Annotated in this window: 53 protein-coding genes (1 of these 53 only partly in view); 13 read left to right on the plus strand and 40 right to left on the minus strand. The window is 53.7% G+C overall.

Annotated features, from left to right (window positions below):
• Positions 1-277 precede the first annotated feature (277 nt).
• Positions 278-958: a hypothetical protein gene (locus JRG72_00285; GenBank protein ID MBW2133659.1), complete on the plus strand. Its 681-nt coding sequence runs from the start codon at positions 278-280 to the stop codon at positions 956-958.
• A 16-nt stretch (positions 959-974) separates the two neighbouring features.
• Here the strand turns inward: JRG72_00285 and JRG72_00290 are convergent, their stop codons facing one another.
• From JRG72_00290 to JRG72_00305, 4 genes are read right to left on the minus strand one after another with little or no spacing between them, the layout of a single operon-like run.
• The gene (locus JRG72_00290) at positions 975-2,747 is read right to left on the minus strand and encodes an adenosylcobalamin-dependent ribonucleoside-diphosphate reductase (GenBank protein MBW2133660.1); all 1,773 of its coding nucleotides are present in this window, start codon (positions 2,745-2,747) and stop codon (positions 975-977) included.
• Between the two features lie 40 nt (positions 2,748-2,787).
• Complete coding sequence (locus JRG72_00295; protein ID MBW2133661.1) at positions 2,788-3,576, minus strand: DUF169 domain-containing protein; 789 nt, start codon at positions 3,574-3,576, stop codon at positions 2,788-2,790.
• A gap of 15 nt (positions 3,577-3,591) precedes the next feature.
• Positions 3,592-4,530 carry a tetratricopeptide repeat protein gene (locus tag JRG72_00300; GenBank protein MBW2133662.1) on the minus strand — a complete coding sequence of 313 codons (939 nt, stop codon included), beginning with the start codon at positions 4,528-4,530 and terminating at the stop codon, positions 3,592-3,594.
• Complete coding sequence (locus JRG72_00305) at positions 4,520-5,473, minus strand: MCE family protein (GenBank protein ID MBW2133663.1); 954 nt, start codon at positions 5,471-5,473, stop codon at positions 4,520-4,522. The genes JRG72_00300 and JRG72_00305 overlap by 11 nt, the downstream gene beginning before the upstream one ends.
• A gap of 248 nt (positions 5,474-5,721) precedes the next feature.
• On the opposite strand from JRG72_00305, the gene JRG72_00310 reads away from it, so the two are divergent.
• Positions 5,722-8,475, plus strand: coding sequence for a cation-translocating P-type ATPase (locus JRG72_00310; protein MBW2133664.1), 2,754 nt, complete (start codon positions 5,722-5,724; stop codon positions 8,473-8,475).
• Between the two features lie 88 nt (positions 8,476-8,563).
• Here the strand turns inward: JRG72_00310 and JRG72_00315 are convergent, their stop codons facing one another.
• The 9 genes from JRG72_00315 to JRG72_00355 all read right to left on the minus strand — a co-directional run bounded on the left by JRG72_00315 (position 8,564) and on the right by JRG72_00355 (position 14,411).
• A complete protein-coding gene (locus JRG72_00315) occupies positions 8,564-9,001 on the minus strand; it encodes a hypothetical protein (protein ID MBW2133665.1) in 438 nt (145 codons plus the stop codon).
• A 126-nt stretch (positions 9,002-9,127) separates the two neighbouring features.
• Positions 9,128-9,931, minus strand: coding sequence for a hypothetical protein (locus tag JRG72_00320; protein ID MBW2133666.1), 804 nt, complete (start codon positions 9,929-9,931; stop codon positions 9,128-9,130).
• Between the two features lie 93 nt (positions 9,932-10,024).
• On the minus strand, positions 10,025-10,339 hold the full coding sequence (locus tag JRG72_00325; protein ID MBW2133667.1) for a hypothetical protein: 315 nt from the start codon (positions 10,337-10,339) through the stop codon (positions 10,025-10,027).
• An 84-nt stretch (positions 10,340-10,423) separates the two neighbouring features.
• Positions 10,424-10,651 carry a hypothetical protein gene (locus JRG72_00330; protein MBW2133668.1) on the minus strand — a complete coding sequence of 76 codons (228 nt, stop codon included), beginning with the start codon at positions 10,649-10,651 and terminating at the stop codon, positions 10,424-10,426.
• A 243-nt stretch (positions 10,652-10,894) separates the two neighbouring features.
• On the minus strand, positions 10,895-11,407 hold the full coding sequence (locus JRG72_00335; GenBank protein ID MBW2133669.1) for a GNAT family N-acetyltransferase: 513 nt from the start codon (positions 11,405-11,407) through the stop codon (positions 10,895-10,897).
• Positions 11,408-11,654: 247 nt separating this feature from the next.
• The gene (locus JRG72_00340; protein ID MBW2133670.1) at positions 11,655-12,503 is read right to left on the minus strand and encodes a histone deacetylase; all 849 of its coding nucleotides are present in this window, start codon (positions 12,501-12,503) and stop codon (positions 11,655-11,657) included.
• A gap of 148 nt (positions 12,504-12,651) precedes the next feature.
• Positions 12,652-13,572, minus strand: coding sequence for a methionyl-tRNA formyltransferase (locus JRG72_00345; protein MBW2133671.1), 921 nt, complete (start codon positions 13,570-13,572; stop codon positions 12,652-12,654).
• 55 nt (positions 13,573-13,627) lie between these two features.
• Entirely contained in the window at positions 13,628-13,816 is a 189-nt protein-coding gene (locus JRG72_00350) for a hypothetical protein (protein MBW2133672.1), read from the minus strand.
• A 409-nt stretch (positions 13,817-14,225) separates the two neighbouring features.
• A complete protein-coding gene (locus JRG72_00355) occupies positions 14,226-14,411 on the minus strand; it encodes a hypothetical protein (protein ID MBW2133673.1) in 186 nt (61 codons plus the stop codon).
• A gap of 317 nt (positions 14,412-14,728) precedes the next feature.
• Here JRG72_00355 and JRG72_00360 point away from each other — a divergent pair, with 317 nt between their 5' ends.
• Positions 14,729-15,499, plus strand: coding sequence for an NAD-dependent deacylase (locus tag JRG72_00360; GenBank protein MBW2133674.1), 771 nt, complete (start codon positions 14,729-14,731; stop codon positions 15,497-15,499).
• A 167-nt stretch (positions 15,500-15,666) separates the two neighbouring features.
• Here JRG72_00360 and JRG72_00365 read toward each other — a convergent pair whose 3' ends face one another.
• Both JRG72_00365 and JRG72_00370 read right to left on the minus strand, forming a co-directional pair.
• Entirely contained in the window at positions 15,667-16,188 is a 522-nt protein-coding gene (locus JRG72_00365) for a hypothetical protein (GenBank protein ID MBW2133675.1), read from the minus strand.
• A 175-nt stretch (positions 16,189-16,363) separates the two neighbouring features.
• Positions 16,364-17,422 carry an MBL fold metallo-hydrolase gene (locus tag JRG72_00370; protein MBW2133676.1) on the minus strand — a complete coding sequence of 353 codons (1,059 nt, stop codon included), beginning with the start codon at positions 17,420-17,422 and terminating at the stop codon, positions 16,364-16,366.
• Positions 17,423-17,743: 321 nt separating this feature from the next.
• Between JRG72_00370 and JRG72_00375 the strand changes: the two genes are divergently transcribed.
• The gene (locus JRG72_00375; protein ID MBW2133677.1) at positions 17,744-18,469 is read left to right on the plus strand and encodes a uracil-DNA glycosylase; all 726 of its coding nucleotides are present in this window, start codon (positions 17,744-17,746) and stop codon (positions 18,467-18,469) included.
• 80 nt (positions 18,470-18,549) lie between these two features.
• Here the strand turns inward: JRG72_00375 and clpB are convergent, their stop codons facing one another.
• Entirely contained in the window at positions 18,550-21,126 is a 2,577-nt protein-coding gene (gene clpB / locus JRG72_00380; protein MBW2133678.1) for an ATP-dependent chaperone ClpB, read from the minus strand.
• A 142-nt stretch (positions 21,127-21,268) separates the two neighbouring features.
• Between clpB and kdsB the strand changes: the two genes are divergently transcribed.
• Positions 21,269-22,021: a 3-deoxy-manno-octulosonate cytidylyltransferase gene (gene kdsB / locus JRG72_00385; GenBank protein ID MBW2133679.1), complete on the plus strand. Its 753-nt coding sequence runs from the start codon at positions 21,269-21,271 to the stop codon at positions 22,019-22,021.
• 213 nt (positions 22,022-22,234) lie between these two features.
• Positions 22,235-22,951: a hypothetical protein gene (locus JRG72_00390; GenBank protein ID MBW2133680.1), complete on the plus strand. Its 717-nt coding sequence runs from the start codon at positions 22,235-22,237 to the stop codon at positions 22,949-22,951.
• Between the two features lie 77 nt (positions 22,952-23,028).
• On the opposite strand, the gene bioA is transcribed toward JRG72_00390, so the two are convergent.
• From bioA to JRG72_00430, 8 genes are all read right to left on the minus strand, one after another.
• A complete protein-coding gene (gene bioA, locus JRG72_00395; GenBank protein MBW2133681.1) occupies positions 23,029-24,375 on the minus strand; it encodes an adenosylmethionine--8-amino-7-oxononanoate transaminase in 1,347 nt (448 codons plus the stop codon).
• A gap of 198 nt (positions 24,376-24,573) precedes the next feature.
• On the minus strand, positions 24,574-25,980 hold the full coding sequence (locus JRG72_00400) for a sigma-54-dependent Fis family transcriptional regulator (protein ID MBW2133682.1): 1,407 nt from the start codon (positions 25,978-25,980) through the stop codon (positions 24,574-24,576).
• A gap of 18 nt (positions 25,981-25,998) precedes the next feature.
• Positions 25,999-28,074: a response regulator gene (locus JRG72_00405; protein MBW2133683.1), complete on the minus strand. Its 2,076-nt coding sequence runs from the start codon at positions 28,072-28,074 to the stop codon at positions 25,999-26,001.
• A gap of 158 nt (positions 28,075-28,232) precedes the next feature.
• Positions 28,233-29,303: a dTDP-glucose 4,6-dehydratase gene (rfbB, locus tag JRG72_00410; protein ID MBW2133684.1), complete on the minus strand. Its 1,071-nt coding sequence runs from the start codon at positions 29,301-29,303 to the stop codon at positions 28,233-28,235.
• Positions 29,300-30,163, minus strand: a complete 864-nt coding sequence (gene rfbD, locus JRG72_00415) for a dTDP-4-dehydrorhamnose reductase (protein ID MBW2133685.1) — start codon at positions 30,161-30,163, stop codon at positions 29,300-29,302. The genes rfbB and rfbD overlap by 4 nt, the downstream gene beginning before the upstream one ends.
• A 142-nt stretch (positions 30,164-30,305) precedes the next feature.
• Positions 30,306-30,767, minus strand: a complete 462-nt coding sequence (locus tag JRG72_00420) for a dTDP-4-dehydrorhamnose 3,5-epimerase family protein (protein ID MBW2133686.1) — start codon at positions 30,765-30,767, stop codon at positions 30,306-30,308.
• A gap of 344 nt (positions 30,768-31,111) precedes the next feature.
• Positions 31,112-31,594: a cyclic nucleotide-binding domain-containing protein gene (locus tag JRG72_00425; GenBank protein MBW2133687.1), complete on the minus strand. Its 483-nt coding sequence runs from the start codon at positions 31,592-31,594 to the stop codon at positions 31,112-31,114.
• Positions 31,595-31,805: 211 nt separating this feature from the next.
• A complete protein-coding gene (locus JRG72_00430) occupies positions 31,806-33,539 on the minus strand; it encodes an aldehyde ferredoxin oxidoreductase (GenBank protein MBW2133688.1) in 1,734 nt (577 codons plus the stop codon).
• A gap of 490 nt (positions 33,540-34,029) precedes the next feature.
• Here JRG72_00430 and JRG72_00435 point away from each other — a divergent pair, with 490 nt between their 5' ends.
• Positions 34,030-34,530 carry a TlpA family protein disulfide reductase gene (locus tag JRG72_00435; protein MBW2133689.1) on the plus strand — a complete coding sequence of 167 codons (501 nt, stop codon included), beginning with the start codon at positions 34,030-34,032 and terminating at the stop codon, positions 34,528-34,530.
• Positions 34,531-34,690: 160 nt separating this feature from the next.
• Here JRG72_00435 and JRG72_00440 read toward each other — a convergent pair whose 3' ends face one another.
• From JRG72_00440 to gatC, 10 genes are all read right to left on the minus strand, one after another.
• The gene (locus JRG72_00440; protein ID MBW2133690.1) at positions 34,691-35,983 is read right to left on the minus strand and encodes a tetratricopeptide repeat protein; all 1,293 of its coding nucleotides are present in this window, start codon (positions 35,981-35,983) and stop codon (positions 34,691-34,693) included.
• Positions 35,984-36,009: 26 nt separating this feature from the next.
• Positions 36,010-36,387 (minus strand): DsrE family protein, encoded by a 378-nt coding sequence (locus JRG72_00445; GenBank protein ID MBW2133691.1) that lies wholly within the window; start codon positions 36,385-36,387, stop codon positions 36,010-36,012.
• 9 nt (positions 36,388-36,396) lie between these two features.
• The gene (locus JRG72_00450; protein ID MBW2133692.1) at positions 36,397-37,134 is read right to left on the minus strand and encodes a fumarate reductase iron-sulfur subunit; all 738 of its coding nucleotides are present in this window, start codon (positions 37,132-37,134) and stop codon (positions 36,397-36,399) included.
• 12 nt (positions 37,135-37,146) lie between these two features.
• On the minus strand, positions 37,147-38,976 hold the full coding sequence (locus JRG72_00455; protein ID MBW2133693.1) for a fumarate reductase flavoprotein subunit: 1,830 nt from the start codon (positions 38,974-38,976) through the stop codon (positions 37,147-37,149).
• A complete protein-coding gene (locus JRG72_00460) occupies positions 38,973-39,620 on the minus strand; it encodes a succinate dehydrogenase (GenBank protein MBW2133694.1) in 648 nt (215 codons plus the stop codon). Before JRG72_00460 ends, JRG72_00455 begins: the two co-directional genes overlap by 4 nt.
• A 183-nt stretch (positions 39,621-39,803) precedes the next feature.
• Positions 39,804-40,616 (minus strand): undecaprenyl-diphosphatase UppP, encoded by an 813-nt coding sequence (gene uppP / locus JRG72_00465; protein ID MBW2133695.1) that lies wholly within the window; start codon positions 40,614-40,616, stop codon positions 39,804-39,806.
• A 23-nt stretch (positions 40,617-40,639) separates the two neighbouring features.
• The gene (locus JRG72_00470) at positions 40,640-40,870 is read right to left on the minus strand and encodes a hypothetical protein (protein ID MBW2133696.1); all 231 of its coding nucleotides are present in this window, start codon (positions 40,868-40,870) and stop codon (positions 40,640-40,642) included.
• Positions 40,871-40,920: 50 nt separating this feature from the next.
• On the minus strand, positions 40,921-41,787 hold the full coding sequence (locus JRG72_00475) for an MBL fold metallo-hydrolase (protein ID MBW2133697.1): 867 nt from the start codon (positions 41,785-41,787) through the stop codon (positions 40,921-40,923).
• Positions 41,788-41,884: 97 nt separating this feature from the next.
• Positions 41,885-43,348, minus strand: coding sequence for an Asp-tRNA(Asn)/Glu-tRNA(Gln) amidotransferase subunit GatA (gene gatA, locus JRG72_00480; GenBank protein ID MBW2133698.1), 1,464 nt, complete (start codon positions 43,346-43,348; stop codon positions 41,885-41,887).
• Between the two features lie 39 nt (positions 43,349-43,387).
• A complete protein-coding gene (gene gatC / locus JRG72_00485) occupies positions 43,388-43,672 on the minus strand; it encodes an Asp-tRNA(Asn)/Glu-tRNA(Gln) amidotransferase subunit GatC (GenBank protein MBW2133699.1) in 285 nt (94 codons plus the stop codon).
• 408 nt (positions 43,673-44,080) lie between these two features.
• Here gatC and JRG72_00490 point away from each other — a divergent pair, with 408 nt between their 5' ends.
• The 5 genes from JRG72_00490 to JRG72_00510 all read left to right on the plus strand — a co-directional run bounded on the left by JRG72_00490 (position 44,081) and on the right by JRG72_00510 (position 50,455).
• Complete coding sequence (locus JRG72_00490) at positions 44,081-44,899, plus strand: transketolase (GenBank protein MBW2133700.1); 819 nt, start codon at positions 44,081-44,083, stop codon at positions 44,897-44,899.
• A gap of 33 nt (positions 44,900-44,932) precedes the next feature.
• The gene (locus JRG72_00495; protein ID MBW2133701.1) at positions 44,933-45,907 is read left to right on the plus strand and encodes a transketolase family protein; all 975 of its coding nucleotides are present in this window, start codon (positions 44,933-44,935) and stop codon (positions 45,905-45,907) included.
• The gene (locus JRG72_00500) at positions 45,904-47,208 is read left to right on the plus strand and encodes a S41 family peptidase (GenBank protein MBW2133702.1); all 1,305 of its coding nucleotides are present in this window, start codon (positions 45,904-45,906) and stop codon (positions 47,206-47,208) included. Before JRG72_00495 ends, JRG72_00500 begins: the two co-directional genes overlap by 4 nt.
• Before the next feature lie 71 nt (positions 47,209-47,279).
• Positions 47,280-48,641: a S41 family peptidase gene (locus JRG72_00505; protein ID MBW2133703.1), complete on the plus strand. Its 1,362-nt coding sequence runs from the start codon at positions 47,280-47,282 to the stop codon at positions 48,639-48,641.
• A 155-nt stretch (positions 48,642-48,796) separates the two neighbouring features.
• Positions 48,797-50,455 (plus strand): NAD+ synthase, encoded by a 1,659-nt coding sequence (locus JRG72_00510; protein ID MBW2133704.1) that lies wholly within the window; start codon positions 48,797-48,799, stop codon positions 50,453-50,455.
• A 459-nt stretch (positions 50,456-50,914) separates the two neighbouring features.
• On the opposite strand, the gene JRG72_00515 is transcribed toward JRG72_00510, so the two are convergent.
• The 6 genes from JRG72_00515 to JRG72_00540 all read right to left on the minus strand — a co-directional run bounded on the left by JRG72_00515 (position 50,915) and on the right by JRG72_00540 (position 56,409).
• Entirely contained in the window at positions 50,915-51,649 is a 735-nt protein-coding gene (locus tag JRG72_00515; protein ID MBW2133705.1) for an outer membrane protein assembly factor BamD, read from the minus strand.
• 6 nt (positions 51,650-51,655) lie between these two features.
• Complete coding sequence (trxB, locus tag JRG72_00520) at positions 51,656-52,588, minus strand: thioredoxin-disulfide reductase (protein ID MBW2133706.1); 933 nt, start codon at positions 52,586-52,588, stop codon at positions 51,656-51,658.
• Between the two features lie 31 nt (positions 52,589-52,619).
• Positions 52,620-52,943 (minus strand): thioredoxin, encoded by a 324-nt coding sequence (gene trxA / locus JRG72_00525; GenBank protein ID MBW2133707.1) that lies wholly within the window; start codon positions 52,941-52,943, stop codon positions 52,620-52,622.
• Positions 52,944-53,160: 217 nt separating this feature from the next.
• The gene (locus JRG72_00530; protein ID MBW2133708.1) at positions 53,161-53,934 is read right to left on the minus strand and encodes a (2Fe-2S)-binding protein; all 774 of its coding nucleotides are present in this window, start codon (positions 53,932-53,934) and stop codon (positions 53,161-53,163) included.
• Positions 53,935-53,963: 29 nt separating this feature from the next.
• Positions 53,964-55,844 (minus strand): anaerobic carbon-monoxide dehydrogenase catalytic subunit, encoded by a 1,881-nt coding sequence (cooS, locus tag JRG72_00535; protein ID MBW2133709.1) that lies wholly within the window; start codon positions 55,842-55,844, stop codon positions 53,964-53,966.
• A gap of 19 nt (positions 55,845-55,863) precedes the next feature.
• Positions 55,864-56,409, minus strand: coding sequence for a 4Fe-4S dicluster domain-containing protein (locus JRG72_00540; protein MBW2133710.1), 546 nt, complete (start codon positions 56,407-56,409; stop codon positions 55,864-55,866).
• Positions 56,410-57,001: 592 nt separating this feature from the next.
• Between JRG72_00540 and JRG72_00545 the strand changes: the two genes are divergently transcribed.
• Positions 57,002-57,671, plus strand: partial view of a formate--tetrahydrofolate ligase gene (locus JRG72_00545; GenBank protein ID MBW2133711.1) — the 5' end (the start) only. It continues 1,115 nt past the right edge of the window; the window shows 670 of its 1,785 coding nt (coding positions 1-670); the start codon lies at positions 57,002-57,004; its stop codon lies beyond the right edge, outside the window.

Genomic DNA, 57,671 nt, shown 5'->3' on the forward strand with positions numbered 1-57,671 from the left:
ATTTAACCACTGTTCATGGGAGAGGGGGCTAATGGTCGCAGACCCCTACCCCTCCCTCAAATTAACCTTTTATACCCATTAGCTTTCAAATGAGTAATTTTATCCTTTATCCCCTCTCCCCTGCTGGGGGGAGAGGGCGAGGGTGAGGGGGCATTTCCGCTCTTTGATCGCAACTTGGTATTAAATGCTCGGAGTAATAATTCTTGTAAAAGACGTAATGGTCGCCGATCTTGCCATCCATGGATAACAACTTTTAAGCCTAATGGGAGAAAATCATATGCAAACAGAAGGTATTGATTTAAAAAAGGCTCAAACAGAATCCCTCCAGCGTCCGCGCTACCAATACTCCCGGTTAGCACGCATCTTTTTTGGGATGATGGATCTGGTGACGGGAAAGGAAACAACCCTTGCCAAAGCCAAGCTTATTGAGACCTTGGCCAGCATTCCATACCGCGCCTGGGAAAACCGCCAATATGCCCGTATGACCCGCCACTATCGCAATCCAGAAATAGTCCGACAGGCGCGGGAAATGCTGGCCTGGTGCCGGGACGCCCAGGATAATGAATACTGGCACTTGCTCCTCATCCACGAAAAAATGAAAGAGGATGGCATCAAGGATCCCTGGTATCTCTACTGGCCCATTCCGTCTTTAATGGTCGGTTCCTATGGGCTGTTAACCAAGGTCATGGCCTTCGTCAGTCCACACCGGGCCTACCTGTTCAACGCCGAGTTCGAAGACCACGCCGAGCATGTTTATGCTCAATTCGTGGCCGACCACCCGGAATGGGAGGGACAACCGGTCAAGAGTGCGCTAGTCAAGGAGTATGGCAATTTTGACAATTGGGCGGATGTGTTCCGGCGCATCGGACTTGATGAGCGGGACCACATGAACCGAAGCTTTGGGTTATCCCGGCGGCCTGACTACGTGGTAAAATATAACGGTATGCCGGAGGCTTGACCGTCATTGCTTCCGGCTACACCGAACAGAGACGGCACTCCTCAGAGAACTCGCTGGACAGCGTTAAGGGTTCGGGGGGCAGGCTGAGTACCTGGCCCGGACGCGCGCCATAACGGTAAATGGTTACTCCTTTGAGCCCCAGACGGTAGGCCAGTTGGAAGGAGTGAGCTGCCTCTGCTGCCGTAGCGCTGGGCGGCAGGTTGATGGTCTTGGAGACGGCGTTGTCCACGTGCCGTTGAAAGGCCGCCTGCATCTGGAGCTGAATTTCGGGTGTGACCTCAAAGGTAGTGGGAAACAGCCGACGCAGGGAGGCTGGCAAGTCGGTAAACGGGCGGACCCGCCCCACCGGACTGATCTTAGGCAGCCATTTATCCGGGTCCAGGCCAGCCTCTCGTAATTTCTGAATAAATAAAGGATGTACCTGTAAGAACTCTTCTCCTTCCAAGGCCCGGCGCATATAGGCAATGGCAAATAATGGTTCGATGCCGCTGCTGGTTCCGGCGATCAGGCTGATGGTGCCGGTGGGAGCGATGGTGGTCAGGGTGGCGTGGCGTCGCCCGGGTTTGCCCTCATGATGCCAGCGGCTGCGGCTGAAGTTAGGGAATGGCCCCCGCTCCTGGGCCAGTTGCTCGGACTGGGCTACTGCCGTGGCCTGGATGCGGGCCATCAGTTGCCCGGCCAGTTTCAGGGCTCCAGGATCATCATAGGGAAGGCCCAGGCGGATGAACAGATCCGCCAGTCCCATCACTCCCAGGCCGATCTTGCGATTGGCCCGGGTCAGGGCATCAATCTGGGGCAAGGGGTAATGGCTCTGGTCGATGACATCGTCTAGAAAAGTGACTCCCAGACGGACCAGCCGGTCCAATTCGGGCCAATCTACATCACCGCCCTGCTCCAGCCGGGCCAGGTTGATGGAGCCCAGGTTGCAGGCTTCATAAGGCAACAAAGGTTGCTCGCCGCAAGGGTTGGTGGCCTCCAGTTGGCCTAAATCCGGAAGGGGATTGGCGCGATTGATGGCATCCAGAAAAATCAATCCCGGATCTCCGGTCTCCAGGGCCTGTTGACAAATGGTCTCAAACACTTCCCGCGCCGGTAGCGTTTTGACCGTTCGGCCCGTCCGGGGATTGATCAAAGGATAGGTGTCATCGGTCTCCACCTTTTCCATAAATTCATCGCTGACCGCCACGGATAGATTAAAGTGGGTGAAGGCTCCGGGGGTGGCCTTGGCCATGATAAAATCCAGGATATCGGGATGGTCATATCGGAGGATGCCCATGTTGGCCCCGCGGCGTCGTCCTCCTTGTTTGATCACCTCGGTAGTGGTATTAAAGATTTGCATAAATGACACCGGCCCCGAAGCCACCCCGCCGGTAGTCCGCACCGGGTCCAGGCGGGGCCGCAGATGGGAAAAATTAAACCCGGTGCCGCCGCCGCTTTGATGGATCAGGGCCATATCGCGCACCGTCCCCAAGATGCTCTCCATGTTATCCTCGATCGGCAAGACAAAGCAGGCCGCCAATTGCTGTCGGGAGGTCCCGGCATTCATCAGGGTCGGGCTGTTGGGAAGAAATTTCAGCTCTGCCATGGCCTCGTAGAAGGCTTCCTCCATCCGGGCCGCAGCCGGCGGGCTGCTATAGCGGTGTTCGGCCGCGGCCACGGTCCGGGCTACCCGGCGGAAAAGACCTTCGGGGGTTTCCAAGATTCTGCCGTCTTCGGCGCGGCGCAGATATCGCTGCTCCAGCACCCGCCGGGCAATTGGACTGAAATCGCTCCGCCGTTCTTTTTCCATAACCAGTTCCACAATAAAATTAAAAAGTCTGGGATTTATGTCATTCTCCGGCCATTCCCAATTTTTTGGCCAGTTCCTGATAGGGCTTGGGAAATTCCGGCTGGAAATTCTGATAGAAAGTGATCGGGTAGCGAGCCCCGATCTTTCGGCCAGCCTCCTTGAGGCCGACCAGCAGCCCTTCCAGCAACTGGATGGGGAAGGCCATGACCATTTCGTCGTCCTGGGTCATGGAGAAGATCCGGTCTCCCATCCCCGGGATGGCCACCCGCATCTGCTGGCTCTGGTAGGGACCGATCAGATATTCGGCGCATTCGACTTTGCCGCCGAAGCTGCCGTTGACCCGTTCCCGAAAACTAAAGGTGGCAGCGCCGATGAGGCGGATCAATTGCGCCGGGTTGCCATAAATCACCACGATCTCCGGGTCCATCTTAAGCCGGTCCAGAGGACTCATATAAAGGGCCCCCAGTTCCCCGGGAGCAAGACGGGGCAGGGCCTGGGCTTCCCGGATGCCGGGGCCAGCCTCCGGATGGAACCCCACTTCACAGAAGAGCTGGCCTAATTCGGTAGCCGGTTCAGCCGCCGGAGTCAATCCAAAGGCCAGCATGGCCGGGATACAGATGAGGTCGTCCTTAGTCAGGCCGACGCTCCAGCCATAGACCCGGGCCATGGTTAGACCCTGACAGATGGTAACCTTTTTCTTAAAAACCTTGGAAGGACGTCGGGTCTTGTCCGGAAGCTCAGCGGGACTTTTTAAAAAGTTGACTCCCAGGGGTTCGGTCCGCAAGCGCAGGTCTTCCTTAAGTTGGAGAGTGGCGGCATTGTAATCCATGGCTTCCCTCCTTAGCTAAAAGGTTTTTTGTGATGAAAGTTGACTTGCTTGCCCAGGTGTCGACTCAGGGCGGGGTTCGAATCTTTTCAGGGACCGGCCCAGACGGCCGGCCTCATTAACCTGACGGAGGCGTTTAAGGCATTCCTCTATCCTGGACTTTTTCCCCAGGATGGCATAGACATCGAAGGCCCGGCCATAATAGTAAAAGGCCTGGCCCAGCTCACCTCGGGCCTGGTAAGTTTCGGCCAAACCGAAAAGATCAGCGGCCATGGCCGAGCGGTCGAGAATCTCCCGGTCTGCGGCTAGTGCCTGGTTAAAATGCGTCAAAGCTGCGTCAGTGTCTCCTTGCGCCAGGCGCAAACAGCCCCAGTGATGATTCCAGGTGCCCTGCAAGGCCGGGGTGGTAGCCAGGGGGCGGGCTTGGGTTAGCATGGCGGTCGCGGCTTCGAGCTCCTGTTGATCTAAATACCAGCTGGCCAGTTGACAAAGGATCCGGCCCCGAGCCTCGGTAGAAGCGGAACGCGCCGCAGCCTTCTGGGCGGCCTGCAGATATTCCCCAGCCCGGTCTAGATGGCCAGATTTGTGGGCGACAGTGGCCAGGTTGGCTAGGTTGGTGCTGACGGCGGCCCAATCCGGGATTTCCTGGTTTAAGCTCAAGGCCTGATTAAACAGATCTCGGGCAGTTTCCAGGTTTCCTTGCTCCAGCGCTACGGCACCCAGATTATTTAGCTGCTGCGCCACCCCTGAGGGATAATCGATGGACCGGCTGATCTCCAAAGCCCGGCCAAAATCCCGCGCCGCCCGCTGCAGGTCTCCCTGGGAAAACCATTGTTGACCCTGAATAGTTAGAGTAGTGGCCCTGGTGACCTGTTGGCCGTAGGGATCTGGGCCGGCCCGGCAGCCCCAGATCACCAGGGATGCCAAAACAATCCGACCCAGGAACTTAAGGGACATTCCGAGGCTCCAGGTGAATAGTCTCGCTATCCGGCTGCTTGGGCAGGGTCAGACGGATAAGGGGGTTGGCTTTGAGAGCGTCCACCACCGCGGTGCCGCCCCGCGCCGCTTCCGAAGCCGACCCCATTAATTCAGGAAATTCCTGACTGCCCTGTTTGATGTCCGCCAGTATGCTTTTAACCGTCTGCACCTCTTCCCTCACTGATTTGGCCAGGGCGGGCATCTGGCTGGTAGTGTCCTTAAGATTGCTGGTAATGCTTTGGGCATCTTTGACCACATTTTCGATTTTGGTCAGCGATTCTCCCAGCCGGCCATAGAAGTCGGTTTGCATCATTAGTTTCCCCAGCGATCCCTTGGCCTCGAGAATGCTCGCCATCACTTCGTTAAATTTGTTTACAGAGGTGAGCAATTTCCGTTCATGGGTTTTAAGTTGTTCGGTCAGATAAGCCAGATTAATCAGAATCTGCTTAGCCCGGCGCAAACTTTCCTCGGGCTTAAACTCTTCTAAATAATCAGCAAAAGTCTTACGTTCCTGGGAAGGGATGGTGCCATATTCGGCAACCGGGGGATACCCGGAAGAGCCGGGACTGATTTCCAGATATTCGCTCCCAAACAGCCCTGGACTTTGCACTTCGGCCACTGAATCCTGGCGGATCAGATCGGCGTACTCAGCTAATACCTTAATGGTGATCACCACCTGGGTCTGGTCCATTATCCGGCTGATGTGCAGGTCGGTCACCTTGCCGATTTCGGTGTTAAACATCTTGACCGCCGAGCCCGGCGTGAGATTATAGCCCTGTTTGAATTTGACCAGGTAGGTCTGCTGTGACTTGAACCAGGCCTTGCCCTGGCCAATGGCGAGCAGCGCCGCTACCGTGACTAGCAGCATCAGGAAGAGAAACAGCCCGGCCAGCTTTTCAGACCTAGTAAAGCCTTCGTCCATATCAAGCTCTCCAGGGTGGTGGACCAGGTAAAAAGTTATGTTCGATCATACCATTTCCGCCGCTGATTTGACAACGCAATTCCCTTTGAGAGGCAAAGCTTATAATATTCATTAAAATGCCTTGGTGCCAGTTTTTATTGGTCCCTGTTAAAAGAAATGTTAAATAAAAAAAATTGATCGCTTGGCCCGATTTTTTGATAAGAACTTCAATTTCAAGCTAACTTTTCTTAAACAGGTTTTGTCATTCTATGAACTCAGAAAAAGACCTTTTGCCTTCTTTTCATACCATGCCTCTGGAAGAGGTATTTGCCGCCTTGGACACCGGGCCGAAGGGACTGCAGGCGGCCCAGGTCGAGGAACGGCAGAGGCTTTACGGCCCCAATGAGCTGGTTGCCGGACACCGGGTTTCAGTGGTCGACCTTTTCCTGGGCCAGTTTAAAAATATTTTGATCATCATTTTGCTGATTGCTACCGCGATTTCCCTAATGCTGGGCGAGACCCTGGATGCCCTGGTCATCTTTGCCATTGTCATGGCCAGCACCATTTTGGGGTTTATCCAGGAGTATCGGGCTGAACGGGCAGTACAGGCCCTGAAGCAAATGGCCGCGCCGACAGCTACGGTTATCCGGGGTGGCGAGGAGTTTATCATCCCGGCCCGGGAGGTGGTGCCGGGCGATCTGCTGGTATTGCATACTGGCGACCGGGTGGCGGCTGATGGGCGGGTGGTGGTCCAAATGAACCTGATGGCCGACGAAGCCCCCCTGACCGGCGAATCTACCCCGGTTAGGAAGGATATCAAGGCGGTAGACGCGGAAGACACGCCGCTGGGCGACCGCACCTGCATGGTCTATGGGGCCACGGTAATTACTTACGGCCGGGGCCAGGCAGTGGTCACCGCCACCGGCATGAATACCGCCTTCGGCCAGATTGCCCGTATGTTGGGAGAAATCACTCATGAAAAGACCCCGCTGGAGCTCCGTATGGCCAGTATCGGTCGGCTGCTGGGGCTTATCGCCCTGGCTATCTGTGCCCTGGCGGCTTTATTGGGAGTTTGGCGAGGCTATGGTTGGCTGGAGATGTTTATCTGGGGGGTAAGCCTGGCGGTGGCCGCGGTCCCGGAAGCCCTGCCCGCGGTGGTCACCGGCGCTCTGGCTATCGGCACTACCAAAATGGCCCGCCGTAACGCCATTGTCAAACGGCTGCCCGCGGTAGAAACCATGGGCTGCACTACGGTAATCTGCACCGACAAGACCGGCACTCTGACTCGCAATGAAATGACTGTTCGCCAGTTATATCTGGATGATACCCAAATAGAGGTGACGGGCAGCGGCTATCTGCCCCAAGGGGAATTTCTGGCCTCTGGCCAGCCGATAAATCGGGATAACTGGCCTACACTAAACCTGGCCGCCCGGATTTCCTTGTTATGTAATGATGCCGTCCTCAAGGAAACCAACGGCATCTGGTCGGTATGGGGCGATCCTACTGAAGGAGCTTTACTGGTGCTGGCCCGCAAGGCTGGCCTGGACTATCGACAGCTAACCCAGGACCTGCCTCGGGTGGGCGAAGTGCCCTTTGATTCTGAACGGCGCCGCATGACCACGGTTCATCAGACTCCGGAGGGCCAAGTGGCTTATGTCAAGGGTGCTCCTGAGAGTCTACTGCGCCAATGCCAGAGGCAATTCTATCAGGGGGAAATCCGACCTTTATTAGAGGAAGATCGCCAACGCATTCTGACCCAGGCCGATGCCATGGCCGCGGCCGCCTTACGGGTCCTGGGTCTGGCTTATCGCCAACTGCCGGACGACCTGACCAACTACAATAAGGATAATGTTGAGGGTGACCTGGTTTGGGTCGGCTTGGTGGGGATGATCGATCCGGCCCGCCCCGAGGCCTCGGCGTCCGTGGCTCAATGCCATCGGGCTGGCATCCGGGTGATCATGGTCACCGGCGATCATCCGGCTACGGCTGCGGCCATCGGCCGGGAGATCGGCTTGCTGGCCAGCAATCCTGGCGAGGCCAGTCCGGTGTTGACCGGCCGGGATCTGACCCGGCTCAGCGATGAGCAGTTACTGGCCGTCCTTCCCCAGACTCCGGTATTTGCCCGGGTGGCCCCGGAGCATAAACTGCGCCTGGTCAACCTCCTCAAGGCCCAGGGAGAGATCGTCGCCATGACCGGTGACGGGGTCAATGACGCCCCTGCCCTGAAGCGGGCCGATATCGGGGTGGCCATGGGTATCACCGGCACCGAGGTCACCAAAGAGACTGCGGCCATGATCCTGGCCGACGATAATTTTGCCTCCCTGGTGGCCGCGGTCGAGGAAGGGCGGGTGATTTTCGATAACATCAAAAAATATCTGATCTTTCTGTTGACCTGCAATATTGGTGAAATCCTGGTGTTGTCCCTGGCCTTTTTCCTGGGTCTACCCCTGCCTTTGATCGCCATCCAGATCCTTTGGGTCAATCTGACTACGGATGGCTTGCCAGCCCTGGCCCTGGGGGTGGATCCCAAGGACCCCGACGTTATGCAGCGTCCGCCCCGCCCCCCCAACCAAGGCCTCTTTACCCGGCCGGTCAACACCCTGCTGACCGTGATCCCCATCCATCTGCTGGCGGTGTTGCTGCCCCTGTTTGCCTACTATTATTACTCCAATCCCAGCGGTTACACCGATCCCCACCTTATCCTGGTCAAAGCCCAGACTATAACCTTCGTGGGCATCGTGCTCCTGGAGATGGTCAACGCCTTCAACTGTCGCTCAGAATATTATTCGCTGTGGCGGATGGGGTTGTTGAAGAACCGCTTTCTGATCGGGGCAGTATTGTCTTCCCTGGCCTTGTTGGCCGCGGTGGTGGAATGGGAGCCCTTGGCCCGGTTGTTCCATACCATACCGCTTAGCCTGGAGGATTGGCTGATCGCCCTGGGAGTGAGCCTTACCATCCTCCCCAGCGTGGAGCTGACCAAGTGGATTTTGCGCCGCCTGGGGGCAAATGCGCAAGCAGCCTGATCAGCCTGCCTGCCATTAACTGATCTATCAGGCCCTGATTCCCAAGCTGAGCTTGGGAACCAGGGTTAATTATGAGGTTATCAGGCGCTTAGCCCAGCAGCCGGGTTTCGACCTGACTGAGCTCGAGCCGGGCCGCGGCCAGTTCTTTATACAGGCGTTCGACTTTGGGCCAGTTTTGGGCTTTGACCGCTTTTAGCAAATCGCCCTCCAATTCGGCCACTTCCAGGCGCTGGTAATAATCCAGGGATTCCTTGAAATGCGCCAGGACGATTTTGCCGGTCAGAATGGGATGGTTATTAGTGACGTTGGCCTCCTTGAACCGCAGGCCGTGTTCCAGTTCGACCTCCAGCCCCCTGCAGAAGTCCTCCACTGGAATGTCCATGCCCCCCAGATCCATCTGGCCCATAATTTTTCGAGCTTCTTCCAGCCGTACCTTGGGCTCGGTCAAGGCCGTCCAATCGCTTATTTTGAGTTCCCGGCACACCTTTTTAACTTCCTCAATCGTGACATATTCCGGAATTTCCATTGGCTGTTCCTTTCTCACCTGTTCAATTTAGGCCTGCGCCAATGCTTGTCAGTCCCGACCACGATGGTCTGGCCCGTCTGCCCAGTAAGCATATCTCGGATAAAAAAGAAGATCAAAGGGTTTTTATTATGCCGGGGTCCGGGGATCACCATAAATGTAATATCCGGTAACCTTTTTGAAGGCATCAGAGGTTTTCTGGCCCGGATAGCCATCAACTTTGACATAGATGCCGGGCACGGTATTTAAAAAGCTCTGAAGTTCTTTGGCTATGGCCGATCGTTCGTTTTTCGAATAACGTAATAAAGGTTCAGCCGGTTCAGGTGCGATTGCCGGGGATGGGATTTTCGGTAATTCGATCACGTCCAATTCGGCCAGGCGGCGCAGACAGACCGCGGCCCCTATTTGCCGGGACACCGCTTCATCCGACCAACGGCCGTCAGCCACATATTTACCACTGACATAATGGTTGGAATAACTCCACAGATAAGGTGACCGGACATGGGGGTGGTAAAGGCGGTAACCCCAGCCATTGTATTCTTCCAATTTGTAAAGCAAGGCCGGTAGGCTCCAGTCTTGCCAGATATGCAAGCCCCTCAAGCACAAAGCGTCAGCGGCGCTCTCTTCCCAGGTAAAGGGTGGAGTTCCATGTTTGGGCCGCCCGGCCGGGACATGCACCGTCCTGGCGCTGAGAGGGTCGCCATTATGCAGATGCCGGTTAAAATTGAGCGAGGACTCCATGTTATGGATCACCGCGATGAAGTACCAGGGGATGCCCAGCGGCTCTCCCACGGCCTGATAACGGCCCCGATTATCGTTGATCCTGTTGAGGATCGCCTCCACCTGGCTGATTTTATCCGCCCGGATGATGCAGGTATCAAATAACCGCTGATATTCCTCTCTTAATGCCGGGGTCAGTTGAACTTTCGCCATGGCTTTCTTTCCTCGATCGGGGAGTATTTAGCAGTTCCAAATTTTAGGTCATGGTTGCGGAGAAAATAGGCAACTGGAACTAATAACTAAAACCTAAATGATTACCCCCAAAGGGGGCAGGGCCACGGTCTTGATCACCAGGCCGACCACCCGCACAAATAGATCCTGGCCTTTCTGATTGAGCTGCAGTTGTCTTCTCGCTACTTCGCCCTGGAGAATGGCTGCCAGGTGTTGGAGATTTTTTTCATGTTCCTGGGGATCATCAGAGGCGGCGGCCAGCAGCTTCTCGCGGGCCAGGTCGGTGGCCAGTTGTTGCAGGAAATCTATATCTTCCTTATCCCACAAATCTTTCACCTCAGCTTTAAGCAAAGAGAGTATTTCATCTCGGAGCCGGTTCAGGTCGGGCATGTTACTCCTCCGTGGGTTTAGAGTTTAAGTTGGAAGTTGTGGTTTAAAGTTAATGATTTTCCTTCTCCAACTAAAACTAACAACTCATTTCACTCTGGCCTCGTCTACCAGTTGCTGAAACTTATCGGCCGTCTGGAGGCGGATCCGTTTGGTATCCGGGCTCAGCTGCGGATCTTGCTTAACGTAGTCTTGGTATTCCGGCAGAATAACCCTGGTATAGCCATCCACCGCCCTGACAAAGTCCTGATTGACACTACAGCCGCCAATTAAGACCAATCCCCACAACGCCAAAATCACCATGCACTTTTTCATTTTCTTACCTCCGTGTAGTACATACCTTGCTGCCGCCCGGCAGTTAAAACGGCCAGAGGCAAGCCATGCTCTATAACCTCCTTAATATTTGGTAACTCCTTATATCTTTTTGGGGCAGAAAGCTAATCAACCTGGTGCGGTTGTCAAAGATTTGTCAGCTGGGGATTATTAATCGCAAGAAAGAAGACAGCCTCCTAGCCGGTAACGAAGGGCTGCTAATACGGCTGACTTCTTAGAGGTTGGTTATATTTTGGTAGGCTGAAACGACTTGAACCAGTTCGAATCGGCCAAAACCACGGAAGTATCGATCTGTCTTTGGGGGATTGACCAGTATTGCTTTAACAACCGGTCCTTTTCAACCAGGGATACCAAGCAGAAGCCGTGTTTTTCATAGAATCGGATGGCCCAGGTGGCTGCCGCCCAGGTGCCGATCAGAATAGGGCGGTCGGCCTGTTGACGCAGGGCTGCCAGCAACTTCCCGCCGATCCCCTGCTTCTGCCTGGCGGTGCGGACATAGGCGTGTCGGATGAGGATGACATCCTGAACCGGTTGCAGACCCATCACCCCGAGTAATTGCCCTTCCTCTTCATAACCCCAAAACACTACCCCGGCCTCGATTTCGTGCTTTAGTTCATCTCTGGGCATATAGGGTATTTTCCAGCAATCCTCGGGGATAACGCCCTGATAGACTGTGGCCGCCTCGTTGATAATGGCGTAGATCATCTCAAAATCATGATGGTCGCAAGCCCTAATTATGGTTTTCATCACCGCTAAGCGTCAGGTCGTAAAGTTTGCCGGTGATTTAAAGGGTTAATTTGAGGGAAGGGCCAGGGGACCGTCGGGTCCCCCGCCCTCCCCTCAAGCTCCCCTCCCAACCCCCCTTAAGGGGTTGGGGGAGTGGGTTTGGGAGAGGGGTAAGGGTCTGGGACCCCTAGCCCCCCACTCCCAAGAGCTGTCTTTTCTGACCTGCGTAATAACTCTGATAGATTGCCTGACCCAAAATTCAAGCCTCCGCCAGGCGCCGGATAATTTCCGGGATCAGGGCGGTGGCCAGATGGGGGAGGGAACCACCGCCTAAGACCACTTGCAAGGGGATGCCGCACTCCGTGGAGACAAACAGCATCAGATCGCAGATCTCAAAGAAGGCCGGTTCGGTCAGCCCCAAGGAGCCGTAATCGTCACAATGGGTATCAAAACCAAAATACCAGACCAGGAGGTCAGGTTTAAACCCAGGGATCAAGGGCAGTTGGCGTCGCACCGCCTCGACATAGAGAGAATTTACCTGGGGCTGCCAGCCCAAACTATAGACGTCGATGTCGATCTTGGTGCCGTCTGAGGATTTATAGTTACTGCCACAGAAACAGAGGTGCAAGACCTCGGGGTCATCTTTGACCAGTTGCCGGGTGCCGTCGCCGTGGTGGGCATCGGTATCAACAATGGCAAAGCGCCGCCAGGGGCTGATGGATCGCACCTGGGTGAGGGCAATGACCACGTCATTAAAGCAGCAGGCCCCCCAGAACTGGCGGCGGCCGGCGTGATGGCCGCCGGCCCCGATAAAACAAAAGGCCCGGTCCAATTCGCCCCGGGCCAGGGCCTCCATGGCCGCCACTACTCCGCCCGCCGACTCATAGGCCGTGCTGCAGAAGGGATCCCGGGCCACCGCCGGGATCATGGCCGCATCATGCACCTTGAGGATCAGTTCTTCAGACACCCGGGGGGACTCAAACATTTGGACATTGGGCTTTTTGAGCAAATCCTCCAGGACTTCCGGAAAATCCCGCAGGCGATTACCGATGGTCATGTAACTCTTGCGACTGAACGAGGGATGATAATAGATGCCAATTTTTTTCATCGTCTTTCCATCTGGAGTCGGTCAGTGGGCAGGGTAAATTTTCTGTTACCTTGGTTCGTGGCGGTAATCGTTGGCCCGGCCTGGTTTTCTGGTTATACCATTTTCCCGATAATGGTAGGGGCGATGGAGCCGGTCGCCCCTTAATAGCTTAAGTACCGAAGCGCTCCCCCACCTTGGGTTGTTTGGCCTTGATAAATTCCTCCGCCTTGACCTTGCCTAAGTCTTTGGTACGGAAGCGCTGAATCTGCAGGGTACCGCCGCGGGCCGCCACCGTCAGGCCATTGGGGTTGACCTCCAGGATCTCGCCTGGGGTATGGCTGTGGCAGGCGGCACTATAGGAAGCATTGTAAAACTTAACCTTTTCCCCGCGCAAGGTGGTGGTCGCGCCGGGTTGTGGGTCACAACCGCGGATGAAATCATATAGGGCGCGGCCCGGAATATTCCAATCCATGCCACTGACTTTTTCGTCACAGGGGGGTTCGTAGGTGGCCGCGGCATGATCCTGGGGAATCCGGGGCGCAGTGCCAGCCTGGATCATCTCCACCGCTTCCACCACGGCCTCCACCCCCAGGGGGTAGAGTTTGTTAAAATAAAGAGCCCCGGTGGTCTCATCCAGGCCGATCTCCACCTCTTTCTGAAGTAGGATTTCTCCGGTGTCTATGCCCTCATCCACCCAGAAAATGGTCAGGCCGGTTTTGGTGTCGCCGTAGATGACGGCCCAGTTGATGGCCGAGGCCCCCCGGTGTTTGGGCAATATCGAAGGGTGATAACATATGCTCCCCAACCGGGGCTGATTAAAAACCTGCGGGGGGACAATATCGGTGACAAAGGCCAGGACCCCCAGATCCGCATTCAAGGTCTGCATCTGTTCTGCAGCCTCCGAATCCTTCATCCGCCGGGGCTGAAAAACCGGTACCCCCGCCGCCTGCGCAGCCTCCTTCAGGGGGTCCAACTTGCCTTTGGGGGGATCAGGTGGACAGAATACCCCGACGATGTCCTGCCCCCGCTCCTTCAGCTTGTTAAACACGTCGGCGCCAAACGCCGCCTGGCCGATCAGGACAATACGCATGTTACCCTCCTGTTTGAGTTCAGGGCCGCTGGCCTAAATCTTAAATGGGATCAAGTTAATGATGATGTTCCTCCGGGGGCCGTTCCGGCTCCAGGGTAGAAGCATAAATAGCTACGGCAGAAGCGGCCAACACCGCCAGCACGGTGGTAATCCAGCAAAAATTGAGAATCGCTAAGCCAAAACACAGAAACACCACCACACATAGGACCGCCTGCTTTTTCCGATATTCTTCTGTTGCTGCCATATTATCGGCCTCCCATAAATTAACATCGTCTGATTCAAGCCCTTTCCGGGGCTTATGGTCTTAACCAGGAATTATCTTTAGTTTTCCATAGTTATTTCCAGAGACGAGCATAAACACTAGTGCTGATATTCTTTAATGATTGGGAATTTTACCACAATCACGGCCAGGATGTAAAACTAAATCCGTGCCCACAGATAATAGCGACCCTTAAAAGCCAGGAGGGAAAGGGGGAGAATATATGGACAGGAAGGAACCAGGAACCGGGCCAAGTTCCTAGGGGGATAACTTCCGTCCCACTTCTCCCCCTTCGCAGAGGATGGATATCGGAGGAATTTCGGTAGGATTATTATCAGTTAGCAATGCTGGCAAGCTCTTTCTTTTCTTCATTACAAAAACCATGACCTTCCTATCACAGTTCCCTACGGTAAACCCCGGGTAAGTTAAAGATTTTAATTGTCGCCTGGAAATCTTCCGGGTATTCAGTGAGATGTCGGATCCAGGCCTCTTCCCGGGTTTCACCTTCCTGGACCAGGATCAGGGCCAATTTAAATTTAAACCAGGTTGCCGCCCCCGCCTTCTTTTTGCAGTTATCCATTTTACTCTCCTCATGAAGCGTCCTAGCGGGCAGATTTCCATGATCCCTGGCCATTTCAAAAATTTAGTCGGAGTCAATGCAACCGTGGTGCCAATCCCAGATGCCGCCCTTTTTGTTATAACCGTTTGGATTAAATCAAATTGTTCAATAATAAAGCTATTTCCCAGCTCGTGTCTCAGGCAACTGACTGTCGGCAAATTTTACAAATTGTAAAGTTTGAGGGGAGTGCAGAGCCAGCGGCAGCCAAACCGGTTCAAAACCATTTACTTTTACCGTATCAGTATTGCGGAATTTATGGTAATTTATTTATGGTGAAGATGAGCAATGCGCGAGAACTGGCCGATTTGCTGAACAAAGCCCAGGCTGGGGTGGCCTTAACCGGGGCCGGAATTTCAGTGGATAGCGGCATCCCCAGTTTCCGAGGGGCAGATGGTCTTTGGACACATTATGAACCCCTGGAATATGCCCATATCCGGGCTTTCCTTAAGAATCCGGCCAAGGTCTGGAAGATGCTTTTGGAGCTGGACGAAATCATCGGCCGGGCGCGGCCTAATGCCGCGCATCTGGCCCTGGCCGAACTGGAACGGTTGGGCAAGCTCAAGGGCATTATCACCCAGAATATCGACAACTTGCACCAGGCGGCTGGCAGCCACCGGGTAGTAGAGTATCATGGCAACGCCCATCGGTTCGTGTGTCTGGGCTGCGGCCGGGTTTTTACTCGAGAGGAGCTCGATTTTTCCCGCCTGCCCCTCTATTGCCGATGTCAGGGATTGATCAAGCCGGATGTGGTTTTTTTCGGCGAAGATATTCCCCCGCGGGCCAATGCCGCGGCCTGGGAGCTGGCCGAACACAGCGACCTGTTTCTGGTTATCGGCACTTCCGCGGAGGTAGCCCCGGCCAGCCTGCTCCCTTACGTGGCTAAGCGCCACGGTGCCCTAGTGGTAGAAATCAATCTGGAACCTACCACTTTAACCGAGCACCTGACCGATTATTTTATTCAGGAATCAGCCAACCAGGTGCTGCCCCAGGCCTTGGCCCTGCTGGCCCCCAAGTCTCCCCCCTCTGACAGGAACTCTGGTAAATCTTGACTTTCGGGAAAACCCAGCAATATCCCGTTGGGAGATTGCCCGCGATGGTTTTACCCCCTTACCCAAACCCTATTCCCCCGTAGCGGGGGGAGAGGTTCAGGGTGAGGGGGAAGTATGCTTCTCGGAGCACGATTGCGGTTGGGAATTTATCAACTGTGGGGCTAGGCCTAGTGAACCTCCTCCCCATTATGAGGTCCTCCGATTCTAAGCCATTGCCGGACCAACTGCTCTACCTCCCAACCCACCGCCAGTTCGGCTTCGACAGCCTCAAGTATCCGGCAGCATCGGACCGATCCCAGACGCTCCTGAAGTTCCGGGCAGAGAAAACGCTGGCAATAATAGTGCCGGGCCATTAATTTGCAACCCTGAGGCCCGAGAAAAAAACATTTCCCAAAGATTTCCTGGGAATCAGGAAGTTGGACCCCCAGCAACAGGTTTAACAGCAAAAGCAACCGATCGTATTGATTCTCCACCCCCGGGAAACAGCAACTGCCTGACCCCTTCCGTGCACAAACAGCGCAGGCGGTGCTGATACCGAGCCTGCGGTTTAGTTTAGCAGTATGATTAATAGCCTCCTGATAGCGCTTCAGACTTAATCCGATCTGCCGCTCCTGCAAGATAGCTTCCCCAAAGCGGTCCCATAGAAGTTTCGCCCGGCTGATTTCATTTAGAATGCCTTTTTTCGGCATCGGCGGCTCACTGCCCTTCCAATCAAATTGACCTATAATACCAAGTTGCGATCAAGGAGCTAAAATGCCCCCTCACCCTCGCCCTCTCCCCCGCCAGCTGGGGAGAGGGGATAAAGGATAAAATTACTCATTTGAAAGCTAATCGGTATAAAATACACTGATTAATAGCACCGGATCATGGAAAAATCCGGGTTTCGCCCAGGCGCAGGACAATGAATCGGTCCTCGGGAATCTTGGCCTGGCGCAAAGCCCGCTGCAAGAATACCGGCGGCTCGCCCATCGGCTCGTCGGTCAGTTTGAAGGTGCCCCAATGCATGCCGATTGACTGCCGCGATCCCACATCCTGATGAATCATTACTGCTTCTTTCGGATTGACGTGCATAGGCCGCATAAACCACCGGGGCATATAGCCACCGATGGGAATCAGCGACAGCCGCATGGGACCCAGACGTCGGCCGATTTCCTTGAAATCCGGACAATAGCCGGTGTCGCAGGAAAAGAAGATCTTGCCACTGGCGGTTTCCAACACCCAGCCCGACCACAGGGTCTCATTGGCATCAAAAGGACTGCGCATGGAAAAATGCTGGGCCGGGACACAGTGCACGCGGATTGGCCCCAGACTCGCCGAGTGCCACCAATCCAGCTCCGTCACCTTATGGAGATCATTCTTTTTAAACCATCTGGCCAAACCCAGGGGTACGAAGAATTGGGTCTTGTCTCCCAGACTGACCACGGTGCGGATATCAAGATGATCGTAGTGGTTATGACTGATTACCACGGCTTGGATCGGCGGTAGCTGAGCCAGGGAGAGGCCCGGCGGTGCCACCCGCCGGGGGCCGACGAAGGTCAGCGGGGAGGCCCGGTCGCTGAACACCGGATCCGTCAGGATATTTACGCCGTCAACCTGAATTAAAAAGCTGGAGTGTCCGATCCAGGTGACTTGAATCCTTCCGGGGTTAGGGTTATAGATTTGATCCAGATCGGGAGACACCGCTTCTGGATTATAGGGCGGCACCTCTCCGACGGGCAGGGCGGGCTCTTCATTAGGGCCCAACCCCAATTGCCAGCGAAAGAAATCCAAAGACCGGCTCCTGGTTTGAATATGGGGATTGCGAAAACCGTTAGCAGTGTGGTGCGAGGGTAGGGGAGATAGAGGTGGCCTCGGTCGCCCACACTCAGCCAGAAACAAAAGAAGCAATAGGATAAACAGTGCGATGAGCAGTCTGAAGGCCATCAGGTGTAAATCCTGATTCCTTTTCTGATTTTCCCGCCACGGCTGGAGAATTAAATTATATTGATATCGAGGTCTTTTTAGACATCATTCCAAATCGTCATTCCATCAGGCCCGAAGTTCTCGAGGATTATATATTGACATTAAAACTTCTGCCATTGAATAATGAATGTGGTTTATAGCCGCCACCCCTGCAGATAATCTAAACATACCCTCCGCCACAGGAGAGTGCGGGAGACCTCAGAACTGGTGCATAACGAGTATCCGCAACAGCCGTCCTTCCGGAAGCAAAAACTACAAGCCCTGATTGACTTGCAGGCGGAAATGCTAAATTGTCAAAGGTGTCAGCTGGCTTTAACCAGGACCAAGGTGCTGGCCGGTGAGGGCAAAGTGGATAGTCGACTGCTGCTCATTGCCCAGGCTCCGGGTGAACTGGAAGATAGGGAGGGGCGGATGTTCATCGGCCCTTCAGGTCCCATCTTGGACGAGTTCCTTAAAGCTGCGGGTCTCAGCAGAACCGAGATTTATATGACCAATCTGGTGAAATGCCATCTTCCCAAGAACCGGCGGCCCAAACAGGAGGAAATCGACGCCTGCAGCCCCTATCTGGCCCAGGAGATCGCCATCATTATGCCCGCAGTGCTGGTTCCCCTGGGATATTTCGCCACCCGCTACATCTTGGCCAAGTATAATGCCTCTCGGCCGGCGGCGCGATCCGAGTTTCGCAATCTTTATGGCAAGCTGATCTTGGCTGTGGATCAAAAGATTTTCCCACTGCCGCATCCCTCGGCTTTGCTTTACAATCGCTCTTTCAAACCTGCTATTCTGGAGATGTATAAAAAGCTTCGGGTCCTATCTCAACCCTGTAAATGGTATCCCCTGTGCCCGATGCGCCGCTTTTATGAGCAGGGCCGACTTGCCCCCTTTTGGATTGAATATTACTGCCAGGGCGACTGGGAGAGTTGTGTCCGCTATCAGATGGAGGAAAAAGGAGAATATCACTCCGACACCATGTTGCCGGATGGAAGCTACCTGGAAACCTTACCGTAACCGAAGAGGCGCATAATTGGGCATAAAAAAATTTGAAGGACGGCGGCAATTCGTCATCCTCCCCCAAACCAGAATCGGTTTTAGACCTTGGCAAAGGTCAGACCGCGTTCATCGGCGTCCACCCGCACCGTATCGCCTTCGCCAAATTCACCTTGCAGGACCAATTTGGCCAGACTGTCCTGGATGTGCTTCTGGATGGCGCGGCGCAAGGGCCGGGCTCCATACACTGGATCAAACCCCTCGTTGGCCAGAAAATCCCGGGCCGCATCGGTGAGCTCTAGGTTGATCTGATGTTCTTGCAGCCGCTGAGCCAGGCGCTCGACTTGCAGATCGACAATTTTACGTAGGTGGTCCCGATCCAGCCGGTGGAAAATGATGATATCATCCACCCGGTTGAGAAACTCGGGCTTAAAGTGGAAGCGCAGGGCTTCCATCACCCGTTCTTTCATCTCTTCCTCATCGGCCACTTCGGAGATATACTGGCTGCCGATGTTGGAGGTCATAATGACAATGGTGTTCTTAAAATCCACAGTCCGGCCATGACCGTCAGTCATGCGGCCGTCGTCCAGGATCTGCAGCAGGGAGTTAAAGACCTCGGTGTGGGCCTTTTCGATTTCATCAAACAGAATCACTGAATAGGGCCGCCGCCGCACCGCCTCGGTGAGTTGGCCGCCTTCTTCATAACCAACATAGCCCGGCGGCGCGCCGATAAGCCGGGAAACCGTATGTTTTTCCATATATTCCGACATATCCAGGCGGATCAGGGCCTGCTCTGAGTCAAACAGAAACTCTGCCAGGGCCCGGGCCAGTTCGGTCTTGCCGACGCCGGTCGGCCCCATGAAAATAAACGAACCCAATGGCCGGTTGGGATCCTGCAACCCGGAGCGGGCCCGACGCACCGCGTTGGAGACCGCTTGCACCGCCTCAGTCTGACCTACCACCCGTTGCGCCAGCCGCTCCTCCATATGGATGAGCTTCTGCTTTTCGCCTTCCAGCAGCCGGGAGAGCGGGATGCCGGTCCATTTGGCCACTACTTCGGCGACGTCCTCGGCATCCACCTCTTCCTTGAGCATGGCCCCGTCTTTCTGTAATTCCGCCAGCTTCTGGGTGCTGGCCTCCAATTCCTTCTGGAGGTTGAGCAGCGTGCCATACCGCAGTTCCGCGGCCTTGGCCAGATCGCCGTGGCGCTCGGCCTGGGCCTCCTCGACTTTGGCCTGTTCGATCTGCTCCTTGATTTCCCGGATACGGGTGATGGCCTCCTTTTCCTGCTGCCAGCGGGCCTTCATGGCCGCACTCTGTTCTTTAAGGTCCGCCAGGGACTTTTCGATCTTGGCCAGACGCTCTAAGGAAGCTGGGTCCTGCTCATTTTTCAGGGCCTCCCGCTCGATCTCCTCCTGGCGGATCTTGCGCTCCACTTCGTCGATCTCCGACGGCAAGCTGTCGATTTCGATGCGCAGCTTGCTGGCCGCCTCGTCGATCAGATCAACGGCTTTGTCCGGCAAAAAACGGTCGGTAATATAGCGCTTCGACAGGGTGGCGGCGGCGATAATGGCGCTGTCCTTGATATGCACCCCGTGATGCACCTCGTACCGGTCTTTGAGGCCCCTTAAGATGGCAATGGTGTCTTCGACGCTCGGTTCCGTTACTAAAATCGGTTGAAAACGCCGTTCCAGAGCTGCATCTTTTTCAATATATTTGCGATATTCATTGATCGTGGTGGCCCCCACACAGCGCAGTTCACCCCGGGCCAAGGGCGGCTTGATCATATTGGAGGCATCCACCGCGCCTTCTGCGGCACCGGCCCCCACCAGGGTGTGTAGTTCATCGATAAACAGCACAATATTGCCGTCCGACTCCACCACCTCTTTAATGACCGCCTTGAGACGGTCCTCGAATTCGCCCCGGTACTTGCTTCCGGCAACCAGCGCCCCCATATCCAGAGCGACAATGCGCCGATCTTTCAGGCTATCGGGCACATCGCCGTTGACGATGCGCTGGGCCAGACCCTCGACAATGGCGGTTTTGCCCACCCCGGCTTCGCCGATAAGCACCGGGTTATTCTTGGTGCGCCGGGATAATACCTGGACAATTCGCCGGATTTCCATATCCCGGCCAATAACCGGGTCCAGTTTTCCTCTGCGGGCCAACTGGGTCAGGTCGCGGCCGTACTTCTCCAGAGGTTGATATTTATCCTCCGGAGTCTGATCAGTTACCCGCTGCGACCCCCGGATGGCGGCCAAAGCCTGTAAAATAGCCTCCGGGCTGAGCCCTAAGGTTGCCAAAGCCCGACCGATCTCGGTGTCTTTGGCCGCGGCCATGGCCAACAGCAGGTGCTCGGTGGACACATAGTCATCCCGCATGTCTTCGGCCTGCTTAAAGGCCGCGTCCAGGACTTTATTTAGTTCCGGAGAGATATATACCTGAGCCGCACCGCTTACCCGCGGCAACCGGGTCAGAATATTTTCAACTTCTTTGATAAGTTGTTGAGGTTCAACCTCTAATTTTTTAATTAGGGGCCGAACCAGACCTTCTTCCTGGGCTAATAGGGTGCGCAATAAGTGCGCGGTTTCAATCTGGGAATGGTTCAGGGTCCGGGCCAGTTCCTGGGCCCCTTGCAAAGCCTCTTGGGCTTTTAAAGTCATTTTGTCAAAACGCATAAAAAAACGCCTCCCCCTTTAGCGTTGCTAACAACCTGTAATTTATATTACCATAAACATGAATGAACCAATGTCAAGCTACGGCAGCTTATCAGGACGGGGGGCAATATGTTAAAAATCCTGTTAATTGGGAGATACGGCCATGAATGATCGGCGGCTGGTGGCGATTATCCCGGCCCGCTATGGTTCCAACCGCTTTCCGGGCAAACCTCTGGCCCTGATTTCCGGGCAGCCCATGGTCCAGCGGGTCTATGCCCGGGCCAGCCAGGTTAAGCAGCTTACCGGAGTCTGGGTCGCAACCGATGATCGGCGTATCGCCGACTGTGTCCAGGGCTTTGGTGGTCAGGTATTGATGACCCGGCCTGATCACCCCTCCGGTACCGATCGTTTGGCAGAAGCAGCCGCGCGGCTGGGGTTGGCGCCCCCGGATGTGGTGATCAATATTCAGGGCGATCAGCCAGCCTTCCCGGTGCCGGTGATCGACCAGCTCATCCAGTCTTTGCTGACAGAGCCGGAGGTGGCCATGGCCACCCTGGCCTCACGCCTTACCAATCCCCAGGCGGCCCAGAACCCCAATGTGGTCAAAGTGGTTTTCGATCAGCGCCACCAGGCCCTCTACTTTTCTCGGGCCCCGATCCCCTTCTGGCGCGATGCCGCGGAGTCGCGCTATTTCTACAAGCACATCGGCATCTACGGCTACAGCTATGACTTTTTGCGCCAATATGTGCGACTGCCCCCCGGAATCTGGGAGCAGGCGGAAAAACTGGAGCAACTCCGGGCCCTGGAACACGGCTTTGCCATCCGGGTAGTCGAAACCCAGTACGAAACCCTGGAGGTGGACGTCCCGGAAGACATCGCCCGGGTGGAAAGTTATCTTATGGCTGACAGCCTTTAAAAAATCCATTTAAGCCGAGGCACAGGGGGTTGCAGACCCTGGCGCTAGGTAATTTTTAAAGAAATCTATTAATGATTGACAACTCGGTAATCAGAAGTTAACTATTATGAGGGGAGAAATTACCAAGCCTTATTTAAGCCTGGAGCCAGGATTTTGAGAAATTTCAGCAAGACCAGAATTGTTAAAACAATAACTTATGTAATTCTAGGGAGTTTGCTGGGGTTAGCGGATTTAACGGCCAAGGCCGCAACCCTAGAGGAAGCAGATCTGCTCGTCCAAAGTCACATTCCCGACAAGGTTATTCGAGCCCTCAACATCTATCAAGAACTTCTGCCTCAGACTGGCTCCGGGCGGTTTCCCCTGCTAGTGCGGATGGCACGCGGAGCATATATTATGGGAGAGTTGGCTGAGGAAGCAAACCGACAATTTTTTTATGAGAAAGGCAAAATTTATGCCGAGCAGCTGATCCAGGAAAGGCCGGAAAGGGTCGAGGGCCATTATTGGCTGGCCCTCAACCTTGCCGGTCTGGCTGAAGTCAACTGGTCTAAGGGGCTCGTGGTTCTTCCCCAAATTATTAAAGAGCTGGAGCGCTGCCTGGCGCTCGATTCGACCTATGATCAGGCCGGGCCTCATCGAGTATTAGGTCGGATCTACTTTGAGGCCCCCAGCTGGCCACTATCGGTCGGAGACCTTTATAAATCCTTTCATCATCTGAGGGCGGCCACCGAACTGGTCCCGGAAAATACCACCAACCACCTTTTTCTGGCCGAAACCCTTTTCCGATTGAAGCTCCCCGCTCAAGCCAAAGTTGAACTGGAAAAGGTTTTTAATTCAGACAAACATGCCATCTGTCAAAAAATGGTAGAGGAGGATCGACGCCAGGCGCAACTAATCTTAAAAAATTCTCATCTCAAGTTTTTAAAACAGTAAGATTAATTTCCCCAACAGAAGCCTTAGGAAATTAGATAACGGCAGGGAAGGCAAATTAGTCTGCAGCCTGAATCTGTTCATTTCCGAGTGGCCCGGTCAATGGCTTGGGAAGTAATGTCCAGTAGTTCGGCCAATTCAGCCTGAGAAATGCACAGAGGCGGCATCAACACCACGACATCCCCCAGGGGCCGCAGGATGGCCCCCAATTTCCGGGCCTCCAGGATTACCCGGTAACCAATGCGTTGGGATACCGGAAAGGGTTTCCGGGTGGCCCTATCCTGCACCAGTTCAATCCCCACCATAAAGCCCCGCTGGCGGATCTCGCCGATGTGCGGCTGATCAGCCAGGGCGGCCAACCGCTGGCTTAAATAGGCAATCTTATCGGCCAACTGCTCTAATATCCGGTCGGTCTCAAACAAATCCAGGCTGGCCAGGGCCACAGCCGCGGCCAGGGGATTGCCGGTATAGGTGTGGCCATGAAAGAAGGTTTTGAACTCCTGATACCCTCCCAGGAATTGCTCATAGATCTGATCAGTGGCCAGAGTGGCGGCCAGGGGAAGATAGCCGCCGGTAATGCCTTTGCCCAGACAGAGCAGGTCCGGGGCCACGCCTTCATGTTCACAGGCAAACATTTTGCCGGTGCGACCGAAGCCGGTGGCCACCTCATCAGCGATCAGTAAAACCCCATAGCGGTCGGCCACCTGCCGCACTTTGGCCAGATAACCCGGAGGCTGGGGAATCATGCCGGCAGCCCCTTGCATGATCGGCTCCAGGATGATGGCGGCCAGTTCCTGGTGATGGGCGGCGACCAGGTCTTCCAGGGCAGCCAGGCATTGCTGTTGGCAATTTTCCTGGTTCGGGCAGCGATAGCAATAAGTCGCCGGGGCCATGTAAGTAGGGAACAACAGGTCCTTGAATATACTATGGAATATCTCGATGCCGCCCACTGCCACGGCTCCCAGGGTATCGCCGTGATAGGCGCCAGCCAGCTTGAGGAAACGGCGTCGGTTGGGTTCCCCTTTGAGTTGCCAGTAACGATAGGCCAGTTTGAGCGCCACTTCGACCGCCGTAGAGCCATTGTCCGAATAGAATACTTTATTTAATCCTGGCGGGGTGATGGCTACCAGCCGTTGAGCCAATTGCAGGGCGGGAATATTGCCCAACCCCAGTAAGGTGCTGTGGGCGATTTTGGCTAACTGGGCAGTGATGGCCTGGTTTAACTCGGGTCGGCAATGGCCATGGACAATGGCCCAGATCGAAGAGACCCCGTCTAGATAACGGCGATTATCGGTATCATAGACATAGACCCCTTCCCCCCGGACGATAATTACCAATTCCTCCTGGACAAACCCCTGCATCTGGGTGAAGGGGTGCCAGAGATAACGGTGGTCCCAATCAACTAAGGTCTGATAGTCAGGTTGCACTGGTAGACGAATTCCTTCCTCCTGATCTGGATCAAGGGAAATTATAGCCCGGCTCCTTTACCATGCTAGGCCACGGCTGGCAAGCTGGCCAAGGCGACGACAGATTTAAAACTCCATCCGATCAGAAAATTTTAGGTGTAAATCATCTTGCCCTGGTGCTCGACAGGTTTGGTCCCGACAACGGGCCGCCGGTCGGCATCAGGAGTAATTTTCACCAAAGGCATCAGAATTAGATCTTCGCCGCGGGTCATCGATTTCATAACGGCGCATTTTGTTAAAGAGAGTAGTCCGGCTGATATTCAGCATCTGCGCGGTGACCTGGCGATTCCAATTATTTTGCCGCAGGCTTTCGAAAAGAATCTGTTTTTCAGCCGCGGCCAGGGCATCGGCCAGGGACAGCCCATCCAAGCCGGGCTTCCAGCTCTTTACCTTTTCCACCAGATGCGGGGGCAGGACTTCCGGGATAATAAAATCTCCCCGATTGAGGATTATCGCCCGCTCGATTACGTGCTCTAACTCCCGGACGTTTCCTGGCCAGGGATAGAAATGGCATAATTCCAGGGCGCTTTTGGCAATGCCCTTCACCTGTTTATTATAGACCTCATTGAAACGCTGGATAAAATGTAAGATCAAAGGCTCGATATCTGCCAAGCGGTCCCGCAACGGTGGGATAGATAAGGAGACCACATTAATCCGATGATATAAATCTTCCCGGAACCGTTTGCGTTCCACTTCATCATTTAGAGGGGCATTGGTGGCAGTGATGACGCGCACATCCGTTTTAACAGTCTGGTTACCTCCCACCCTTTCAAAAACCTTCTCTTGCAGGACCCGCAGCAACTTGGCCTGCAGGTTCAGGGAGGCGCTGTTGATATCGTCCAGGAAGATGGTGCCGCCGTGGGCCTCTTCGAATTTGCCCTTTTTATCCCGATAGGCGTTGGTAAAAGATCCCCGCACATGGCCAAAGAGTTCACTTTCCAGCAGAGTTTCCGAGAGGGAGCCGCAGCTTAACTCTACGAAAGGCCCTTCTCGCCGGGAGGATTTGCGATGAATGTATTTGGCCAGCAGTGACTTGCCGGTGCCGGATTCGCCAGTAATTAAGACCATGGCCATGGTGTCGGCTACCATATCGACCAGGTCCAGGACCTCGATCATCTGGCGGTCTTTAAAGATTATCCCATCATCCAACTCCCAGGGACGGACTCGCTTTTTCAGGCTTTGATAGGAGGCCAACAGCCGCTTCTGCTCCAGAGCCCGTTGTATGGTCAATTTAAGTCGAAGATCATCAATGGGTTTGGTAATGTAATCATAAGCCCCCAGCTTGATGGCTTCCACCGCCCCATCAATGTGACCGTGCGCGGTAATCAGAATGACCACCGCATCGGAGTCTTTCCCCTTGTATTCCTTCAATAACTCGATGCCGTCCATACCGGGCATACGGATATCAGAGAGGATTATGGCGTATTGATTAGATTTCAATTTTTGTAAGGCGTCAATGCCGTCAATGCTCGAGTCGACCAAGTAACCCTCGTAACTGAGCATTTCCCGGAGGGAATGGCAGACAAATTCGTCATCATCGACTATCAAGATATCTTTATTCTTCAACTTTCTACCCTCCCTGAATTACTTAAGGTTTCTAGACCAATCGGTAACCGGCCGGGGCAATTCGATGGTAACCGTAGTCCCTTGCCGGGGGATACTGTCCACCTTAATTCGGCCCTGATAACGCTCTATAATCTTTTCGCAAATCGACAATCCTAATCCCATGCCATGGCCTTCTTTTTTGGTGGTAAAGAAGGGTTTAAAGATTTTTTCCAGATTTTGAGGCGCAATCCCCTCACCGGTATCAACAAATTTAATCAACAAGCGGCCCCAGTCTTCAATGCCAACGATCTGTAATTCTCCCCCTTGGGGCATAGCGTTTAATGCATTTTTAATCAGATTAACGAAAACCATGTACAGATCGCTGCCTACTAAAATCTGATCAAATGCCGGGGAAAACTCCAAAGAGATTTCTACCCCCTGATCATTGGCTTGGAACGTCAAAATCTTAACGGCTTCTCGGAGCTGGCTTAATACGGTATCCTGAGCCTTAAGCACCTGATGCGGCTGGCTCAGGCTGAGCATAGATTTGACTGAATTGGATATCCGGTTCAAACCCTTCTGAGCTTCGGTTAAGTAACGTTCAACCTCGCCGTAGTCCTCTTTTTTTAATAGGGCTAATGAGATATAGCGCATCACGCCATCGAGCGGATTGTTCAACTCATGGATTACACAGGCCGAAAGCTTTCCCATGATGGCCAGTTGTTCACTGATTGCCAGGCGTTGCCGCATCTGCTCTATCTCGGTAATGTCTTCCAGCATCATTAGCACTTTGGGCTGTCCGGGCTCAGACCGGAAGCCAAACATCTTCGCGGAGACAATCCGGTTACCCCGGCTGGGGTGGATCAGGTCAAGCTGATCTAATTTCAGAGGGCTTTCGGAATATAAGGCTGCTTGCAGAGCCTGGAATAATTGTTCCCGGTCCGCAGAAGCTAGCCAGCTTAATTGGGGGAGGAGTTCTTTACCCAGAAGCAGTTCCACATCCTGGTCCAGAAGGTCGGCAAAAGCCGGGTTGGTAGAACAGAGCCGAAATTCCTGGTCTAAAACCGCCAGGCCAACGGTCATGGATTCGTTCAGTTGGCTGACATAATCCTTCATCTGCACCAACTCAGACTGAGTGTCGACCAGGGCTTTATTAATCCGCCGGCTTTCCTCCTCCCTGGCCTGCAAAATTAAGATTTCTGCGAATACCTGGGCCAACAGCCAGATCAGAAACAGCTCCCGGGTTGTAAAAGGTTGCAGGTCCTGCCGGTCAGCAAGGTTGATTACCCCCCAAAGTTTTTCTTTGATAATAGGAACCACTAAAAAACTGGGGGTCCGATATTGTTGACTGCGGGGAGGTTCAAAAAAACGGTGGTCCATTCTGACATCGGTTACCAACAACGGCCGGTTATGTTGTAACACATAACCCATAACCCCTTCCCCTGGCCTTCTGGGTTTCAGATTAACCTGACTGCCTTCGCCGCCGCTCTGGGCAGCACAGGTCAGGTTTTCTTTATCGGGTTGACAGAGAAAAATAGAACCGCGCGAGGCCTGAGCCAGTGTTTGGGCTTTTTCTAAGAAAAGCCGGGCCAGCTGATGCCGGTCCTTAATCTGTTTAGCCTCTAAGCGCAATTGCTCTAAAATTTTGAATTCTTCTACTTCAGGGGCCAGTTCCAGAACCTGTAGGCCTAAAGCCTCAGCCCCCTTTAGGGTCCATTCCAGTTCCCGTGTTGCCTCTCGCAAGGATTTAAACTGTAAAGCCCGCTCGATGGTCAGGATGATGGCTTCCGGGTGTACCGGCTTGGCAATGTAATCGTAGGCTCCCAGTTTGATAGCCGCGACAGCATCTTTAATGCTGGAGTAGCCAGTAAGCATAATGGTCATGGTCTCGGGGTACAGCAGGCTGATCTGCCGCAGCAGTTCCATACCCCCCATCCCGGGCATCACCACATCGATAAGGGCCAGATCAAAGCGTTTTTTTTCCAGATATTTCAGGGCAGCCAAACCATCCCCGGCGGCATCCACCTGATATCCATGAGCCATCAAAATTTCCTGGATGACTTCGACGACTGCCGGTTCGTCCTCAACCACCAGTATCATTGGTGGGTTAGCCATAGACGCTCCTTTTCCTTTAGATCAAGCTCTGGACCAGAGGAATGACAGGTTTACATGATTTGTAAGTTTTAATTCCTCATCAATAAAAATGAGCAAAAATAACCGCAAGGTCGATTAAAGGTCCATTTACCATAGACCAGGCAGGATAGACCGATCCATTATATGGTCGACCGGCCATATTGGCGAAGTAGATAATCCCGATAAGCCCCGGATTGGATGCGATTTATCCAGTTGCGATGATCCAGATACCAATGGATGGTGCGCTCCAGGCCCGCCGTAAAGGTCACCTCCGGTTGCCATCCCAACTCACGATTGATCTTGGTGGTATCAAGGGCATAACGCCAATCGTGGCCAGGACGATCTTTTACAAAGGTAATCAAGTCCTTTAAGGAATAGCTACCCGGTTGGCGGTCTTGGAGAAGCTGCAGCACCTGATGCACTACTTCCAGATTCGAGCGTTCGTTCTGAGCGCCGATATTATAAGTCTCTCCTAACCGGCCGTTTTCCAACACCATCAACAGGGCTCGGCAGTGGTCTTCCACATAGAGCCAGTCCCGGATATTATCCCCCTTGCCATAAATGGGGATCGGTTTTCGGGCCAGGGCCTGAGTGATAATTAAGGGAATAAATTTTTCCGGAAACTGATAGGGGCCATAATTATTGGACGAGTTAGTAATAATTACCGGCAGGTCAAAAGTTTTATAATAGGCCCGTGCCAGCATGTCGGCCGAAGCTTTACTGGCGGCATAAGGGCTGTTCGGAGCGTAAGCAGATGATTCAGTAAATGCCGGCTGGTCGTGAGTTAAGGAACCATAAACCTCATCGGTACTGACCTGCAAAAACCGTGGTTCTTCGCCCTCCACTGGGTTTCCTTCAATCCAGGCCTGTCGAGCCGCCTCCAATAGGGTGAAGGTTCCCTGAACATTGGTCCGTATAAAGACGGCCGGGGACATTATGGAACGGTCCACATGCGATTCCGCGGCAAAATGCACCACTCGGGTAATCGGATAGTGCCGAAAAAGAGAATGGACCAATTCCTGGTCAGCAATATCACCCTGGATCAGAGTATAATGAGGCGAATCCTCAAGATCAGCCAGATTTTCAGGGTTGCCCGCATAAGTCAATAGATCCAGGTTGATTATTTCCTGATCAGGCTTTTTTCGGGCTAGGTAACGGATGAAATTGCTGCCGATAAAACCAGCGCCGCCGGTAACCAGGGTGGTGGTCATAATTGCCTTCCGTACAGTTGCCAGAATTCGGCAAAGGCAGTCTGCCAATCCGGCATATGATCTAGCTGCTCCAGTTGGAGGACACGATTAGCCAACACCGAATTACGCGGTCGTGGGGCGGGACGGGGAAATTCCGCAGTGGTGCAAGGTTTGAGATCAACCGGGAGTCCGGCGGCGGTAATGATCTGCCAAGCAAACTCATACCAGGTGCAGGCTCCCTGACAGGTGGCGTGGTAAGTCCCAAAGGCATTAGTTTCTGCTAAATCAAAAAGTTGGCGAGCCAAGGCCAGTGTACTGGTGGGCGTGCCGTGTTGGTCATGTACCACTTTTAAGGGCCGCTCCTGGGAGGCCAGCTCCCGTCCTCGGGCCAAGACCGTTTTGATAAAGTTTTGTCCTTGTGGGCCATAGAGCCAGGCAGTGCGGACAATAAAATGGTCTGGACATTGTTCCCGAACCTGCTGCTCACCTAAAAGTTTGCTTTCCCCATATACTGACAGAGGTCGAGGGCTATCCCATTCAACGTAGGGGCTGGCTTTTTGGCCATCAAATACATAATCGGTACTGATATGCACCAGACGCACCCCAAAACGGCGACAGGCCAGGCCTAAATTCCGGGGACCCAAGGCGTTGACTCGATATGCCAGATCTATTTGAGTTTCGCAGTCATCCACCTGAGTATAGGCCGCGGCATTAATCAGGACCTCCGGCCGGTAATCCTCGACTTCAGCCAACACTGCCTGACAATTGGTAATATCAAGCTGGGCGAGGTCAGTGGCCCGGATAACAAATCCCCGAGAAGTACCTTCTTGAACCAGAGTCCGGCCCAATTGGCCATCACTCCCGGTGATCAGTATCTGCATGGATTATAGGTTTCTCCTGCAACCAGGACGGAAATTATTAAACCCTGCCGCCGCTGTTCCTTCAGCAAGACCCATGATCTCCCCCAGCAGCCTGGTTTACCAAGGATTATGAAGCTGGATATGCTTGCCGCAGGTCCAAACCTTATTCCAATCTAAACCTGGAATCAGGTTCGTCCTCGTACCGTTCCTCGTCGACGGCACTGTTGCGGCCGGGACCCCGGTATAATCGGTTGGGACAGTTAAGCACCAGGCCCTCCCGATCACTGACATTAATATAGCCGTGGACTACCCCCGGCGGAATGATTACCACCCCTGGCTGGCTCTCCCCCAGAATCAGATCCTGACGGACCCCGTAGGTCTGACTCTCCGGGCGATTATCCCACAACACTATTCGGAAGTCACCCGGTCCGGGAAAGCAGAAAAAATCGGTCTGCTCCTTGTGAGCGTGCGGCCCTCTTTTTTGCCCTGGTTTGGTAAAGGAAATATAGGCCATGACTGGATATAATTCAGGGTCTAATTCATCCTGACGAAAGACTTCCGCTAGTCGTCCACGTTGATCGGCATACAACATCAAGTGACGCGTTAGAACTCCTTGAATATCCATAAATAATCCTGGGGTTGGCAGTTGATTCCTGATAAGCAGATAGGTAGATCGGCGGTGACTCAGTCCCTGATCAATTATCTGTAGGATATGATTAAAAAATCAAACTCGAATAATTCAAACTCTGAATCAAATATGTTCCAATATTGACACAAACGCCATTCCATGTCAATCAATTTTTCTGGATCAGACTGATTATTTTTTAGGTGATATCGAATCAGGCGATTTAAAGCGGTGCGACTGTCCGGGTTGGGTAGGGGGTCCGAAAATTTCTGGGGCTAGGTCATGGAAAAATATGGCATGTTAACTTGGTATTGGTTTATCTCTGAGTTCCCTTGGGACCGCAACTATTCACGGCAGATGAGACGGACTGGAATCTCACGAAAAACGTTATAAAGGCGGGTTTTGGCCTTTTCGTAGCGTTGATAAAAAATATAGGCAACTTCATACATCACCTTAAAGCCGATCTCGGGGTCTTGGGCAAACAATTTTTCCAGGGCGTTGACGTCGATTTCTATGGCCACGGTTGGTTCCAGACAGGTGGCCGTCAAGGAATGGACCTGGAGGCGCATCAGCGAGGCCACTCCGATAAGTTCTCCAGGACCGTGGCGTTCATAAGAGATCCAGGCATCGGCATCCGGCATTACATCATCCAGACTGACCAGGCCTTCGACAATAAGATAGATCTGACGGGCGCTAACCCCTTGATGGTAAATGGTATCCCCGCGAGCAAATTCCCGTTGGCAACAACAATCAGCCACTTGGGCCAGTTGTTGATGGCTCAACCCGGCCACCAATGGAATATTGCTCAACTGCCGAAGAATGGTCATCGGATCTCCTATCAGGCGTTACTTATGAAATTTATAGAGATTTCCAGGCTCATCCCTTCCGGCTACTCTAATGCTATCAGGCCTGGCCGTATTGGTAAAGAGTTTTTCATCCTACAAACTTCTTTTAGCGGACCTTATGGTGTATCTCAAGCTCTTCCGGAAACTGATTGACAGCCAGATAGGTTCAGCCCCGATGGTGGGTCGGCAATCTTTAAATGCCCTCCAAAACCCGGTCGATTTCGGCATCGCTGAAATCCCAGGTGACATGGTGCGGGGCCAGATTTTCTTTAAAGAATTCCGGCAGCCGATCGTGGCTCGGGGTAAATCCGGCATCGCGGTTAAAACTCCTTTCATCCCGGAGTACCTGCTCTCCCAGGGCCAGGATATCGTCGCTAACCAGGCTCTCACCATAACGAGCATTGATCATATCGATGATACATTGTAAGGCCTCGGGATTATCGAGCACGGCAAAAGCGGTAAACAGGCAGAGGCCGATACTATCAATGGCCGCGGTGGCAATCTGCAGGTTACGGGCCAGTTCGATCTGGCCTTGCTTCTGCAGGGGATCACTCTTGCCCCCGCATCCCAGGATGTTCTTGGCCACGGTGTAGCCCGCGGTATGGTCGCCGCCCATCGGCGAAGTGGCATAAGTCAGGCCAATGCCCTTTTCGGCGCGGGGATCATAAGCCGGCAGCCCTTGCCGTTTCACCACTGGGACCCGATCGACTCCTAAGGCCTGTCCGGCATAAGCCGAGCCATTGCCGATGATCAGTCCCCAGGGGTCATCGCTAGCCACTTTTTTGACCGTGTTGATGGCGGCTTGACCATCACCCCAGGGAATCAGACCGCCTTCCATCATCACCCCCAGGGCTACCCCGGTTTCGATGGTGTCCAGGCCCAAATCATCGCAGAGGTGATCCAACTGGGCAATAACGTCCAGGTCTTTGATGGTGGTATGGGCTCCCAAGGCCCAGATGGTCTCATATTCGAACCCCGAGGTAAGGTATTTGCCGTCCGCATCATGGTAGGTCTGGGAACAGTGGATGACACAGCCGGGATGGCATCCTTCTTTGGTCTTGCCACCCCGTTGCTTGATCAATTCGACCATTTTCTCCCCGCTCAGATCCGCGGCAAAGGCAAACCGGCCGCGCCGGAAGTTCTGGGTGGGCAAGGCTCCGGCGTTGTTGACAATATTGACCAACACCGCGGTGCCATAAGTGGGCAGGGCCTGGCCGCTCACCGGATGATTGACTAGGAGTTGGGCCCACTTGCGGGCCGCAGCCTTAAATTTCTCCTCATCTGCCATCCGCAGTGCGGGCTTGGTGTGGAGGTCATCGATTACCAGGGCCTTAAGTTTTTTCGAACCCATCAGCGCCCCCAGCCCACCCCGGCCCGCAGCCCGGCTGGGGCGACCCTGGTTATCAGCAAACTGAATACTGGCGGCGCACAAACGTTTCTCGCCGGCCGGTCCGATGCTCAGCATCCCCACCTGCTGGCCAAACCTCTCCCGCAATCGGGCCATAGTCTCATAATTTCCCAGTCCCACATAATCGCCTGCCGGGAAAAACTCCACCCCCTCATGGGAAAGCCGAACCAGGGAGAAGTTGCCCTGGGCCGGCTTGCCTTCGACGATCACCGCCTTGATACCCAGACGAGCCAGTTTTTGGGAGACGATGCCCCCGGCATTGCTCTCCTTAATAGTGCCGGTGAGGGGAGATTTGCCCCCCACTGAGATGCGCCCGGAGTTGGCCGCCGGTGTCCCGGTCAACAGCCCCGGGGCCAGAATCAGCCTGTTGGCAGCGCTTAAGGGATGGCAGGTGGGGGGCACTTCCTTCCGGATAATCCGGGAAGTGAGGCCGCGTCCTCCTAATCCCGCATAAGCCGGTGAATCTTCTTCCCAATAAAAACTGCAATCGTCCATATTGAGACGCAAGATCCTGGACATGACATCCTCCTTTCCGCCTACCCTGATTAATCGCTCCGGTTATCAGCCCCTGCTCGGCTGCCTTGGGAAATTATTAGCCTTACTGCAACAATTATGATAATAAAATATCTGCAATTAAAAAATGTGTCAATCATGATTATCCCTATCCCTTGATCCTCATAAAACCAAAACCACGTTATTATTATTTTATTTGTACTTTCTTCCGGTTATCTTAATTTAGAAAACAATTATTAGAAATAGATTTAATATCATAAAAGAGCTATTTAGCCATAATATAGATTACTATATTATTAGGAAATTTATTTGCGATAGGTCATGGCTTCTGATATATCCTAAGGCTAGCTCATGCAGTGCCTTTATCAAAATCAGATTTGCGTCCCAGGGGAATAGGGTGGCTTGCTAAAATATGTCAATGATCCTATGCCTGGGTTTTTGAAATCCTGGCAAAAAACATCTGAAGCCGCCAAACCTGAAAACAAGGAGATAACTTATGAAAGCATCTGGTGTATGGAGACGTAGTAGCTGGATTCTATGCCTAGCTTTGTTGGGACTCCTGACCATGAGTAGTATGATCGGGGCTGCCGGGAAAATGGCGCCAGACTTTTCCCTGCCCGATATTCAGGGTAAGAGCTACACCTTAAGTCAGCTCAAGGGGAAAGTGGTGCTCCTTAATTTTTTCACTATCTGGTGTATGCCCTGTCGGGAAGAAATGCCCGATCTGAATGCGATATATAAAGAATATCAAGATAAGGGCTTGGAAATCCTGGGCATCTGTCTCAAGGCAGACCCTAATCAGCTGCGCTTCTTCGTCAAAAAGATGAACCTGGAATATCCGGTATTAAACGGTACCGAACAGGTAAATAAGGATTACGGAGAGATTACCGGCGTCCCCACCACCTTTATCATTAATAAAAATGGTAACATCGTCCACGAAATCGTCGGCGCCCGGGACAAGGCTGAGTTTTTAAGTCTCATTGAGCCTCTTTTATAGGGTGGGCGGAAATGGCCCACGTCTGAGCCAACTACCCAGGGACCAACTATCTATCCCTGATGTAGTCGTGGTGCCTTGATGGTTTTAGGCGTCAGGTTCGACCTACCGCAATGTTTGTGATTGGCGGGGCGGAGCAGAGCTGGTCTTTTAATGCGCCAAACTATTCCGCCAGCCAGGAGAAGTCGCCTTCATCCAGACGCCGCCGGATAGTTTGTTCCAATTCTTGGTACGTCGGATCATTTTGGAGAAATTGGAAAGGGTGGAAATCAAAAGGTATCAGCCGCAGCAAGGGGTCCTCGGCCAGGCTGGTTAAATAGGTCAGAGTCTGCTCCCGGTTCTGCAGCTGGGCATAAGCTTGGGCATAGAGCTCCTTGTATTCGATTTCCAAATAGTCTAAAGGATATTCAGCCGGATCCTTATAGGTCAAAAGCCTGGCCAAGGCCTCTTCGGGGCGCTGGAGCTTCAATAGACAGCCGATCAGAGCCAGGCGGGCCGCATCTAAATCCGGCAGAAGAGCCAGCACCCGTTCATACTGCTCGACAGCTTCGGGCACCTTGCCTCGCGCTTCAGAGATTTTCCCCAATAGAAACAGGGCGTCCGCCAGCTTGGGTTCTAAATCCAACAACTCCACAATATATTGGGAGGCGCGTTCAATCTGGACGGCCGTACCGGCCGCCAGCAGCTTTTCCGCCACCAGGAGCCGCAACCAGAGATCATGGGGGGTAAGGTCAATGATTTTTTCCAGATAGGCCAGTTCGACATCATCAATCACTGGATAGCGGATGGTCACTCCCAGGGCAATCTGGGAAATGTGTTTCAGCTCATAAAGATATGTTATCCCCTCGAAACCCTTCAGCATGGTCTCTTTGGGTTCAAAATCGACCCGGAAATGGGCCCGGCGACAGACCCGATAAGCACTGTGGCTCAGGTAGATTTTGGAGTGGGAACCTTTGCGGCTTTCGGATTCGATGCGCTTGGCCAGATTGATCTGGAACCCCTCGGGAGTCGGGAATTCTTTGTTCCCCGGATGCCAAGCCATGACGATCTTGCCGAAATTGATCCCGATGCCGACATCTTTGGGGATCTGGCCGATATCCACCCGGGTGCGGTTAAAGAGGGACAATAGCCATTTGATTTTCAGATGTAAGGCCATGCTCACCAAGGTCTTGAGATCCGCGGCTGGAGTCGTCAGGAGGATGAGGAACAGTTCATCGCCCTTCAAGCTATAGAAAAAATTTTTATGTAGCTGATAGCGGCGCTGCCTCTTATCAAAAATTAAATGTTGTTGGAAGGTGTTGACGGCAACCTCTTGAAATTGCGAAATAAAATCATCATAATTTTCCAACGAGGCATTGTTGGAGACCTCCACACAATTGACGATATCGCCAAATAGAATGGCCGCTTCAATAATTTTCTTGCTTTCTTCGGACACTTTAATATCTGGCTCTGCCAATACTGCCGCCTAAGTTTCAGGAAAGATTAAAAAATAAACACTTTGTAATCAGGGGCGGCCATTAGATCGACCAGCACCGCGCCGCCGGAGATTTTAGCCCGGTCTATCAGTTCGTCCGGCGGAATCAGGCGCTTATTGGCACAGGCCTCACAGACGTGGATAACCGTTTGGCGCTGCTGGAGTTTGTTTAGCAAATCTTTCATCTGCTCCCCGGTAGTGGTGGCGATGCCTTCGGCAATGCCCAAGTGAGCCCAATGAACGGCCTCATCTACCAGAAAGATTTCCACATAATGGCCCTTATCAGCAGCAATACTGGCAAACTGAACGGCTCGGGTGGCGGCTCCAGCCTCGCCCAGGCCTTTGGTCAACACAAACAGTAACTTGGAAGCAGTGTCAGATACCATTGCTCCCCTCTAGTTTCTTTTGCTTTTTAGGGCTGCCAGACCCATTTTACGCCGGACAAAGGCCAGTTGGCTCTGTAAGGGCAGCTCCAGCGGGCACAGATCATCGCAGGCCATCAGGCCGATGCAACCGAAGATCCCCTCGTCGGTCCCTACCACCTCGAAGATCTGGGCCGGAGTCCGCTGATCCCGGGGGTCGATGAGAAAGCGGGCAATCCGATTAAGGCCAGCAGCGCCAATAAAATCAGCGCGGATATTAGCAGTGGCACAGGCGGCGATGCAACAGCCGCATTCAATACAGCGCTCTGCCTCATAAATTTCCAGGGCGGTTGGGTTATCCATGCGCTCCTCGACCGCCTTAGGATCAAAGTTTTTATCGGTATGGATCCAGGTCTCGGTGCGGATGTTAAGATCATGGAACCAGGTGCCGGTATCCACTGACAAATCGCCGATCAGTTTAAACACTGGCAGCGGCATCAGAGTGATATGCTCCGGCAAGTCCTTGATCAGGGTTTTACAGGCCAACCGGGGGCGGCCATTGATGAGCATGGCGCAAGAGCCACAGACCGCAGCCCGACAGACAAAATCAAACATCAGGGAGGGATCCTGCTCCTCCCGCAGGCGGTTGAGGGCGATGAAGACGCTCATATCCGCGGTCTCATCCAACTGGAAATCCTGCATCCGGGGCTTGATTTCCGGAGTGGCGGGATTGTAGCGAAAGATGCTGAAGGTCAGGGTGCGATTCGACATGGGACTTGCCTCCTATTCGCCCATCGTAACTCCGGTGGATCTAACCGTTTCACCGTAGCCCCGTTCGCCCGGGGGCAATTCTATGATGGTCACCGGTTCGTATTTCAGTTCAGGCAGTTCCGCGCCTTCCGGCCAGTAGGCCAGGGTGCGTTTGAGCCAATTGGTATCATCCCGTTGGGGGTAGTCTTCGCGGTAATGACTGCCCCGACTTTCGGTGCGTTTTAAGGCTCCGTAGGCAATGCAGAGGGCCAGCTTGAGCATCCCCGGCAGCCGCAGCGCGGCCCCGACTTCGGGGTTGGGCCCCAGGCCGTTGGAGCGCAGTCTGATCCGATAAGAGCGGGCATGTAGATCTTTCAAAACCTCCACCGCGTGCTCAAGCTTGGCATGGTCCCGGAAGATGCCGACATTTTCCAGCAGGGTCTCTTCCATCCGGCGACGCAACTCATAAACATACTCTTCCCCCTGTTTATTGGACAGGAGGGCCTCGATGCGAGCTTCCTGTTTAGCCGCGGCATCACTGACCAATCTCGGGGTGAAGTTCAGAGGGGCCTCTCGGACGTACTCGGCCACCCGCATGCCGACCACCATGCCCATTACCACGGTCTCGGCCAGGGAGTTGCCGCCTAACCGGTTAAAACCATGCAAATCCCAACAAGCGGATTCTCCCGCAGCAAATAGCCCCTTGAGGCCATAGGCGTCGCCGTCTTTATTGGTCCGCACGCCGCCCATGGAGTAGTGTTGGGTGGGGACCACTGGAATAAGGGAATCGACCGGGTCAATGTCCAGGAAATTTTTACAGATGGAGGCCACCTCGCGCAGATTGGTATGGATATGCTCCGGGCCCAGATGGCGGATATCCAGCCACAGATGAGGTCCGTAAGGGCTTTCGACCCCGAAGCCCTGGCGGATATGATAAGTCATCCGTCGGCTGACCACGTCCCGGCTGGCCAACTCCTTTTTCGCCGGCTCGTAATCAGGCATGAAGCGGTGCAGGTTCTTATCCAACAGATAACCGCCATCGCCGCGGCAGCCCTCGGTGACCAGGATGTTGGTGGGGACGATCCCGGTAGGATGGAATTGCACCGCCTCCATGTTACCCAGAGGCACCACCCCAGTGTCCAGAGCAATGGCCATGCCAGTGCCCTCATTAATCACCGCGTTGGTGGAAGTGCCGTAGATGCGGCCGTAGCCGCCGGTGGCAATGACCGTGGCCTTGGCCAGATAGGCGCGGAGGCGGCCGCTGCGCAGGCAACGAGCTATACAGCCATAACAATTTTCGCCATCGTGAATCAGGCTAACCGCTTCCATGCGGTCATGCACCGTGACCCCTAATTTGACCACTACAGAGTCCATGGCATACTGCAGGACATGTCCGGTACCATCCGCGGCATAGCAGGTCCGCCATTTGGCGGTGCCGCCAAAGGCCCGCTGGGCGATGAGCCCTTCTTTTTCCGCCAGATCCTCGATTTCGGTGCCGCTCGGCAAGGTTTTTTTACCTGGCACCACCCGGGTCCAGGGCACTCCCCAATGGGCCAGTTGGCGGACCGCAATCGGAGCCAGATTGACAAACCGGCGCACCACATCTTGCTCTGCCCCCCAGTCCGAGCCTTTGACGGTGTCCTCAAAATGAATATCGGCATTGTCGCCGTAGCCCATGGCGACGTTGGCTAACGATGCCTGCATGCCGCCTTGGGCTGCGGTACTGTGGGAACGCCGGGGAGGCACCAGGCTCAGGATAGTGGTCTCATGTCCGTGCATAGCCGCCTCGATAGCCACTCGTTCCCCGGCCAGACCAGCGCCAATGACCAATACATCAGTAATATGCACCTCTTGCCACTTCATTGCGCACCTCCGGCCGAAACCAAGAACAGGAAGACCAGCAAGGCCACCATCCCTAAGGTCACAAAAAATATCCCGATATAGATCAGATAGCGGGCCACTTGGCGTCGGGGCAGCCAGCCCCATTTGACGAAAATGCGATATAGCCCGACCATGGCATGGGTTTCCGCCACCACCAGCAACAACAGGTAGACCAGGAATTGCGGGGATTGCACATGGGCGGCGGCCCGGACCGCTTCGATGGGCCAATCCTTAAGGCCGATAACGATGTGGACGGTGGCTAAAATCAGAATGGCCATACCAGTGACGATCTGCACCACCCAGAACCAGGTATCAATGTGGGCCAAACGCCGGGAATGCTGCCAGACGATTTGCATCTCCTGAAACCTCCAGGGAGCTTTGCGCAGGGCGATAATCCCGTGGCCAATAATTGCGATAATTATTAGAGGAATGCCTATGTAGGAAAGATAGTAGGCATCCATTGCCGCTGATTTCTGATCAAAAGCTTCAGGCCCGAAAATAATATAGGAGACCGCGATAATATGGAACTGCAAGAACAGCAGCAGAAACAGGCCGCTGGTCAACTCCAGCAGTTCGACCCAGGCCTCCAGTCGAGGGCTTTTGGTCAAGGTTTTTTGTAAAAGCATGGGTACTCCTTTGCTTTTAAACTTGAGGGGACTAATATCCTCTCCCGCTTCTGGTGGCTAATCAGGTTCTTTAGAAGAGATTTCGTAAAATTTATCACAATTAAATATTCTGTGCTGATCAGGACTAGATGTCAAGCAATTTGTCATCCGTCTCTTGCTTCTGGAAGCGAACGCCGGAGTTCTCTAATGACCGCCAACCCCAAAATAAATCAGGACCAGCGCTGCTATTGCGGCTATGAGGCGATAACCGGCAAATACCATGAAGGTGTGTTGTTGCAAAAATCGGAGTAGATATTTAATGGTCAGATAGCTGGAGAGCACCGCCGCGGCAAACCCCAGGCTATAGGGCAACAAATGAAAGTTATCAACGCCGCCATTGATGATTTTGATGATATGCAGCAGTCCGGCGCCCAAAATAATCGGGGTCGACAGCAGAAAAGAAAAACGGGCCGCGGTATCCCGGGTCAGACCGAGAAACAGCCCGGTGGTTATAGTAATGCCGCTGCGGGACACGCCGGGCATGATTGCCAAGGCCTGGGACAGACCGATGCACAGAGCATCTTTGACGGTCAGGCCCGGCAGTTGCCGTTTATGCTTGGCCAACTTTTCGGCTATGATCAGCAAAATGCCGACTGAGCCCAACAAAATGGCAACCTGGATCGGGCTGCGGAATATAGTCTCGGCCTGCTCTTCCAAAAGAAAACCAGCAAGCCCTCCCGGGATGGTGCCCAGAACCAGGTACCAGAACAACCGCCGCTCAAAGCGGTTGTGCCGCGCGGGTTTGAACAGGGCTTGCCCCATGGCCCACCATTCCGGCCAGAAATAGGCCACCAGGGCTACCAGGGTCCCAACATGCAAAATAATATCAAACCCCAATCCGGCTTCTCTAATCCCCAGGAAATGCTCTAACAGGGCCAGGTGGCCGGAGCTGGAAATTGGTAAAAATTCCGTAATCCCCTGGATAAGACCTAAAAAAATGGCTTCCACGACATGCATTTGGAAATATCACTCTTATTCCATCAGATAATACCGGTTCCTAAACCCACAGCAATCAGCAACAGCATCACCGCCACCAAGATTTGAATCATATCCAGAGTTACTTTTTTTAGCAACCGGTTTCCCAGGAAAGTTCCAGAAAAGGCGGACAGAGGGGCGGCTACAAGATAAGACAGATTAACTGCGGTTGCGGCCCCAGCCATATGAGTGCCATACACCGACAGGCGAGCCAGATCTACCAAACAAGCAATCACTACCCCGGTGCCGATATAGCTCTGGGGGGGTCAACCCTGAATTAACCAGACTAGCCGTTATTTAAAAAGTTGGAAAGACTAGGGTAATTCAATTGCAACCCCACCCCCACTTCCTGGAGAGGGGCAGCCCGGGAGAGGGCGAGCTTGGACCTGAGGTCAGTGCAATGGCAGGCGTGTAGCGCTTTCAAGCCAAGTTGGGCGAGATAAGCTGCGGTCTGTTCTAACCGCTCCTCAGTAGGATTGAGCAGATGGAAGCCGCCGATAATATCCAGCACCCGCGCTTCATTGCAAACCTGACGGGCATATTCCACCGTGTTGCAGATGCCGGAATGGGCGCAGCCGACGATGACCACCAGCCCCCGGGGCGATTTATAAGCCAAAGCGGAGTCATCCGGCAAAAAATCGGGTTCCCGGCTCTGCCCCCGTTCGACCTCGCCAAGCGGCTGGGACGCCTCAAAATCGAAGCGCCGCTCGATTTCGCCCAGGAAGAGTAAACGCTCCGTCAAAGGTACCGGGGAGCGGGAAAGCCGGAGTGGGAAATGATGCGCCAGCTTGGATTCGGCCAGCAGCGAGCCGATTTCCGGCAAGCCGGACAGAATTTTGGTCTGGAAGACCTGGGGATGGCCAACGATTACCGGCCGATGATGCGGCAACCCCTCGATGGCTGCTTCGGAATACAGTCGGATCAATGGGTCCAATCCCCAGGTGTGGTCCAGGTGGCCATGGGACAGCACCACGTAGTCAAGAAACCGCAGGTCCAGGCCCATTTTTTGGGCATTGATTAAAAAAACCTCCGAATACCCCACATCCAACAGCAGGCGCTGGCCGTCTTCCTCAATAAATATTGATAGTCCCGGCTCTCCCAGGAAATACCGGTCAATCAAGGTGTTATTATCCACTAAAATGGTTAACTTCATATAGTCATCCGAGGTGGTATTCCGAGCCATTCGTCTGGATGGAACAGGCCCTCCTGATTACCCAGGGGCAAGTCATCTCGCTAGTGGTAAGATGTGCTTACAGCGGCGGCTTGGCATTATGGAAGTCAGAATGCCGTTCGAAGGCGTGGGCGACTTTGATTAGGGTCGGCTCATCGAAATGACGGCCCAGCAGTTGCAGGCCGATGGGCAGGCCCTGGGAGCTCAGGCCGCAAGGCACCGAAATACCGGGAATTCCGGCCAGGTTGGCTGATAAGGTAAAGATATCCGACATATACATGGCCAACGGATCATCGACTTTATCGCCGATGCGAAAGGCCGGAGTCGGGGCCACCGGCGTGGCCAAGACCGCACATTGGTCCAGGGCCGCCTCAAAATCCCGCCGGATCAGAGTGCGCACCTGGGAGGCCTTCTGGTAATAGTGTTCGTAATAACCGGCGGACAGGGCATAGGTGCCCAGCATGATTCGCCGCCGGACCTCGGCCCCAAATCCCTGGGAGCGGGTATGAGTATACATTTCCAGCAGAGCTTGGGCCTCAGGATCGCGATAGCCGTATTTGACCCCGTCATAGCGGGCCAGATTAGAGCTGGCTTCGGCCGGAGCAATCAGATAATAGGTTGCCACCACATATTCGCTGTGAGGCAGACTGATCTCCACCAACTCCGCCCCTAATTGCATCAGGGTCTCCAGGGCTTGTCGGACCGCACCTTCCACTTCCGGATCGACCCCGGCCCCATAGTACTCCCGGGGCACTCCGATTTTCAGACCGCTGATATCCTGGTTTAAACTCAAGGTATAGTCAGGCACCGGCAGGTTCACCGAAGTGGAATCTTGGGGGTCATAACCGGCAATAGCCTGCAGCAGCAGGGCGCAATCGGTCACATCTTTGGTGATGGTGCCGATCTGATCCAGCGAGGACCCAAAGGCTACCAGTCCGAAGCGGGACACCCGGCCATAGGTGGGTTTAAGGCCCACCACGCCGCAATGCGCCGCGGGTTGGCGGATGGAGCCGCCGGTATCGGAGGCCACCGAGCCCAGGCATAAATCTGCGGCTACGGCCGCAGCCGAGCCGCCGCTGGAGCCTCCAGGGATATGATCTCGGTTCCAGGGGTTCCGAGCCACCCCAAAGGCGGAATTCTCATTGGAGGAACCCATAGCGAATTCATCCATGTTGGTTTTGCCCAGAAAAACGGCGCCAGCCTGCCGCAGTTTGGCACTGACCCTGGCATCGTAAGGCGGCACAAAGTTTTCCAATATGCGGGAGGCACAGGTGGTGCGTAGCCCTTGGGTGATGATAATATCCTTCACAGCCAGGGGTATGCCAGTTAAGGGGGTGGCATCCCCCTGACGCAGACGTACCGCAGCCTGGCGGGCTTGAGCCAGAGCCCCTTCAGAGTCTACCGTCAGATAACTGTTGAGCTGGCCATCCAGCTTGGCAATGCGGTCTAATAAGGCCTGGGTAATTTCTTCGGGCGACACTTCCCCGCGCTGCAGCAGGGGGGACATCTGCCCGATGGTAAGAGAATATAGGGGTTCCGACATCAAATATCAGCTCCGTGTTGGTTATGGTTGATTATCAGATCAAATGACCCGGGGCACCAGGAAACCACCGCGTTCCTGGGCCGGGGCGTTTTGCAGAGACTGCTCTAAAGGCAGACTGTCATTCACGGCATCGGCCCGAAAGGCGTTGCTAATCGCTAAGACATGGGCCATGGGCGGCACGCCCGTGGTATCCAATTCATTTAATTTTTCTACATGGTCAAGGATATCATTTAGTTGCCGGGTAAACAGCTCTACTTCAGCCGGAGTCAGAGTCAGCCGGGCCAGATGCGCCACATAGTTGACCTGTTCAGGAGTCAGGGCCATAAGTTGCTCCTTAAATGGGCAGATTGTTTAGGCTACCCTGAAATTATTACACCACCTCGGCTAAAAGGCAATGGCTTTTCCCGCCATTTTAATTTATCCTTGAAGTTTCCCAATGAATTGCCCCGGAGGAGAGTATTATGATCAAGCAAAAGTTAATTCCAGGTTCCCCGGCTAGCTTTAGGCAGACTTAGGAGGGTCTGAGAGCCGCGGAGCATCAGAGTTGATCCGTCACCGGAATTTTGTTCCGGGTTATCCCTTGCGGAAAATTTTCGATTATGCTACCTATAAATATATAATAATCATCCATAATAGCCATACTAGGGTAGATGAGAAAGGTAAGTCAGGGGGTAGAAACTCCCGTCCTGTGCCGGCCCTGGGAGATGGCCAGGCCCATTAGATATGGAGAAAATAAGAGATATTGGCAAGCTGGAGGAGATCGCCCGACAGGTCCGAATTGATGTGGTGACTATGTTGAATGCGGCCGGCTCGGGCCATACGGGTGGCTCCCTTTCAGCCACTGATCTCTTGGTGGCCCTGTTCTTTGGCAAAATTAACCTTGATCCTTTCAACCCTAAGTGGGTTCGGCGGGATCGTTTTGTGCTTTCCAAGGGTCATGCGGCCCCAGCTTATTATGCGGTATTGTCGCGGCTGGGGTTTTTTGATCGGGAAGAGTTGCTGACCTTGAGGAAATTCGGCAGTTGCCTGCAAGGGCATCCCGATTGTAGCGCTACTCCTGGCGTCGAAGTCTGCAGCGGCTCTCTGGGACAGGGCTTGTCAGTGGCCAATGGCATGGCCTTGGCGGCCAGGCTTGATGGCCTGCCGATCCGGGTCTATGTCCTGTTGGGTGATGGCGAGGTCCAAGAAGGCCAGATCTGGGAAGCTGCAATGTCCGCCGCCCATTTTAAACTGCATAATGTTACGGCACTGCTGGATAACAATAAGCTGCAAATCGATGGCAAGGTGGAAGATATTATGAATATTGAACCGCTGACCCAGAAATGGCAAGCTTTTGGCTGGCAGACCATAGAAATCGACGGCCATAATTTGGCTCAAATTCTCGAGGCCTTGGATGCCGCCGAAGAGGTCAAGGACCGCCCCAGTATCATCATTGCCTCCACCATCAAGGGGAAAGGTGTATCCATCTTTGAAAATAAAGTAGAATATCACGGTGTCGCCCCCACTGATGAAGAACTGGCTATTGCCCTCAAAGAGCTCGGTGCCTATTAAACCATCCGGTTAAGCACCCCAAGGAGTATAGTATTGGAAAAACTTAGCACCAGGGTAGAATACGGCAAGGCCCTGGCCGAATTAGGGGAAAAACACAAAGAGATCGTGGCCCTGGATGCCGATTTGTCCGGTTCCACCAATACCCAGCGGTTTGCCAAGGTTTTTCAGGACCGCTTTTTTAATATGGGGATTGCGGAACAGGACCTGATGGGAACCGCGGCCGGGTTGGCGGTGAGCGGCAAAATTCCCTTTGCCAGTACTTTCGCCATATTTGCCACCGGCCGGGGCTGGGAGCAGATCCGACAGACCATCGCTTATGCCAGCCTGAATGTCAAAATCGTTGCCAGCCACGGCGGAGTCACTGTAGGTGAGGATGGCGGCTCGCACCAGGCCATTGAAGACCTGGCCTTGATGCGGATTATCCCCAATATGGTGGTTCTGGTGCCGGCGGATGGCATTGAAGTCCGCCGGATGATCGAATGGGCGATAAACTATCAGGGGCCGGTGTATATGCGCACTTCCCGGATTCCCTTCCCGGTGATTTATGATTCAGAATACTGTTTTACCCTGGGTAAGGGGTCAATTCTGCGAGAAGGCGACGACCTCTGTCTGGCCGGCATAGGTTTAATGGTGCACCATTGTTTGGAGGCCGCGGAATTGCTAGCCGCCGAGGGGATTTCGGCCCGAGTCATCAATTTGTCCACCCTCAAACCCCTGGATTGGGAACTGGTGGTGGCGTCGGCCCAAAAAACCGGGGCTCTGGTGACCGCCGAAGAACACCTGGTAACCGGCGGCTTGGGCAGTGCAGTGAGCGAAGTTCTGGCTGAACATTGTCCTGTGCCGCTGCAACGGGTCGGCATTAAGGACGTGTTTGGGATTTCCGGCAAACCCCGTGATCTGCTAGAACATTTTGGCCTGATGCCCATAGATATACGCAATGCCGCCCGTCAAGTCCTGAAAAATAAAACCAGGCAAAAGCACCTGGGATTGTACCAGGTAATCAAATGAATCCAAGATCCTGTCGTCGTACCGTTCTCCGGATGTCTACTTTCAGTTTGGGTTTAATCTTCCTGGTGGTGGGCCTCTGGAGTGTGACCTGCTCACCCCCGGCTCAGGCTGCCTCCACTCAGACCTATGCCCAGCTGCGGCTCCTGATGGAGGCGCTTTACGAAGTCGACAATAAGTATGTGGGCCAGAAGAAGGATGCAAATCTGATCTATGGCGCTATTCGCGGCATGGTTATGTCCTTAGATCCCAGTTCGTCGTTTTTAACTCCCACGGATTATCAACAGATGCAGGCCGGGAACAAAGGGCCGATCGGCCAGGTGGGAGTGGAATTAACCTTTAAGAATAAGGTGTTAACTGTTGTTGCTCCTTTGGAAGGCGGTCCGGCCTGGCGGGCCGGGATCAGAGCCGGCGACCATATTCTCAAAATCAACAATCAGATGGTCAGAGACCTGACTACCATGGAGGCGGCCAGACTTCTGCAAGGAGTACCGGGATCGACCATCGATTTACAGATAATTCGCAACGGAATGATTAAACCCCAGGACATATCCATCAAGTTGGAAAAGCTAAGTCCGGTCAGTCTCAGCCATTACACTCTGGAAAATGATTATGATTATCTGCGCCTGAAATATTTTAACGACCGGACCGCGGATGAATTGGAACGGATTATAAGAAAAATTGTCAAACGCCGACCACCGGTCAAAGGTGTGATCCTCGACCTGCGCAACACGGCAGGCGGCAGTTTGGAGCAGGCGATTGCCAGCGCCTCGGTATTTATCGGCGACTCGATGGTATTCTACACCAGGGGCCGGCATCAGGAAGCCCCCCAGCCCCGTTATGGTCAGAAAAAAGAGCGGCTTTTAAGAAATATACCTCTCGTGGTCCTGGTGGATGGGGGCACCGCCCGAGCCGCGGAGATTCTGGCCGGAGCTCTCCAGGACCAGTACGGGGCATTGCTATTAGGATTTAAAACCTTTGGTGACGGGGCAGTGCATAAAGTATTTCCTCTAAAAGATGGCTCTGCCTTAATTTTTACTGTGGCCCATTGCTTCACGCCCAGCGGTCACATTATTCAGGACAAAGGCTTGGAGCCCAAGATTATGGGGATAACCAGCCAAAGCTCTAAGATTGAGAAGGCTGCGGGGGATCTGGAATTAACGCAGCCCAGAGAGATTTTAAATGCCAAGGATCTGGTTAAAGATCCCCTGATCCTCCAGGCCCTCAAACTCTTGGGACTGGAAGGAAGTTTAGTTGTAGAGCAGCCGTCGGCCAACCTCCCCTCGGGTGCCCGGGGTAAATGAGGCTGTTCCGGCACCTCTGTATGTCTAATAAATTATTATCACCGGGATTTTTTTTAAGGGTAAAAAGAATTATGCATCTCACCATCTGGGCGAGAAAAGCTGCGGAAGATTGGGGCAGAACAGAACGATGCTGCCTCAGCCGGGTCCTGGCCACCGGGTTGCTATTACTGCTTCTGACTGGAGTAGGCTGGGGCCAAAGTGAAGACTCTTTTGATAAACTGCCGGTTTTTTCTGAAGCCCTGAGCATTATCAAGGACCAGTATGTAGAACCCCGGGATATCAAAAATTTAATCTATGGCTCCATTCGAGGCGTCGTGGGAACTCTGGATTCGCATTCCTCCTTCATGACTCCGGAGGAATTCCGGGAATTACAGATTGAGACCCGAGGACAGTTCAGCGGCATTGGTATCGAGATAACCATGAAGGACAGCCTGTTAATCGTGGTCTCACCGATTGAGGGCACCCCGGCCTACCGGGCCGGAATCCAGGCCGGCGATCGGATTGTCAAGATCAATGGCGCCAGTACCAAGAACTTGTCCCTGATGGAAGCGGTTAAAAAGATTCGGGGACCCAAAGGTTCGCGAGTTACCCTGACCATTATGCGGGAGGGTTTAAAAGCGCCCAAAAACTATACCTTAACCCGAGATATTATTCCCATTCGCAGTGTGAAGGCCCGTTATCTGGACGAGGGTATCGGTTACATCCGGATCACCAACTTCCAGGATCAGACCGAAAAAGACCTGCAAAAAGCGATCAAAGCCTTGCAAACCCGCCTCAAACCGTTCCAGGGACTGATTCTGGATCTGCGCAATGACCCCGGCGGCCTTTTAGACCAAGCCGTCCGCGTGGCTGATGAATTCCTCGCCAAGGGTCTGATCGTCTATACCGAAGGCCGGGACAACAGTCAACTGATGCGCTTTTATGCCGAACCAGGGTCGGGCAACGGCGCGGAATCATTTCCGCTGGTGGTGCTGATCAATGAAGGCAGTGCCTCAGCCTCGGAGATTGTTGCTGGAGCGGTGCAGGATCATAAGCGGGGTCTGATCATTGGGACCAAAAGTTTTGGCAAGGGCTCGGTCCAGACTATCGTCCCCTTAGAGGATGGCTCAGCCCTGAAATTAACTACGGCTCATTATTTTACTCCCTTAGGGCACTCTATCCAAGACAAGGGGATTATTCCTGACCTGGTAGTCGAAGCCACTCCTATCCCCGAGGGCAAAAGCCTCGAGGCTCTGCGGCAACAAGCACTGGAACGGCGGATGCAGAAAAAGGGCCTGACCGATAAACCCTGGACCGCGCCGATCAGCCCGGAGGAACTAAAGGAGGATCCGCAATTGCAGCAAGCCGTAGAGGTCCTCAAAGACTGGCCGCCGCCCAAGCTGGTAGCCAAAGTAAAAGAACAGAATTCCAGTCCGTCCAGTTCGCCAAAATAAAAGTTCAGCTCTTAGGTTGAAAATACTTTCTGGTAAGAGTTGAATATTATTACTCCGAGCATTTAACAGGTTAATTTGAGAGGGGGGGCCAGACACCGCCGGCCTCCTGCCCTTCTTTCCAAGAGATTTTTTCCTGCCGCTTTCATCTTAAATTTATGAAAATTACCCTTGCCCAATTAAACCCGGTAGTCGGCGATGTCGCGGGAAATCTACAAAAAATTTTGGACCTCTGGCCCCGATTCAGCTCTCAATCTGACCTCCTGGTGTTTCCGGAGTTATTTCTGGTAGGCTACCCGCCCCGGGATCTGTTGGAGAAACCCAGCCTGATTGCCGCGGTTCGGTCAGCCATACAGGAGCTGTTAAAGGCCTCAACTGGCTACCCCGGTTCAGCCATCCTGGTCGGCACGCCTTGGCCCTCCGACCGGGATTCAGGAAAGCCGCTGTGCAATTCTGCCCTGGTAATTTATCAGGGAAAAACAATCTGCCACCAACACAAATCTTTGCTGCCCACCTATGATGTTTTTGACGAAACCAGATATTTTGAAGCTGCGGGGGAGGTGCAGGTCTGCCCTTTTAAAGATCAGAGGCTGGGGATCTCCATCTGTGAGGACGCCTGGTATGGACCAGAATCGTGGTCCCGCCAACTTTATCCGGTTGATCCGTTAAAGGTTCTGGCCCAGAAGGGGGCCACGCTGTTGATCAATATTGCCGCCTCGCCGTTTCAGGTGGACAAAGAGGCCACCCGCTATCAACTGCTTCGCCACCATGCTGAACAATACCAACTGCCTCTTATTTATGTGAATCAGGTGGGGGGAAACGATGAATTGATCTTTGATGGCCGCAGTCTGGTTCTGGACCGGGCCGGGGAGCTCCTGAGCGTGCTGCCCGCCTTTCAGGAGGAAGTGGTCACTATCGACATCGAGGCAGGGGCCAGCCCGCGGCCTTTTGTCCCTCAGGAACCGATCGCCAGCGTTTATCAGGCCCTGATTTTAGGGACCCGGGATTATCTCCGAAAATGTGACTTTAGCCGGGCGGTGGTGGGTCTGTCCGGCGGCATCGACTCAGCGGTCACCTGTTGTCTGGCAGCGCAGGCCCTGGGCAGGGAGAATGTGCTGGGAGTGGCCATGCCCTCTCCCTATTCTTCCCCGGCCAGTCTGGCCGATGCCCGCAAACTGGCTGAGAACCTGGGGATTGAATTTAAGGTGATCCCCATTGCTACCATATATCGATCATATCTTGACACTCTGAGTCTCCATTTGCCGGTTGAGGAGATCAATGTAACGCTGGAGAATATCCAGGCCCGGATCCGGGGCAATATCTTGATGGCCCTGTCCAACCAGTATGGCTATCTGGTACTTTCTACCGGAAACAAAAGTGAACTGGCGGTGGGCTACTGCACCCTGTACGGGGATATGAGCGGCGGTTTGGCGGTCCTTGCCGATGTCCCCAAGACCATGGTCTATCAACTGGGGCATTATATCAACCGCGCGGCAGAAATTATTCCAGCGCCGATCCTGACCAAAGCGCCCTCGGCGGAATTAAAACCGGATCAGAAAGATCAGGATACCTTGCCGCCTTACGACCTGCTGGATCAGATCCTGCATTACTATCTTACTGAGAAATACTCAGCCCAGGACATTATTAATCTTAATTATGACCCGGAAGTGGTGCACTGGGTGATTCGCACCGTTGATCGTAATGAGTATAAGAGACGCCAGGCAGCCCCTGGACTGAAAGTGACCAGCAAGGCCTTTGGCATGGGCCGGCGCATGCCCATCGCGGCTAACTATAACCCCAAAAATAGGGGGGCGTGATCACGCCCCCCTAAAATTGATCCCAAGTAACCCGGGGATCACTGGTTATCTGACCGACTTCCGTTGCGTTCTTCTGATCAACCTGCCCGTTATTCTCTTTATTAACTCCCGGAGATGCTGAGCGGGGTTGATTGCATTTCCTTACTAGAAATACCTTGCAAACCCCTCTGTCTGGCTCTCCGCTAAAAGAGAATTTCTCAAGCCGGCCGTTGTCTCCGATCCACTCCGGTTTATGGCCTTGACCCCAGCTTTCCTGGCTCCTTGGGATCAAATATAATATAATTATGACTAAATATTTTGTCAAGAAGATACACACCCGGAGCATTTAAAAGGTTAATTTGAGGGGAGGGCCGACCCAAGTAATAATTACGGCCGAGAAGAAACGACCTACGCCTGCATGTCAGGTGAAAATTAAAGGGCCTTGATCTTCAACGACCGGGAATTGAGCAAAAATCCAGTTTACCAATCAGCATCAAACAGATAAGTGAAATAGGACAGGATCCCGCCCTCCGGCTTCTTCTCGGGAGTGGCCAGGATTTTTTGGCACTCGGCAATATATTTTTTGACCTGCGCCATCTTGGGGTAATCGGGATATTCTTGCTCAACGGTCTGAAAACGATCCAGGGCCGACTCATAATGCTTGGTTTTAAAATAAAATTCCCCGACGTAAAACTCATGTTCGGCCAGGTCCAGGAGACATTTTTGGATGTACTCGTCGGCCTTGGGCATATATTGGCATTGAGGGAACTTCTGTTTCAGACGCCGGAATTCCTGTAGGGCTTTGGCCGTGAAAGTCTGGTCCCGATCAATAGTGGAGCGCTGCCGATAATAGCACATGCCTTGCTGGAAAATGACGTAGGGGATGGCATTATTAGTGGGGTGCAGTGTCTCAAAACTTTTGTAAGCTTCCAGGGCCTCATCATAATTACGCTTGTAAAATTTGGCGTCTGCCACCTTGATTTCGGCCAGCAACGCCTGATCACTGTAAGGATAGCGATCCTTTAGCTTTTCAAAGGCATCGATGGCCTCGTCATAATCTTTCTTTTTTAATTTTTTTATACCCTCCTGAGCCAGGACTTCCGGAGGCTTTTCCTGTTTCTTGCTGCCGAACAGACTGCCAACCCAACTACACCCCCCGATCAAACCACTAAAGGCCAGGAGCACCATTACCTTGATTAAGATGTCCTTTTGCATGGCAGATTACCTCGTCTGGCGGTGTTCTAAATATTTTTCCACTGCAAACGTGGCCGTAGCCCCGTCTCCCACCGCGGTAGAAATCTGACGTAGCATTTTGGACCGGACATCTCCGGCAGCGAAGATGCCAGGCCGGTTGGTGGCCATTTCGTCATCAGTAATAATAAAACCCCAATCATCTAAGTCTAAAACATCCCGAAGCCAGGTCGTAGCAGGGGTTATGCCCACCCACAGGAAGACGCCGCTGACCGGCAAAGTGCTTTCCTGGCCGGTCTTGACATTTTTCAGGCGCACCGCCTGGACTGACTTGTCTCCCTGAATTTCCTGGACTACGGTATCCCAATGCACCTCAATTTTGTCATTGGCCAGCACCCGTTCCTGCAAAATCTTGGAACCCCGAAAGGCATCACGACGATGAATCAGATGCACTTTTTGGGCAAAACGAGTAAGGAAGATCGAATCCTGGAGAGCGGTATCGCCGCCACCGACTCCGGCAATTACTTCATCCCGATATAAGGCTCCATCACAGGTGGCACAATAGCTTACACCCCTGCCGGTCAGGGCCTCCTCTCCCGGAATCCCCAGTTGGTTGGGTTTAACCCCGCTGGCAATGATCACTGCCTGGCAGGTCAATTGTTGTTCCGCCAAGACCAAAGTATGGCAAGGGTCTCCGGGTTTCAGTTCCAGCACTTCGTCATTGATGATTTCCAAACCGAACCGTTCAGCCTGATCCCGCATCCGCTGACTCAATTCGAAGCCGCTGACTCCATCCGGGAAGCCGGGATAATTTTCTACCAGTTCGCTGGTCATCACCTGGCCGCCGGTGATTAATTTTTCGATCAATACGGTCTTAATTCGGGCCCGACCCGCATAAATTCCGGCTGTAAGTCCGGCTGGACCACCGCCCACAATAACCAAATCGTAATCACAGGATTTCATAATTACTAAAGGAAAAGGGTAAAATTAAGGTCTAGAGCATCTTTTTAATGGCATTCTCGATCTGGGATTTCGACACTGCCCCGGTGATCTGATCGGCGACATTGCCATCTTTGAATAGAATCAGGGTGGGGATAGCCCGAATGCCATATTTCGCCGGAGTTTGGGAATTTTCATCGACATTCATCTTGGCGACTTTTAATTTACCGGCATAATCCTTGGCCAGTTCTTCCACTACCGGGGCGATAGCCCGACAGGGGCCACACCAGGCCGCCCAAAAATCCACCAGTGCCGGGACCTCGGATTTGAGGATTTCATTCTCAAAGTTTGTATCAGTTACTTGCAGCAATTCTGCCATTGCCGGCCTCCTTAGAAACGAAATTAGTCCCTGGAGTAAAGATACCTTTGGCTGCTGATCACGAAAGGTTTTTTTATCTAACCCTGAAATAGCTGGTTTGTCAATGCTTTTTTCCTGAGCAGCTCTGGCCTTTACGGAAAAATCGCAGGTAAACTGAGGCCTTTTAACCTCCAGCGACGGCCCTAAATGACCTTCCCGGTTTGAGGTTTCATAAATGTCAAGATCGGCCAGGGCATGCCTGTTCAACCCATTGCTGGGCGGTCAGCTGCTGGCGACAGGTTGGACATAAGTGCCACAGGGAATCAATTTCCGGAAATTGCTCCGCAAGAAAGGCCATTTTTTGGGGGGCAAAGAACCGACCGCAGCGGGGGCAGGGATGTAGTTCCACCTGGGTATGCCAGGTGTGTAGAATCCGCGCATGCCCCCTATCCTCTATGTGGATGGCACCCGTGGGACAGATTTCAGCGCAGGCCCCGCAGCCGAGGCAAGCCTCGCTGTGCAGTTCAAAGGGGGTGCCGACTTTACGGTTACCCCCCCGCCCCACAAAGCCGATGGCGCAAGCGCCGATGGCCTCGTGGCAGACCCTCACACAGAGGCCGCACAGCACACATAGTTCCATTTCCCCCTCAGGGGGGGAGACTGGAAAACGGGACTCTCTCACTCCCATAGCCGCGGCCAACTTCTTAATCACTTCCGATTGCGAAGCGCGGCTGAGGAGAAATTCCACCGCCAGACGACGGGCGGTAACCGCCTCCGGGGTTTCGGTGTTTACTATCATGCCGTCTTCGGCGGGATGGACGCAGGCGGCGACCAGTTTCGAAGGCGGGGGGCTAGATAGACTCACCATACATAGCCGGCAGGCCCCATAGGGTGCCAGCCCCTCATGATAACAGAGGGTCGGCAAAGCTACGCCCGCGGCGCGCACGGCTTGCAATACCCGGGCGCCCTGCGGGACGGTTACCGGCCGTCCATTTACGGTCAGATGGATCATCAGACTTAGAGGTTAATCACTCAAGCTTCTTAAAGGCCCAAAGCCGTCCGTTTGTCCTCGATATGGCCGATCATCAGTTGGGCCGCCTTAACCGGATCCGGCTCTACCGCAAAAGTGGCACCAACTACATCTTTAGCACCGGTGGTCAACAATTCGGTCACCACGGTGCTGCCCAGGACCGGGGGTACGGTACCTAAAACCGTGTAGATTCCGGAAGATACCACATAGGACCCAATACTGACGGCCTTTTCACTCATCCATTCCGGAGCGGCGCCGGCCACCGGCAGATCACTGATATCCACTCCCAAGGCGTTGGCCACCGCGGCGCAAACGGTCAGGATGCGGCTGATGTCCACACAGGAACCCATATGCAATACCGGAGGAATCCCTAAACTCTGGCATACCGCCTTAAGTCCATCCCCGGCCTGGGCCGCGGCTTCCGGCAACATCAGGCCGACTTTGGCACAGGCGATGGCATTGCAGCCGGTGGTCACTACCAGGACATTGTTTTTAATTAGTTCCCGGACCAGGTTGACATGGCCGAAATCGTGCTGAACTTTGGGATTATTGCAGCCCACCACCCCGGCGATACCCTTAATGGCCCCGGACTTGATTTGTTCCAGGAGCGGCTCGAGGCTGCCCCCCAGGGCCTCCAGGATGGCCTCGGTGCTGAAGCCGACCAGGCATTCCACCTTATCGTTCGGGATCACCACCTGGCCAGGTTTACGCCAGCGATAATTTTCCACCGCGATGCGGACGATCTCCTTAGCAATGGCATAGGCCTGTTCTTCATGAAATTCGATGTGGGTGGCGCCGGGAAACTTGGCTTTGGGAGAAGTGGAGATAAACCTGGTATGGAAGCAGCCGATCAGATTCCCCAAAGCCGGCATAATACACTGGACATCGACGATAATGGCTTCTACTGCGCCGGTGATCACCGCCAGTTCCTGTTGCAGGAAATTACCGACCATAGGGATGCCGTGCCGCATCAGCACCTCATTGCCGGTGCAGCACAGGCCGACCACATTAATTCCTTGAGCCCCGAGCTTGGCGGCCAAGCCCAGCATTTCCGCATCACGGCAGGCGGCGACGATCATTTCCGACAGGGTCGGTTCATGGCCATGAACAACGATATTGACTTCGTCCGCCTTGAGAACCCCGAGGTTGGCCAGAGACCGGATGGGCTTGGGGGTGCCGAACAGGACATCCGAGATCTCGGTAGCGATCATCGAACCGCCCCAGCCATCAGCGATCGAGGCTCTAAGTCCCTGCAAGATCAGATTAACCGGGTCATTGTCCACCCCGATATGGGTGCGGTGCATAATTTCCACGATTTCGCGGTCCACCCCGCGAGGGTCAATCCCCAGTTTCTGCCATAAGCCGACCCGTTTCTGGGGAGCCCGGCGGCTGAATTGAATCGGGCCTTCCTGTTTGCCGAACTCGGCATAAACCGCCCGGGCTAGATCCAAAGCGATTTCTTCTTTGCCCCGGCCCTCGGTGGCAATATTGTATTCAGCGGCTAGAGTCCGCAGCTTCTGCTCGTCTCTGATCTCGTATCCGCCCCCCTTGCCCTCGGCGGTGAGCAGCAGGGTGTGGGCCAGGTCGCGGCCATGATCGGAATGGGCCGCCGCGCCGGCAGCGATCATACGGATCAGGTTGCGGGCCACGATGATGTCGGCGGAAGCCCCGCAAACCCCTTGCTTGGGCCCGGCATCCTCAAAAGGACTGATGCGACACGGCCCCATATTACAGTTGCGACAACAAACCCCCAGTTCGCCGAAACCACATTCCGGTAACATGGCCTCATATCGGTCCCAGGCGGTCTCCAACCCCAATCCTTCAGCCCGTACCAGCATCTGGTGAACACTGGGATCAATGCTTCGCTTTAAGATTTTGTCACTGGTCGCCATGCTAGTCTCCCTCCTTGCTTTAGCTGCCCAGTTGCGGCTGGCTGCCAAGAGCTTCTAAAAATTGTCGGGCCGCGGCCTGACTGGCCCGATCAGCTTCTCGTTGCGGATAGCGTAGACTAAGCGCCCTGGTAGGACAGGCCGCCACGCAGGCCGGACCCTCCGGGCGATCAACACACAGATCGCATTTGAACGCGGCCCGTTTCTCTTGCCCGGCGACCGTGGTGGTGGCGACGTGGATGGCCCCGAAGGGGCAGACCATCATACACAGACGACAGCCAATGCAGCGGGCCTGATCGACCGCGGTATAGGTTTCGGTGCGATAAGTGGCGCCGGTGGGACAGACCCGCACACAAGGAGCATCCTGACACTGGCGACATTGGACCGGCAGCTTGACTGCATCGACTTGGACCACCCGATTGCGGCGGTGCAGCCGTTCCTGGGCCAGCACCGCGCCAATGATACTCCCGGCCTGGGTATGCGCTGCGGCACAGGCCAACTCACAGGTGTGGCAACCTACACAGCGCTGGGGATCAACCAACAGAAATGGACCTTCAAACTGCTCCATGTTTTAATCCTCCCAATTGGCAGCCAACCGTCTCGGCTTAATACGCATTGGTTTTTTACCACCAGTTCTAAAGCAGCCTGGCTCCATGACCATCTATCAGGGGAAATCGAGGTTTAAACGTCTTTGCGAAAGATTTTAGGGAATCAGACCAGTTCTTGACCCTTAACCCCCCCGGAGTTGTCTATTAGTAATATTTTTCACATAAACACCTGACCTGTCAAATAGAAAATTTTGCGCGCTCATTCTGGTCGCAAATATTGCTAAGAACTTCACATACATATATCTCGGACAGTTTTTAAACAATGGTTTAAACCCATATTATTCCAGATAAATAAAGTAGATGGGACATAAAAATATTAGTTGACAAAAATCTTTTTTCCTTTTATAAGTGGGAGCAATGTGAAAAAAATAATGAAGTCAGTTTTGAACCTTTTTGGTTTTATTGGCCGGGAGAAGGGAGTGATGGAGGATAGATATGTCTGACATTTGACTGCTCGGCATATTGGGGATTTTGTATTCTAAGGGTAATTTTTTAGCAGGAAAAAGATCGCAAGCCCATATTTAATTAACCTAATTTAAGGAGGCAGTTCTTATGGCGAAGTATGATCCGGTAAAAATGAAAGATTGGCAGATTGCCGAAATCGCCGAAGCGGAGATGATTCCCTTTGACGAAATGTGCGAAAAGCTCGAAATTCCCAAAGAGGAGCGCATCCCTTACGGCCAAAAAATCGGCCGCGTCGACTACCTGAAGTGTCTGGAGCGTTTGAAAGACAAACCCGACGGCAAGTACATCGAAGTCACCGCCATTACTCCCACTCCCCTGGGGGAAGGCAAATCCACCACTTCCATGGGCCTGATCGAGGGCTTGGGAAAACGGGGCGTCAACGTGGGCGGCTGCATCCGCCAACCCTCTGGCGGCCCCACCATGAACATCAAGGGCACCGCGGCCGGTGGCGGCATCTCACTCTTGATCCCCATGACCGAGTTTTCCCTGGGTCTCACCGGCGACATCAACAACATCATGAACGCCCACAACCTGGCCATGGTGGCCGCTACCTCCCGGCTGCAGCACGAGTTCAACTACAATGATGAGCAGTTGGCCAAACGGAACCTGAAACGTCTGAACATCGATCCCAAAAACTTCGAAATGGGCTGGATCATGGACTACTGTGCCCAGGCCCTGCGCAACATCATCATCGGCATGGGCGGCAAGATGGACGGCTTCATGATGAAGTCCTCATTCGGCATCGCCGTGTCCTCGG

This window comes from Deltaproteobacteria bacterium, from assembly GCA_019309545.1.
Taxonomy (GTDB): Bacteria; Desulfobacterota; Desulfobaccia; order Desulfobaccales; family Desulfobaccaceae; genus Desulfobacca_B.

Excerpts from the sequence above, each read along its gene's own strand:
- JRG72_00340 (MBW2133670.1), bottom strand. The coding sequence starts at position 12,503 with ATGAAAAAAATTGGCATCTATTATCATCCCTCGTTCAGTCGCAAGAGT.
- JRG72_00510 (MBW2133704.1), top strand. The coding sequence starts at position 48,797 with ATGAAAATTACCCTTGCCCAATTAAACCCGGTAGTCGGCGATGTCGCG.
- trxA (MBW2133707.1), bottom strand. The coding sequence starts at position 52,943 with ATGGCAGAATTGCTGCAAGTAACTGATACAAACTTTGAGAATGAAATC.
- JRG72_00360 (MBW2133674.1), top strand. The coding sequence starts at position 14,729 with ATGAGCAATGCGCGAGAACTGGCCGATTTGCTGAACAAAGCCCAGGCT.
- JRG72_00430 (MBW2133688.1), bottom strand. The coding sequence starts at position 33,539 with ATGTCCAGGATCTTGCGTCTCAATATGGACGATTGCAGTTTTTATTGG.
- JRG72_00405 (MBW2133683.1), bottom strand. The coding sequence starts at position 28,074 with ATGGCTAACCCACCAATGATACTGGTGGTTGAGGACGAACCGGCAGTC.
- JRG72_00325 (MBW2133667.1), bottom strand. The coding sequence starts at position 10,339 with ATGCCCGACCTGAACCGGCTCCGAGATGAAATACTCTCTTTGCTTAAA.
- JRG72_00420 (MBW2133686.1), bottom strand. The coding sequence starts at position 30,767 with ATGGATATTCAAGGAGTTCTAACGCGTCACTTGATGTTGTATGCCGAT.
- JRG72_00345 (MBW2133671.1), bottom strand. The coding sequence starts at position 13,572 with ATGCGTATTGTCCTGATCGGCCAGGCGGCGTTTGGCGCCGACGTGTTT.
- rfbB (MBW2133684.1), bottom strand. The coding sequence starts at position 29,303 with ATGACCACCACCCTGGTTACCGGCGGCGCTGGTTTTATCGGCAGCAAT.
- JRG72_00425 (MBW2133687.1), bottom strand. The coding sequence starts at position 31,594 with ATGACCATTCTTCGGCAGTTGAGCAATATTCCATTGGTGGCCGGGTTG.
- JRG72_00540 (MBW2133710.1), bottom strand. The coding sequence starts at position 56,409 with ATGGAGCAGTTTGAAGGTCCATTTCTGTTGGTTGATCCCCAGCGCTGT.
- JRG72_00305 (MBW2133663.1), bottom strand. The coding sequence starts at position 5,473 with ATGGACGAAGGCTTTACTAGGTCTGAAAAGCTGGCCGGGCTGTTTCTC.
- JRG72_00505 (MBW2133703.1), top strand. The coding sequence starts at position 47,280 with ATGCATCTCACCATCTGGGCGAGAAAAGCTGCGGAAGATTGGGGCAGA.
- JRG72_00320 (MBW2133666.1), bottom strand. The coding sequence starts at position 9,931 with ATGGCGAAAGTTCAACTGACCCCGGCATTAAGAGAGGAATATCAGCGG.
- JRG72_00330 (MBW2133668.1), bottom strand. The coding sequence starts at position 10,651 with ATGAAAAAGTGCATGGTGATTTTGGCGTTGTGGGGATTGGTCTTAATT.
- JRG72_00310 (MBW2133664.1), top strand. The coding sequence starts at position 5,722 with ATGAACTCAGAAAAAGACCTTTTGCCTTCTTTTCATACCATGCCTCTG.
- gatC (MBW2133699.1), bottom strand. The coding sequence starts at position 43,672 with ATGGCCCTGACTCCTGAACAGGTCAACTATGTGGCGCATCTGGCCCGG.
- cooS (MBW2133709.1), bottom strand. The coding sequence starts at position 55,844 with ATGGCGACCAGTGACAAAATCTTAAAGCGAAGCATTGATCCCAGTGTT.
- JRG72_00375 (MBW2133677.1), top strand. The coding sequence starts at position 17,744 with ATGCTAAATTGTCAAAGGTGTCAGCTGGCTTTAACCAGGACCAAGGTG.
- trxB (MBW2133706.1), bottom strand. The coding sequence starts at position 52,588 with ATGAAATCCTGTGATTACGATTTGGTTATTGTGGGCGGTGGTCCAGCC.
- clpB (MBW2133678.1), bottom strand. The coding sequence starts at position 21,126 with ATGCGTTTTGACAAAATGACTTTAAAAGCCCAAGAGGCTTTGCAAGGG.
- JRG72_00355 (MBW2133673.1), bottom strand. The coding sequence starts at position 14,411 with ATGGATAACTGCAAAAAGAAGGCGGGGGCGGCAACCTGGTTTAAATTT.
- JRG72_00285 (MBW2133659.1), top strand. The coding sequence starts at position 278 with ATGCAAACAGAAGGTATTGATTTAAAAAAGGCTCAAACAGAATCCCTC.
- JRG72_00445 (MBW2133691.1), bottom strand. The coding sequence starts at position 36,387 with ATGGTATCTGACACTGCTTCCAAGTTACTGTTTGTGTTGACCAAAGGC.
- JRG72_00315 (MBW2133665.1), bottom strand. The coding sequence starts at position 9,001 with ATGGAAATTCCGGAATATGTCACGATTGAGGAAGTTAAAAAGGTGTGC.
- JRG72_00365 (MBW2133675.1), bottom strand. The coding sequence starts at position 16,188 with ATGCCGAAAAAAGGCATTCTAAATGAAATCAGCCGGGCGAAACTTCTA.
- JRG72_00455 (MBW2133693.1), bottom strand. The coding sequence starts at position 38,976 with ATGAAGTGGCAAGAGGTGCATATTACTGATGTATTGGTCATTGGCGCT.
- rfbD (MBW2133685.1), bottom strand. The coding sequence starts at position 30,163 with ATGCAGATACTGATCACCGGGAGTGATGGCCAATTGGGCCGGACTCTG.
- JRG72_00515 (MBW2133705.1), bottom strand. The coding sequence starts at position 51,649 with ATGCAAAAGGACATCTTAATCAAGGTAATGGTGCTCCTGGCCTTTAGT.
- JRG72_00300 (MBW2133662.1), bottom strand. The coding sequence starts at position 4,530 with ATGTCCCTTAAGTTCCTGGGTCGGATTGTTTTGGCATCCCTGGTGATC.
- JRG72_00435 (MBW2133689.1), top strand. The coding sequence starts at position 34,030 with ATGAAAGCATCTGGTGTATGGAGACGTAGTAGCTGGATTCTATGCCTA.
- JRG72_00460 (MBW2133694.1), bottom strand. The coding sequence starts at position 39,620 with ATGCTTTTACAAAAAACCTTGACCAAAAGCCCTCGACTGGAGGCCTGG.
- gatA (MBW2133698.1), bottom strand. The coding sequence starts at position 43,348 with ATGTCGGAACCCCTATATTCTCTTACCATCGGGCAGATGTCCCCCCTG.
- JRG72_00475 (MBW2133697.1), bottom strand. The coding sequence starts at position 41,787 with ATGAAGTTAACCATTTTAGTGGATAATAACACCTTGATTGACCGGTAT.
- JRG72_00450 (MBW2133692.1), bottom strand. The coding sequence starts at position 37,134 with ATGTCGAATCGCACCCTGACCTTCAGCATCTTTCGCTACAATCCCGCC.
- JRG72_00290 (MBW2133660.1), bottom strand. The coding sequence starts at position 2,747 with ATGGAAAAAGAACGGCGGAGCGATTTCAGTCCAATTGCCCGGCGGGTG.
- JRG72_00295 (MBW2133661.1), bottom strand. The coding sequence starts at position 3,576 with ATGGATTACAATGCCGCCACTCTCCAACTTAAGGAAGACCTGCGCTTG.
- JRG72_00370 (MBW2133676.1), bottom strand. The coding sequence starts at position 17,422 with ATGGCCTTCAGACTGCTCATCGCACTGTTTATCCTATTGCTTCTTTTG.
- JRG72_00350 (MBW2133672.1), bottom strand. The coding sequence starts at position 13,816 with ATGGCAGCAACAGAAGAATATCGGAAAAAGCAGGCGGTCCTATGTGTG.
- JRG72_00530 (MBW2133708.1), bottom strand. The coding sequence starts at position 53,934 with ATGATCCATCTGACCGTAAATGGACGGCCGGTAACCGTCCCGCAGGGC.
- uppP (MBW2133695.1), bottom strand. The coding sequence starts at position 40,616 with ATGCATGTCGTGGAAGCCATTTTTTTAGGTCTTATCCAGGGGATTACG.
- JRG72_00500 (MBW2133702.1), top strand. The coding sequence starts at position 45,904 with ATGAATCCAAGATCCTGTCGTCGTACCGTTCTCCGGATGTCTACTTTC.
- kdsB (MBW2133679.1), top strand. The coding sequence starts at position 21,269 with ATGAATGATCGGCGGCTGGTGGCGATTATCCCGGCCCGCTATGGTTCC.